This is a genomic window from Epilithonimonas sp. (assembly GCF_056329745.1).
Map to the genome: position 1 here is coordinate 115343 of NZ_JBWEYV010000001.1, position 57671 is coordinate 173013.

The 57671-nt window shown below is 38.6% G+C and carries 41 protein-coding genes (2 of these 41 running past the window's edge); 24 read left to right on the forward strand and 17 right to left on the reverse strand.

Features of this window, described 5'->3' with window-relative positions; translation table 11 throughout:
- Positions 1–346: the 5' portion of a cupin domain-containing protein gene (locus tag AC00Y6_RS00555; protein ID WP_474488673.1), read on the reverse strand. 146 nt of this gene lie to the left of the window's left edge; 346 of the gene's 492 nt are visible here — the first part of the coding sequence; the start codon lies at positions 344–346; its stop codon lies off the left edge, out of view.
- Between the two features lie 321 nt (positions 347–667).
- Here AC00Y6_RS00555 and AC00Y6_RS00560 point away from each other — a divergent pair, with 321 nt between their 5' ends.
- From AC00Y6_RS00560 to AC00Y6_RS00580, 5 genes are all read left to right on the forward strand, one after another.
- Positions 668–1765 carry an ROK family protein gene (locus AC00Y6_RS00560; RefSeq protein WP_474488674.1) on the forward strand — a complete coding sequence of 366 codons (1098 nt, stop codon included), beginning with the start codon at positions 668–670 and terminating at the stop codon, positions 1763–1765.
- Positions 1766–2017: 252 nt separating this feature from the next.
- Positions 2018–5587 (forward strand): glycoside hydrolase family 2 TIM barrel-domain containing protein, encoded by a 3570-nt coding sequence (locus AC00Y6_RS00565; protein ID WP_474488919.1) that lies wholly within the window; start codon positions 2018–2020, stop codon positions 5585–5587.
- A 6-nt stretch (positions 5588–5593) separates the two neighbouring features.
- Positions 5594–7771 (forward strand): alpha-glucuronidase family glycosyl hydrolase, encoded by a 2178-nt coding sequence (locus tag AC00Y6_RS00570; RefSeq protein WP_474488675.1) that lies wholly within the window; start codon positions 5594–5596, stop codon positions 7769–7771.
- Positions 7772–7777: 6 nt separating this feature from the next.
- The gene (locus AC00Y6_RS00575; protein ID WP_474488676.1) at positions 7778–9118 is read left to right on the forward strand and encodes a GDSL-type esterase/lipase family protein; all 1341 of its coding nucleotides are present in this window, start codon (positions 7778–7780) and stop codon (positions 9116–9118) included.
- A gap of 57 nt (positions 9119–9175) precedes the next feature.
- Positions 9176–11125 (forward strand): glycoside hydrolase family 97 protein, encoded by a 1950-nt coding sequence (locus AC00Y6_RS00580; protein WP_474488677.1) that lies wholly within the window; start codon positions 9176–9178, stop codon positions 11123–11125.
- Positions 11126–11362: 237 nt separating this feature from the next.
- Here AC00Y6_RS00580 and AC00Y6_RS00585 read toward each other — a convergent pair whose 3' ends face one another.
- Positions 11363–12937 (reverse strand): T9SS type A sorting domain-containing protein, encoded by a 1575-nt coding sequence (locus AC00Y6_RS00585; RefSeq protein ID WP_474488678.1) that lies wholly within the window; start codon positions 12935–12937, stop codon positions 11363–11365.
- 472 nt (positions 12938–13409) lie between these two features.
- Positions 13410–14405 (reverse strand): GntR family transcriptional regulator, encoded by a 996-nt coding sequence (locus tag AC00Y6_RS00590; RefSeq protein ID WP_474488679.1) that lies wholly within the window; start codon positions 14403–14405, stop codon positions 13410–13412.
- A 190-nt stretch (positions 14406–14595) separates the two neighbouring features.
- Here AC00Y6_RS00590 and AC00Y6_RS00595 point away from each other — a divergent pair, with 190 nt between their 5' ends.
- The 6 genes from AC00Y6_RS00595 (at position 14596) to AC00Y6_RS00620 (ending at position 22967) form a co-directional block, all read left to right on the forward strand.
- Positions 14596–15522, forward strand: coding sequence for an aldose epimerase family protein (locus AC00Y6_RS00595; protein WP_474488920.1), 927 nt, complete (start codon positions 14596–14598; stop codon positions 15520–15522).
- Positions 15523–15554: 32 nt separating this feature from the next.
- Entirely contained in the window at positions 15555–17798 is a 2244-nt protein-coding gene (locus AC00Y6_RS00600) for a UDP-glucose--hexose-1-phosphate uridylyltransferase (RefSeq protein ID WP_474488680.1), read from the forward strand.
- Positions 17799–17816: 18 nt separating this feature from the next.
- On the forward strand, positions 17817–18674 hold the full coding sequence (locus tag AC00Y6_RS00605; RefSeq protein ID WP_474488681.1) for an alpha/beta hydrolase: 858 nt from the start codon (positions 17817–17819) through the stop codon (positions 18672–18674).
- 112 nt (positions 18675–18786) lie between these two features.
- Positions 18787–21039, forward strand: a complete 2253-nt coding sequence (locus tag AC00Y6_RS00610) for a GH92 family glycosyl hydrolase (RefSeq protein WP_474488682.1) — start codon at positions 18787–18789, stop codon at positions 21037–21039.
- A gap of 13 nt (positions 21040–21052) precedes the next feature.
- Positions 21053–21784 carry a basic secretory protein-like protein gene (locus AC00Y6_RS00615; RefSeq protein ID WP_474488683.1) on the forward strand — a complete coding sequence of 244 codons (732 nt, stop codon included), beginning with the start codon at positions 21053–21055 and terminating at the stop codon, positions 21782–21784.
- A gap of 19 nt (positions 21785–21803) precedes the next feature.
- Complete coding sequence (locus tag AC00Y6_RS00620; protein ID WP_474488684.1) at positions 21804–22967, forward strand: glycoside hydrolase family 130 protein; 1164 nt, start codon at positions 21804–21806, stop codon at positions 22965–22967.
- Positions 22968–23067: 100 nt separating this feature from the next.
- Here AC00Y6_RS00620 and recF read toward each other — a convergent pair whose 3' ends face one another.
- The 3 genes from recF to AC00Y6_RS00635 form a co-directional block, all read right to left on the reverse strand.
- Positions 23068–24150, reverse strand: a complete 1083-nt coding sequence (recF, locus tag AC00Y6_RS00625; protein WP_474488685.1) for a DNA replication/repair protein RecF — start codon at positions 24148–24150, stop codon at positions 23068–23070.
- Positions 24151–24343: 193 nt separating this feature from the next.
- Positions 24344–26137, reverse strand: coding sequence for a hypothetical protein (locus AC00Y6_RS00630; protein ID WP_474488686.1), 1794 nt, complete (start codon positions 26135–26137; stop codon positions 24344–24346).
- A gap of 30 nt (positions 26138–26167) precedes the next feature.
- Positions 26168–26929: a UbiA prenyltransferase family protein gene (locus AC00Y6_RS00635; RefSeq protein WP_474488687.1), complete on the reverse strand. Its 762-nt coding sequence runs from the start codon at positions 26927–26929 to the stop codon at positions 26168–26170.
- 52 nt (positions 26930–26981) lie between these two features.
- Between AC00Y6_RS00635 and AC00Y6_RS00640 the strand changes: the two genes are divergently transcribed.
- Entirely contained in the window at positions 26982–32906 is a 5925-nt protein-coding gene (locus AC00Y6_RS00640; protein ID WP_474488688.1) for an alpha-2-macroglobulin family protein, read from the forward strand.
- 152 nt (positions 32907–33058) lie between these two features.
- Here the strand turns inward: AC00Y6_RS00640 and AC00Y6_RS00645 are convergent, their stop codons facing one another.
- From AC00Y6_RS00645 to ychF, 3 genes are all read right to left on the reverse strand, one after another.
- The gene (locus AC00Y6_RS00645) at positions 33059–34012 is read right to left on the reverse strand and encodes a quinone oxidoreductase family protein (protein ID WP_474488689.1); all 954 of its coding nucleotides are present in this window, start codon (positions 34010–34012) and stop codon (positions 33059–33061) included.
- A 25-nt stretch (positions 34013–34037) separates the two neighbouring features.
- The gene (locus AC00Y6_RS00650; RefSeq protein ID WP_474488690.1) at positions 34038–34793 is read right to left on the reverse strand and encodes a helix-turn-helix domain-containing protein; all 756 of its coding nucleotides are present in this window, start codon (positions 34791–34793) and stop codon (positions 34038–34040) included.
- Positions 34794–35038: 245 nt separating this feature from the next.
- On the reverse strand, positions 35039–36130 hold the full coding sequence (ychF, locus tag AC00Y6_RS00655; RefSeq protein WP_474488691.1) for a redox-regulated ATPase YchF: 1092 nt from the start codon (positions 36128–36130) through the stop codon (positions 35039–35041).
- Positions 36131–36339: 209 nt separating this feature from the next.
- Here ychF and AC00Y6_RS00660 point away from each other — a divergent pair, with 209 nt between their 5' ends.
- Positions 36340–36636: a hypothetical protein gene (locus AC00Y6_RS00660; RefSeq protein ID WP_474488692.1), complete on the forward strand. Its 297-nt coding sequence runs from the start codon at positions 36340–36342 to the stop codon at positions 36634–36636.
- On the opposite strand, the gene AC00Y6_RS00665 is transcribed toward AC00Y6_RS00660, so the two are convergent.
- From AC00Y6_RS00665 to AC00Y6_RS00675, 3 genes are all read right to left on the reverse strand, one after another.
- Positions 36614–38641: a recombinase gene (locus AC00Y6_RS00665; RefSeq protein ID WP_474488693.1), complete on the reverse strand. Its 2028-nt coding sequence runs from the start codon at positions 38639–38641 to the stop codon at positions 36614–36616. The genes AC00Y6_RS00660 and AC00Y6_RS00665 overlap by 23 nt on opposite strands.
- 17 nt (positions 38642–38658) lie before the next feature.
- The gene (gene mtgA / locus AC00Y6_RS00670; protein WP_474488694.1) at positions 38659–39306 is read right to left on the reverse strand and encodes a monofunctional biosynthetic peptidoglycan transglycosylase; all 648 of its coding nucleotides are present in this window, start codon (positions 39304–39306) and stop codon (positions 38659–38661) included.
- Between the two features lie 127 nt (positions 39307–39433).
- The gene (locus tag AC00Y6_RS00675) at positions 39434–39721 is read right to left on the reverse strand and encodes a rhodanese-like domain-containing protein (RefSeq protein WP_474488695.1); all 288 of its coding nucleotides are present in this window, start codon (positions 39719–39721) and stop codon (positions 39434–39436) included.
- Between the two features lie 156 nt (positions 39722–39877).
- Between AC00Y6_RS00675 and AC00Y6_RS00680 the strand changes: the two genes are divergently transcribed.
- Positions 39878–41863: a urocanate hydratase gene (locus AC00Y6_RS00680; protein ID WP_474488696.1), complete on the forward strand. Its 1986-nt coding sequence runs from the start codon at positions 39878–39880 to the stop codon at positions 41861–41863.
- Between the two features lie 241 nt (positions 41864–42104).
- On the opposite strand, the gene AC00Y6_RS00685 is transcribed toward AC00Y6_RS00680, so the two are convergent.
- Entirely contained in the window at positions 42105–42506 is a 402-nt protein-coding gene (locus AC00Y6_RS00685; protein ID WP_474488697.1) for an META domain-containing protein, read from the reverse strand.
- A gap of 175 nt (positions 42507–42681) precedes the next feature.
- On the opposite strand from AC00Y6_RS00685, the gene AC00Y6_RS00690 reads away from it, so the two are divergent.
- Positions 42682–43128, forward strand: a complete 447-nt coding sequence (locus AC00Y6_RS00690; protein WP_474488698.1) for a KTSC domain-containing protein — start codon at positions 42682–42684, stop codon at positions 43126–43128.
- An 86-nt stretch (positions 43129–43214) separates the two neighbouring features.
- On the opposite strand, the gene AC00Y6_RS00695 is transcribed toward AC00Y6_RS00690, so the two are convergent.
- The 4 genes from AC00Y6_RS00695 to AC00Y6_RS00710 form a co-directional block, all read right to left on the reverse strand.
- Positions 43215–46403, reverse strand: a complete 3189-nt coding sequence (locus AC00Y6_RS00695) for an efflux RND transporter permease subunit (protein WP_474488699.1) — start codon at positions 46401–46403, stop codon at positions 43215–43217.
- A 6-nt stretch (positions 46404–46409) separates the two neighbouring features.
- Positions 46410–47471, reverse strand: coding sequence for an efflux RND transporter periplasmic adaptor subunit (locus tag AC00Y6_RS00700; RefSeq protein WP_474488700.1), 1062 nt, complete (start codon positions 47469–47471; stop codon positions 46410–46412).
- A 58-nt stretch (positions 47472–47529) separates the two neighbouring features.
- Complete coding sequence (locus AC00Y6_RS00705) at positions 47530–48870, reverse strand: TolC family protein (protein WP_474488701.1); 1341 nt, start codon at positions 48868–48870, stop codon at positions 47530–47532.
- A 102-nt stretch (positions 48871–48972) separates the two neighbouring features.
- Positions 48973–49566: a TetR/AcrR family transcriptional regulator gene (locus AC00Y6_RS00710; protein ID WP_474488702.1), complete on the reverse strand. Its 594-nt coding sequence runs from the start codon at positions 49564–49566 to the stop codon at positions 48973–48975.
- 244 nt (positions 49567–49810) lie between these two features.
- Between AC00Y6_RS00710 and AC00Y6_RS00715 the strand changes: the two genes are divergently transcribed.
- The 9 genes from AC00Y6_RS00715 to AC00Y6_RS00755 form a co-directional block, all read left to right on the forward strand.
- The gene (locus AC00Y6_RS00715; protein WP_474488703.1) at positions 49811–50608 is read left to right on the forward strand and encodes an HNH endonuclease; all 798 of its coding nucleotides are present in this window, start codon (positions 49811–49813) and stop codon (positions 50606–50608) included.
- Between the two features lie 17 nt (positions 50609–50625).
- On the forward strand, positions 50626–51843 hold the full coding sequence (locus AC00Y6_RS00720) for an RsmB/NOP family class I SAM-dependent RNA methyltransferase (protein WP_474488704.1): 1218 nt from the start codon (positions 50626–50628) through the stop codon (positions 51841–51843).
- Between the two features lie 71 nt (positions 51844–51914).
- A complete protein-coding gene (locus AC00Y6_RS00725) occupies positions 51915–52967 on the forward strand; it encodes an NAD(P)/FAD-dependent oxidoreductase (protein WP_474488705.1) in 1053 nt (350 codons plus the stop codon).
- A gap of 120 nt (positions 52968–53087) precedes the next feature.
- Positions 53088–53420 carry a 2Fe-2S iron-sulfur cluster-binding protein gene (locus tag AC00Y6_RS00730; protein WP_474488706.1) on the forward strand — a complete coding sequence of 111 codons (333 nt, stop codon included), beginning with the start codon at positions 53088–53090 and terminating at the stop codon, positions 53418–53420.
- A gap of 64 nt (positions 53421–53484) precedes the next feature.
- Entirely contained in the window at positions 53485–54033 is a 549-nt protein-coding gene (locus tag AC00Y6_RS00735; RefSeq protein ID WP_474488707.1) for a lipocalin family protein, read from the forward strand.
- 248 nt (positions 54034–54281) lie between these two features.
- Positions 54282–55193, forward strand: coding sequence for a DnaJ C-terminal domain-containing protein (locus tag AC00Y6_RS00740; RefSeq protein ID WP_474488708.1), 912 nt, complete (start codon positions 54282–54284; stop codon positions 55191–55193).
- A 2-nt stretch (positions 55194–55195) separates the two neighbouring features.
- Entirely contained in the window at positions 55196–55501 is a 306-nt protein-coding gene (locus tag AC00Y6_RS00745; protein ID WP_474488709.1) for a chaperone modulator CbpM, read from the forward strand.
- A gap of 204 nt (positions 55502–55705) precedes the next feature.
- Positions 55706–56671, forward strand: coding sequence for a YpdA family putative bacillithiol disulfide reductase (locus AC00Y6_RS00750; RefSeq protein ID WP_474488710.1), 966 nt, complete (start codon positions 55706–55708; stop codon positions 56669–56671).
- An 87-nt stretch (positions 56672–56758) separates the two neighbouring features.
- A protein-coding gene (locus AC00Y6_RS00755; RefSeq protein ID WP_474488711.1) for a L,D-transpeptidase crosses the window boundary here: on the forward strand, positions 56759–57671 show its 5' portion. 110 nt of this gene lie beyond the right edge of the window; only the first 913 of its 1023 coding nucleotides appear in the window; its start codon is at positions 56759–56761; the stop codon falls past the right edge of the window.

A 57671-nucleotide genomic window follows, 5' to 3' on the forward strand; every position in this document is an offset into this window, starting at 1 on the left:
GATCTTTTGGGTGAAAGGTCACCAAGTCACCTTCGGTATCAGTATTGCTTCTTACAATTCCAACAGTACCTTCTACAACCTGCCATATTTCAGCTCTTCTATGATGATACTGCCAACTCAGCTTAGCATGAGGCGCAACCACAAGAATTTTTGGACTTAACTTGCCACCAATTCTTAATTCATCTACATTAATACCTTCAAAATATTTATCTGCAAACGCCTGTGCCTGATTTTCATCTATGACAAAAAAACCGCCCCAAGGTCTGGCTTCATCTTTAGAAACGACTGTAAACCCTTGCTGTATCAGATTCTCTTCAACCTTTGAAAACACATCTCTTTTTTCCACTTAATGTTAATTTTAAAATTATAAGCTACAATATTAATCATAATTCCTCAAATGAGAGAATATATATGAAATTATAAAACGTTTTAGTATTTTCATTGTAAACCGAATCAATTAAGTTACTTGAAACACTATTTTAGGTAAGATAAGTCTATTTTTTATTAAAAAACTTTTCAAAATAGCTCATTAGACATCATTTGGTATGACCTTCATGAGCAATTTTTATGGAAATATAAAATAAAAAACCACATACTAAAATGATTTAGGTAAATTTTACTTAATATTGTAAAGTTAATTTTTTTTAAAACAAAATAAACTTCGTTAATGGATATTTTTACTGATCAACGGGTTGTATTGACTCTTGATGCCGGCGGTACCAATTTTGTCTTTTCTGCAATAAAAGCTGGAAATGAGATTGCCAATCCCATTATATTACCCAGCAATGCAAATGATTTGGAAGCTTGTCTCAAAACACTTATAGAGGGATTTCAGCAAATTATTAATACTATTTTGCCTGAAAAACCTGTAGCTATTAGTTTTGCATTCCCTGGCCCTGCAGATTATCAGCGTGGCATTATTGGCGACCTTATCAATCTCCCATCATTCAACGGGGGTATTGCTCTAGGTCCAATGCTTCAGGAAATCTTTAATTTACCAACATTCATCAATAATGACGGTGATCTATTTGCTTTTGGAGAAGCCATTGGAGGCATGTTACCCAAGCTTAATGAGGATCTTCGGAACCATGATATTCCCAAACATTACAATAACCTATTTGGAATTACATTGGGGACTGGCTTTGGAGGCGGAATTATACATAACAACAAAATTTTATCGGGCGACAATTCCGCAGGAGGTGAAATATGGCTTATGCGCGATTTTAAGAACACCCATCTATTGGTTGAAGAGAGCATTAGCATCCGAGCGGTACAACGTGTTTATGCAGAAGAATCTGATGACACAAGAGAACTGTCACCCCAACAGATTTATCATATCGCAATGGGAGAATTAGATGGTAATAAACTTGCCGCACTGATAGCCTTTGAAAAACTCGCATTAATGGTTGGTGAAGCATTGGCCAATGCCATCACCTTGATTGATGCACCTATTGTTATAGGAGGTGGGATTTCAGGAGCTTCAGACTTAATTCTTCCTACTGTCGTCAAACACCTTAATGGTACAATTGAAAATTTAAAGGGGGAAAAAATACCTCGCCTCATGTCAAAAGTATATAATTTGGAAGATCAAGAATCCTACAATGAATTTCTGAATTGGAAAATGGATCGTATCAAAGTTCCCTTTAGTAACAAATATGTTTCTTATTCTCAGGAGAAAAAGCTTTTAATAGGTCTATCCCATTTAGGTACCAGTAGAGCAATATGCCTGGGAGCCTACGCGTATGCTCTCGTTAATATTGATTAGCGATAATTAAATAACAATCTCCATAAAACCGATTTCAATCAGCAGATTGTTCGATTTTGCCATTACTTCTTATATTTTCTCACATATAATGATATTGAACGATATATAAAAATTTAAAAATACTCGGAGCCACTCTTCTCGGAAAATATGAATAATTGATACTAGAACAGAATAATTTTATTTTTAATCTTATCTATTAATTCAAATATTTTTTTTCAATTTTACTAAAACGTTTTAATAAATAAAAACATGATGCAAAGACACTTTTTAATTTTCCTCGTATTATTTAGTTCATATTTAATACACTCTCAGGAAATAAATCCTGATGTTCTGTATAGGCTGAGCAGTCCTTCGGGTCTAGTGATTGATTCACGTGACAGCTTTGAGGACAATGCCCGGCTTTATCTTTCCAAGAAAGAGGAGGGCAAAAAAGGCCAGATATGGAAAGTACAGAAACTTTCGAACGGTACGTATATGATTTCCAATCCTTACAGCAATTATGCGTTGGATAATGGTAATATCCACACTGGTTCTGGTAGTGCTATTGTGCAGTGGATTGAGAATAAAACAAACGGCAATCAACAGTGGAAAATTCAGATTACCGGTACCGGAGCCTATCAGATTACCCAGCGGGTGAGCGGGATGACGCTGGCCTATGCAGGGGATGATAAAGAAGGCTCGGTGGTGAGCCAGATTCCCAATTCATCCCAACTGTGGCGTCTTGAAGAAACCACGCTAAAAACCTCAGAAGATTATACCATCCGCGGCAATACCGAGTGGGAAAATGAAACCATCTTTGGAGTAAACAAGGAAGTGGGGCATGTGACCTATATCCCGTATCCGAATGTTTCGCAACTAAAATCAGATTCTCATTTTGATCAGCCTTGGGTAGAATCAACATCACCCTACTATCAATCCTTAAATGGGACTTGGAAATTCAACTGGGTGAAGCAGCCTTCGGAACGTCCTGTTGATTTTTATAAATCGGGCTATGACGTAGCTTTGTGGAAAGAAATTCATGTACCTTCTAACTGGGAAATGCTAGGCTATGGTACCCCAATTTATACCAATATCACGTATCCATTTACCAATAGGCCGCCGCTTATTTTGGCACACAAAGGCTATACAAACGAGACAGAAACAAATCCTGTAGGATCTTATAAACGCAGTTTTACCATCCCGGCAGATTGGGACCATAAAGAAGTGATCTTGCACTTTGATGGCGTGTACAGTGGAATGTACGTTTGGATCAATGGAGAAAAAGTAGGCTATAGTGAAGGAGCCAATAATGATGCAGAATTTAATATTACGAAATTCATCAAAAAAGGAGAAAACAATATCGCAGTAGAAGTGTACCGCTGGACAGATGCCAGTTATATAGAAGATCAGGACATGTTCCGCCTGAGTGGTATTCATCGGGATGTTTTTCTCTATGCCGTGCCAAAGTTGCATGTTTATGATTATCATTTGGACTCAAAATTCGTGGGCAATGATTTCTCCAAAGGCGAGTTTAGCGTAAAAGCACAGATCCGGAATTATGATGGAGCATCCTCGGGCAATCAAAAAATTCAGGTTTCTTTACTGGATCCGAAAGGCAATATCATCAAAACACTGAATCAGAAAATTCAGGTGAACGGCAATCAGAGCAGCAATGTGGTGCTGAGTGCTACTGTAGAAAACCCGACCCTTTGGTCTGCTGAAACTCCGAATCTCTATACCGTAATTGTCTCCCTACAGGACAGCAAAGGAAAAGATACAGAAGCCTTGTCTTCGAAATTTGGTTTTCGCAAAATTGAAATCAAAGACAAAAGAGTGTATGTAAACAATCAGCCAATATTCTTTAAAGGCGTCAACCGGCACGACATCCATCCGGAATACGGAAAAGCAGTTCCGGTATCTTCGATGATTGAAGACATTGTGCTGATGAAAAAACACAACATCAATACCATCCGCACCAGCCATTATCCGAATAGCTCGAAAATGTATGCTTTATACGATTATTATGGTTTGTATGTGATGGATGAAGCCGATTTGGAAAACCATGGCAATGGAACAATTTCCGACAAACCGAGTTGGGAAGCAGCGTATGTAGATCGTATTGAACGTATGATTCAGCGGGATCGCAATCATCCATCCGTTATTTTCTGGTCGTTGGGTAATGAAGGCAACAACGGCAGAAACTTCGATGCCATGGCCAAACGAGCCCGCGAAATGGATGGCACAAGACCTATTCATTACGAAGGGAAAAATGAGATTGCAGATCTGCGTTCTGCGATGTATAATTCGATTGAGGATTTAATCAGAATTGACAACGAAGAAGCCACACAGCCGTATTTTCTTTGCGAGTATGCCCACGCCATGGGGAATGCCATGGGCAATCTTGCAGAATATTGGGATTATATCGAGAATGATTCTCAGCGGATGATTGGTGGTTGTATCTGGGATTGGGTAGATCAGGGGCTGAATAAAATCGGAGAACCCAGAGACCGCTATTTTTATGGGGGTGATTTCGGAGACAAGCCTAATGACGGAGATTTCTCCTGCAATGGACTCACCACGCCGGATCGAAGAGTAACCGCCAAGTTGTTGGAAGTAAAAAAAGTATATCAGTACATCAAATTCCGTCCAAAAGCTTTAATGAGTGGCCGCGTGGAAATTCAGAACGGATACAATTTCACCAGTCTTTCAGGTTTTGATCTGAAATGGGAAGTATTGAAAGATGGAAAAATAGTACAATCCGGAAAGATGGCTGCCCCCAATCTGCTTCCTACTCAGAAGAGCATTATCACGATTCCTTTGGATCGTAATCTGGAAGCCGGCAGTGAATATTTCCTGAATATCTACGCCAGTCTGAAAGACGCCACTTCTTGGGCAGATAAAGGGCATGTGGTGGCCGCCGACCAGTTTTTACTCAAAGAACGCGCTGCGTTGGCATCTGTAAATCCATCGGCACTAAAATCCATCAATGTGAAAGAAAATGCGGAGGGACTGAATGTTTCGGGTCAGAATTTTAAATTAGAGATCAATAAAAAAACAGGAACACTAAAATCTTTGGTTTATGATGGCAAAGAAATGATTCAAAATAAGGCAGGGCTCTCTTTCAACTGGTACCGATCTGTGAATAATGACAAATATGCCGATCAAAACTATTATGATGTGGCGTATGCATCGCCCTTGTTCAGCTATCAGATCTCTGAAGATAAAAAAGCAGTAACGGTGTTATTTCAAAGCACGGTGACCATCAAAAATGAAACAGGAATTCAGATTCCGTTGTTGGTTAAATATACCGTCTTTGGCAATGGTATGTTGGATGTAGATGCCTCCTTCACGAAACCTGAAAATGCAGATATTGTCCGCAGATTGGGTCTTCAGCTGGTGGTTCCTGCCGGATATGAACATCTTCAGTATTACGGAAAAGGTCCTCATGAAAATTACAACGACCGGAAAGCCTCCGCTTTTGTAGGCTTGTATGAAACCACGGCCAAAGATATGGAAGCCGAGCATTATGTACGTGCGCAAAGCATGGGCAACAGAGAAGGCATTCGCTGGATCCAGGTATTGAATAAAGATCGTAAAGGGTTGCAGATTACGTCCAAAGATCATATGAATTTTTCTGCATTGCATTTTACGGATCAGGAAGTATGGAACGCGAAACACGATTTCATGTTGGAAAAGATCCGCAAACCGGAAGTTTACCTCAGTCTCGATGCCATTCAACAAGGTTTGGGAAATGCGAGTTGTGGTCCACGTCCTTTGGATCAATATATGATTCCGGTCAATACACCTGTCAATTATTCATTCCGGATAGAACCTATAAAATAATTTGAGATGATGGATATAAGAAAATCACTAAAATATTTAATCACCTTCTTACTGGCAGTTTGCGCTGCCGGTAAGGGGTATGCAGAGAACGGGTATGATTTGTGGTTGCGGTATCAAAAGATAGAAAATTCATCTCGCCTCAGCTATTACAAAGCAAAACATCAAAATATCATATTTGAAACTTCTTCACCAAGATTGAACGCGGCAAAAGAAGAACTGAAAACAGGATTGAAAGGCCTTTTGGATATCCAATTGCCTGAAAATAATGAGTTGCTAAAAAACAGCCTTCTTATTGGCACGCCCAAATCCTCAAAACGTATTGCCCAACTCAGCTTTGCAAAGGAAATCAATCAACTGGATGATGAAGGATTTATGATCCGCACTGCAATGGTGGAAGGCAAGCCTATTACCGTGCTGGCCGCAAAAAACGATATTGGCGTGTTGTATGGTTTGTTTCATTATCTTAAGCTGATACAAAGCAATCAGTCACTCGATCAGTTGGCTATTAAAGAGGAACCCAAATTACAATACCGGGTATTGAATCATTGGGATAACTTAAATGGTACTATTGAGCGTGGATATGCCGGATATACCCTTTGGGACTGGGAAAGATTGCCGATGTATAAAGATAAAAGGCTTACCGATTATGCCCGGGCAAATGCTTCGTTGGGTATTAATGGCGCAGTGCTGAACAATGTAAATGCTAATGCAAAAAGTTTGCGTACTGAATGGCTCGTGAAAGCTGCTGGCTTGGCCGATGCATTTCGCCCGTATGGAGTTCGGGTTTATTTAACAGCACGATTTAGTGCTCCGAAAGAGATTGGAGGACTTTCTACGGCAGATCCCGCAGATCCAAAAGTGAGACAATGGTGGAAAGATAAGGTAAAAGAAATCTACAGCATTATTCCCGATTTTGGAGGTTTTCTGGTGAAAGCCAACTCCGAAGGCCAGCCGGGTCCGCAAGACTATGGCCGTACACATGCCGATGGAGCCAATATGATGGCAGAAGCTCTTGCACCCTACGGTGGTGTGGTGTTCTGGCGCGCATTCGTATATCAAAATGAGCGGCATATCGATCGAGTGATGAATGGGTATGAGGAGTTTAAACCATTGGATGGACAATTTGCACGAAATGTTTTTGTACAGCCGAAAAATGGACCGATTGATTTTCAGCCTCGCGAACCCTTTCATCCCTTGTTTGGCGCTATGCCGAACACTGCTTTGTCGATGGAATTTCAGATCACACAGGAAAATTTGGGACATTCGATGCATTTGGTATATCTCGGTTCTTTGTTCGAAGAAACTTTACAATCAGATACCTACGAAAATGGAAAAGGTTCTACCGTTTCCAAAGTGTTGCAGCATTATAAAAAAACGAAAGGCATCTCAGGTATTGCCGGTGTTCCGAACACAGGTACCGATCTTAATTGGACTGGGCATCTTTTCGGGCAGGCCAACTGGCATGCTTTCGGGCGAATGGCATGGAATCCGGATCGCACCGCAAAAGAACTTTCCGAAGAATGGATCAGAATGACATTTTCCAACGACCAACAGGTTATTGAACCGATTCAGAAAATGATGCTGATGTCTCGCGAGGCCGCCGTTAATTATATGATGCCGCTTGGTCTGAATCATATTATGAATTACGATACCCACAATGGTCCCGAACCCTGGCATGATGATCCAACGTGGAAGGCTTCGGATTATCATAAAGTGTCTAAAGATGGAATCGGAATCGACCGTTCTTCACGCGGTACCAATGCCGTAGGACAATACCATTCGCCACTGCGCGAGGAACTTAATTCATTAAAAACCTGCCCGGAAAATCTGTTGCTTTGGTTTCACCGTGCGCCTTGGGACTATAAAATGCGCTCTGGGAAAACGCTGTGGGATGAAATGGTGAGCCACTATTATCAAGGCGTACAATCGGTTGAAGAAATGGAAAATATCTGGGCTTCTTTGGAAGGGAAAATTGATCAGGAAAGATTTGACCATACCCGTACTTTGCTGAAAATGCAGGAAAATGAAGCACGATGGTGGCGTGATGCCTGTGTTCTTTTCTTCGGAAAATACTCAGAGAAACCTATTCCTGCAACTTTCGAGAAACCAAATCATTCTTTAGAATACTATCAAAGTATTCCATTTCCATACAACTGGGATTCTACATTATATTTTAAAAAATAAGTTATCATGAGTGGAAATTATAAAAACTGGCTGATTGGCCTTTTAATGTTTTTTTCTTTTGCTTCTATTCAGGCACAATTAAAAGTGGCTTGTGTAGGTAATAGTATCACCGAGAATAGCGCGTTGGCGGCCGATCAGAAATATCCGGCTATTTTGCAGAAACTGCTCGGTAAAGGCTACGAAGTACGCAATTACGGCATCAGCGCAAGAACAATGCTTAAAAAAGGAGATCATCCGTACTGGAATGAGCAAAAGTATAAAGACGTGCTGGCCTGGAACCCGGATATTGTGATTATTAAGATGGGAACCAATGATGCAAAGCCCAGAAACTGGCAATATAAAGAGGAATTTGTGAAGGATTATGTTGAATTTGTTCAATCATTTAAGGCGCTTCCTAGCAAGCCAAAAATTTACGTTTGCTATCCGTTGCCCACATTTCCCAACAATTTTTTACCCGTGGACGACAGCTTGATTATCAATGAAGTACTCCCAAGGGTGAAAGAGGTGGCGAAAATAACCCATTCTACGCTCATCGACCTGCACACACCTTTGCTAGGTAAGCCCGACTTTGTATATGACACGGTGCATCCAAATGAAAAAGGAACAGCTGTGATGGCAAGAGTGATTGCAAAAGCAATTGATCCAAAAAGGAATTTTCCTAAACCCGCAAAAGAAAAAATTGAAGTTATTTTTGTTGGGAACAGTATTACAGAATCCTATTATCTAAAACAAACGCCGCCAGCGATTGCCGCAAAAGAGCTGGATAGTCTTGGATATGAAGTTCAGTATGCCAACTGTGGCATTAGCGGTTTTACCACTTTTAATTTTCTTCCCGGAACCCAAGCCTACAAAAAAGTGACCGATGCCGCGGATAAAATGTATAAAGACAATGCAACTTTACTTTTCTCGATCAAACTTGGCACCAATGACAGCGCCGTGAAAGGAACCGAAGGCGCACCCGTTTCGCCGGAAATGTATGAGAAAAATATGCAGACAATTATTGACCATTTGCATCAGGCCTATCCTAAAGCGAAATTTGTATTGCAAATGCCACTTTGGTATAGCCCCAATACCCACAACAGCGCAGTTTATCTCCAGGAAGGTCTTGATCGTTTGAAAAGTTATCGTCCGATCATCAAACGGCTGGCGCAAAAAAATGCATCATTTGTAACCGTGGGAGATCAAAAAGGTTTTGACATTTTTAGAAAAAATTATAAACAATATTTAGAACCTCAGTCCGGCAATTCCGGTACATTTTATCTGCACCCGAATCAAAAAGGTGCGGAAATCCTGGGTGGTCTCTGGGCCAAAAGTATTGATCATTACCTAAAAACGCTGAAGAAATAAGGTTTGTAATCCAAAAACAGGAAAATAAATAGTTATACCCATAAAAACCAAAAAAATATGAACAAATACAGGTTAATCCCGTTGCTGTGTTTCATGTGCACCATGATTTTCGGGCAGAAAAAAATTGAACTCACCTCGCCGAACAAAGACCTCAAAGTAGTGGTTGATGTAGGCGATAAAATTCGCTATTCCGTCTTTGCCAACGGTACTATTTTATTAAAAGACAATGCACCGGCTCTGCATACTGGTAAGGAAGTTTTAGGAGAACAACCAAAATTATCCGCTCAAAAAAGAACCTCCGCAGATGAAATACTAACACCGACAATTCCCCTCAAATTTTCAAAAGTAAAAAACAAATACAATCAACTTACGTTGGATTTTAAAGGAGGTTATGCGTTGGAATTCCGAGCTTTTGATGATGGGGTAGCCTATCGGTTTGTGACGTCCCGAAAAGGAGATATGGAAGTGATTGCAGAAGATTTTAACGTAAATTTTCCGTCTGCATATACGCTCCATTTGCAGCAACCCGGTGGTTTCAAAACAGCATATGAGGAACCTTACACGCAGATTCAAAGCAGTGAATGGAAATCGACAGACAAAATGTCTACCCTTCCGGTACTCGTTGATACCAAAAATCAGTATAAAATCTTAATTGCAGAATCTGATGTTTCCGATTATCCTGCAATGTTCCTAAAAGGAAATGGGAATAATGGCCTGAAATCGGCATTCCCGAAACAGCCTCTTGCCTTTGGCGATGATGGTGACCGAAGCGTAAAATTGGTAAAAGAAGCAGATTATATTGCCAAAACAAAAGGAACCCGCACTTTACCATGGCGTTATTTTGTGATCACAAATGATGATCGTAAGTTGATTGAAAATACGATGACTTATCAATTGGCACCAAAGAGCGAAATTAAAAATACAGATTGGATAAAACCTGGAAAAGTAAGTTGGGAATGGTGGAATGATGCATCACCGTATGGGCCGGATGTTAATTTTGTGGCCGGTTACAATCTGGATACCTACAAGTATTACATCGATTTTGCTTCAAAATATGGCATTGAATACATTATTATGGATGAAGGTTGGGCAAAAAGCACACGCGATCCCTATATGCCTAATCCTGCAGTGGATGTTCATGAGCTGATCCGCTATGGAAAAGAGAAAAATGTAGGAATTGTTTTGTGGCTGACCTGGCTAACCGTTGAAAATAATATGGACCTTTTCAAAACTTTTTCTGAATGGGGAGTGAAAGGGGTAAAGATCGACTTTATGGATCGCAGCGATCAATGGATGATGGATTATTACGAACGTGTAGCAGCAGAAGCGGCCAAATACAAACTATTTGTGGATTATCATGGATCGATAAGTCCAAAAGGTTTAGAGTATAAATATCCCAATATTATCTCTTATGAAGGAGTTCGCGGTATGGAGCAGATGGGAGGTTGTACTCCTGATAACAGTGTATATTTTCCATTTATGCGAAATGCAGTAGGACCGATGGATTATACTCCGGGTGCGATGATTAGCATGCAGCCAGACGTATATCGTGCAGACCGTCCAAACTCTGCAAGTATCGGAACAAGAGCCTATCAGATGGCATTATTTGTAATTTTTGAAAGTGGCCTGCAGATGTTGGCCGATAACCCAACCATGTATTACCGCAATGCAGAATGTACAGAATTCATTACACAGGTGCCCACCACATGGGACGAAACCAAAGCATTAAAAGCCGTAGCCGGTGAATATGCGATTGTTGCGAAAAGGAAAGGCAACAAATGGTATATCGGTGGAATGACCAATAATGCCCAAAAGGAAAGAACTTTTGAAATTCCGTTGGACTTTTTGGAAAAAGGTCGCTCTTACAAAATTACGTCTTTCGAAGACGGAATTAATTCCGGACGTCAGGCAATGGACTATCGTAAAAAAGAAGCGCAGACCAAAAAAGGTGAAATGCTGAAGATTAAGATGGTTCGTAATGGTGGATTTGCGGCGGTGATTGAATAGTGATTGAATAATCATAGCCCTTATCATAAGGTTAACAGGAAGCTGGCCCAAAAGGGATGGCTTTTTTGTTCCGATATGGAAAGAGAAAGCAATTTTCTTCTTTACCTCTTGAGATAATGAAATGAGATTATGTGATGAAATATCGTAGTATTAAACATTTCATAAACCCCAATGCTAGATAAAAAAACCACCTGTTTTTAAAGCAGGTGGTATTCTATAAAAGAAAAATTTAAATGATTAGTTTTTGATTACTTTGTATGTTTTTGTGGTATTATCTGAGGTGGTAATTTTTACCAAATAGACCCCTGCTGGGAAGGTGGCAAATGACATTTGAGATACATTTTTCCCGGCTTCTTTTACCAACTGTCCCGTCTGGCTATATACCGAAATGCTCTTCACCTGGTCAAAGTTGCTGATGTTCAACATGTCTTTTACCGGATTAGGCGATAGTGCGATTTTTGCACCTTGAATATCTGGTGTGCCCAATGATGCATCTTTGAGTTTTACCACCCAAAGGTCAAAATCGCCGTGATTCATTGTTATATCGCCGTCCGTAGAATTGGTGTATCCGGAAATGATATATCCATCAGGTGTTTGTGCAATAGAATGTGCAGAATCATCTTGGGCGCCTCCCATAGCCTTTTGCCATAGCAATGATCCAGAATTATCAAATTTAACAACCCAAAAATCTTCCCAATTGCGAAACCCAGTTACGTCGCCATCATTGGATCGTGCATTTCCTGCAAGAATGAAATTCCCATCCGATATTTTTTCAAGAGAATATCCTCTGTCATCTTGGCTTCCTCCAAAATTCTTTTGCCATACCAGTGTACCGCTATTATTGAGTTTTACCACCCAATGGTCAAATCCCCCTTTATTATTTGTGATGTCACCATCGGTAGAATTTGAATACCCTGCAACTATGTAGCTGCCATCTGCCGTTTGCACGATAGAGCGGGCAATATCATCTTTTGCACCTCCTAAAGTTTTTTGCCATTGTAGAGTTCCGCTACCATCAAGTTTTACGACCCAAAAGTCTTCCCAATCTTTGTATCCCGTCACATCACCATCAGTTGAACGTGCAGTACCTGCAACAACGTAACCCCCGTCTGTGGTTTGCTGTATAGCATACGCTCGATCATCTTGACCTCCTCCAAAGTTTTTCTGCCATTGGATGACACCAGCAGGATCTAGTTTTACGATCCAATGATCGAATCCACCCTTGTTTCCCGTTACATCTCCATCGGTAGAGTTTGAGAATCCCGCAACGATATAGCCACCATCTGTGGTTTGGATAATAGAACGAGCCTCATCGTCTTTACTACCACCATACGTTTTTTGCCACTGGATGACGCCATTGCTATCGAGTTTTACCACCCAATAATCTTCCCAGTTTTTATAACCTGTAACATCGCCGTCATTGGAACGCGTAGTGCCTGCAATAATATAACCGCCATCTGAAGTCTGTTTTACAGAATATCCGCGGTCGTCTTGGCTTCCTCCCAATGATTTTTGCCATTGTAATGCACCCGAGCCGCTCACTTTTACTACCCAAATGTCACGCTGTCCTTTATTTCCAGAAACGTCACCATCATTGGAGTTCGAGGTTCCAACCAGAATGTAACCACCATCGGTAGTATATTGCACGGTAGTAGGACCTGGTTCTTTTCCTCCTTCCTTTACTTCGGTTGCGCTACCTCCATAGGATTTTTGCCAGTCAATTGCAGGCACTGTTTGAGCTACTGCTAGCTCAGTTAATGCAAACACTGCCGCTAAGCCTAGTAGTTTGCTTTTTAATCTGTAGTTTTTCATTCTAATAATAATTTGATTTTTGTTAATAAAATAGATTAATTGATATTATTGATACCTATGAACATATTTAAAAAAAATACAAATCAATCAATATAAAATCGTTTTAGTAAATTGATTAAAAAATTTTTATTATGTTACATGACAGATATCGCATCAAATATAAAAATAAGATGAAAATAAAAAAATATTAATATAAAATTAATATTAAAAAAATATTTCCCATGTAAAACATCACCAACAAATCACTTAAAATCAGATACTTAAGGCGTAATTTTGAATTTTAAATTTATTATTTTAATTGATATAAAATGTAAAACAGATTGAATATGGGATAAATTTCTTCTAAATAATAACAATTAAAATCACCATTTTTTAATTTAAAAAGTGATAAATAATAAAATAAATTTCCGCACTGCAAAATGAAAAGTGTAGAATCTAAAACTAAAATATGATCAAAAGAACAAAATATTTTCTAAATCGATTTACGAATAACTAGTTTTGATGAATTTTCAATATGTCCCCTTTCACTATTATTCAGCATTTCTGCCAACCGTTGACCCATTTTAAAGAAATCTGTAGAAATTGTAGTAATACCACCTGAAACTACTTTTTTAAGAGGCGTTTCGTTATAAGATATAATTCCGACGTCCTCTCCTATCATTACATTGTTTTTCTCGCAACTTTCCAAAATTTCTACTAATTGACGATCATTAGGAATTAGAAAGAGCTGTCCTTTTTCTATTGTATGGTTTTCCAAACTGGAAATTACGGAATGCCGCACATCATAAGCCTCACAGTATTTCTTAAAGCCTTTCACCATATCGATGGGTTCCTTTTCACCGGGAAATACGATAATATAATGATCGTACTTTTGAAGTATATTCTTTGCCGATTTTAGGGACTTGTAAATATCTTCAACAAAATTCTGATAAATTGCTGAATACTTATTCAGGGTCGGACGCATTTGATCGATAATGTATACATCTTCTTCAGGTAATTTGGAAATAACTTCCTCCACTCCTTCGAGATTACCAGGCATGATAATGTATTTTGAATAATCACCCATATTATCGAAAATGAACTTCCGAAATGTATTGAGGTTAAAATGATGAAAAAACACATCTACATGCACGTTGGGTAGCGATTTTGATAAACCATTCAAAAGATCTTCTTTGAAAGAATTGAGTTCATCAAAAAGAACGAAATAGTTTTTGTTGTATATAATATTTTCAGTACGTATATAATAGCCTTTTGCCAGAACCGACTTCACCACCCCTCTTTTTTTGAGCTCTTCATAAGCGCGTAACACCGTATCTCGGGAGATTTTGTACTCGATACACAGTTTATTAACGGATGGTAAGCGATCATTCCGGAATATTTTTTTTTGAAAAATGGCATTTTCTATACTTTTTACAATCTGTTGATACAGTGGCTCTGCGCTTTGTTTATCGATACTTATTATTTTCATGATCTCTAAAATCCGGTAGGTTGAACAATACAAACTGGTAGGTATTGGTATGACAAGATAATAAATGTTTTTAATTTTAAACCCAGGTACCCTTTTCGTTTTCAAAGGAAAATAGTATCATGATTACTAATACATTATAACAATTGCTATTATTATTTTTTATGATGAATCCATCTAAAAATTTCACACAATCGTTAGTAAAACAGGCATGAAGGTGACTTTCTGTGATTTTGGAGCTGCGATTACATCGATAAAAATCCCTTTGGATAACCAACTTGTGGATGTAGTACTCGGTTTCGACCATATAGAAAACTATCAAAAATCCTACGAATTGACCGCAAAACCTTTTCTGGGAGCGGTGGTGGGATTACATGCAGGAAGAGTAAACGGCGGAAAATATCATAGTGGAGAACAAACCGTTCAACTGGAAAAGAATACCGGAAAACACCACCTTCACGGAGGAACACTTAACCTCAGCAACCAATTTTGGAAACTCATTTCACAAACCGAAGATGAAATCACCTATTCAATTCTTGTGAACGACGGAAAGACACAAGTGACAGCAGTTTATCACCTAAAAGATTTTTGTATTCAGGTTACACTAACTGCCCAAACCAAAGAGGAAGTCTTAATTAATCTGACACAACATTCGTATTTTAACCTTCAGGGTCATGATGGTGATGTTACTCAGCTAAAAATGAAGATCAATGCGGATCGCATCTTAGAAACCGACAATGACTTAATACCAACAGGAAAAATGTTGGAGGTGAAGGATACAAAATTTAATTTTCTAAAATTGAATAACTGCCCTGCAGAAATAGACACATCTTTTGTAATTAATAACCTGAATCAGCCTGCCGCAATACTTTATAACCCGAGAAACAAACTAAAAATGGAAGTCCGCACCAATCAACCCACTGTGCATGTTTATGTGGGTGGGGCTTGTGCGCCTCTAGAAGGAAAAGGAATGGTTTCCTATCACAAGACGAGTGGGATTTGCTTTGAAGCTCAGAATTATCCGGATTCTCCCAATCATGCCAACTTCAAAAATGGTATTCTTTTTCCTGGCGAAACCTACATTAATCAAATTGAATATTCCTTTTTTCACCAACTTTAAATTATCAGAATAAAATAAATCACAACATGATTATGAAAAACACCCTTATTACTAAAACGATTGAGCAATTCCGGCAAGATTTTTTTGAAGAACCCGACATTATTGTACTTGCTCCAGGAAGAATTAATATAATTGGAGAACACATAGACTACAATAATGGTTTTGTACTCCCGGCTGCGATAGACCGATATATTTGCTTTGCCGTTTCGCCGTCAAAAAAAAATGATGAAAGTCGATTTATCGCTATCGATCTGGAAGAAAGTCATCTCCATCATGGCGAGCCCCAACCTTTGGAAGGTCATTCTTGGGTCAATTATCTTTTGGGAGTGATTCATCAGATTCAGGAAAGAGGTAAAAAGGTTCCGGCGATTAATCTTGCATTTAGCAGTAATATTCCGATGGGAGCAGGCTTATCATCCTCTGCGGCGCTAGAATGTGGATTTGCATATGCATTAAATTCACTGTTCAATTTTGGTTTTTCAAAAGAAGAACTGGCTCTTATAGGGCAAAAAGCCGAACACACTTACGCAGGTGTAAACTGCGGTATAATGGATCAGTTTGCCTCCGTTTTTGGTGAAGAAAATAAAGTATTCAAATTGGATTGCGACACGCTGGATTATGAATACTTTGATGCTGATCTTGGTGAGAATACATTGATTCTTTTGGATAGTGGTGTTAAACATACACACCTCACATCTGGGTATAATACCAGTAGGAAAAAGGTAGAAGAAGGTTTATCAATCATTAAAACAAATTACCCATTCGTAAAAACCTGGCGACATGTTACGCACCAAATGATTGATGATATCAGGGAGAAACTTGGAAATGATGCTTATCAAAAAAGCAATTTTGTTGTAAATGAAATAGAACGTGTTTCCTTGGCTGCTGACGCGTTACAGAATAAGGATTTTGAATCACTCGGTACACTTATTACCAAAACCCATGACGGACTTTCCAAACAATATGGTGTAAGCTGTGACGAATTGGATTTTCTTGTCGAAAAAGCCCTTCAGCAGGAAGGTGTTTTAGGGGCACGGATGATGGGTGGAGGATTTGGCGGTTGCAGCATTAATCTTGTGAAAAAACAACAGATGCAAAAATTTATTGATACGCTGACCGAACTATACCAAAAAGAATACAATATAGATCTACAAGTCTATCCAATAAAAATTGCAGAAGGTGTGCATGAATATAAGAAAGAAACTAAAAAGTTTGATGTAAAAAACCAACCTCACCGCCGTTACAACCCGCTTTTGGATGAATGGATTTTGGTTTCACCACAAAGAGCAACCCGGCCTTGGCAGGGACAACAAGAAAAACCAACTTCATTAATCAATCCAAAGTATGATTCAGATTGTTACCTCTGTCCAGGAAATGCAAGAGTGAATGGAGATAAAAATCCTGATTACAAAGGGACATATGTTTTTAATAATGATTTTGGGGCACTTTTACAGGAAAAAGGGCAGTTAGATGAAGAGCATTCGCACGATGAGCTGTTTATGGCCAAAGCAGAACGGGGCATCAACCGTGTCATCTGTTTTTCAGATGACCATAGTTTGACATTACCCCTCATGAACGTTGATGCCATTAAACATGTGGTTGATGTCTGGCAGAACGAATACAACACATTAGGCCAGCTCCCTTATATAAATTATGTACAAATATTTGAAAATAAGGGACAGATAATGGGTTGCAGCAATCCGCATCCACACGGGCAAATCTGGGCACAGGAACACATTCCCTCTCTGGTGGCAAGAACGCAGGAAAACATGCAAAATTACTATCGGAAAAACGGAATTTCGCTATTGCAGGATTACCTTGAAAAAGAAATCGAAAACGGCGAGCGAATCGTATTGGAAAACAAAGATTTTGTGGCATTAGTTCCTTTTTGGGCAACTTGGCCATACGAAACGATGATTGTAAGTAAACGTCATATCTCGAACATTGGTGATTGTACCGAAGAAGAAAAATGGTCATTGGCTCAAATTATCAAAGATATGACGACTAAGTATGACAATCTTTTTGAGATTTCCTTTCCTTATTCGGCTGGAATTCATCAAAGTCCAACTGATGGCAAACAGCATCCGGAATGGGATTTCCATATGCATTTTTATCCGCCTTTACTTCGATCCGCCACCGTAAAAAAATTTATGGTAGGATACGAACTTCTTGCCGAAGCACAAAGGGATATTACGCCCGAGCAAAGTGCGGAAACACTGAGGAAACTGCCTGTTTTGCACTATACCGCGAATAACAATGGTAACAATATTCATTAACTCGTATTAGCGTCATCAATGAAAATAAATACTGATTATTTAAAAATTGCGATCACTTTTTTGCTTTTAATTTCCTTCCGAACATTAGCGCAAGAAACATTTAAGTTCAACGTCTCTGATTCCGCCAGGTCAAAGTTGAATGTCAATCAAATATCTGGACCACAAACGGGAGAAGTTCAAGCCTTTCTTCCATCATCACCAGAAAAACGAACAGGCAGAGCTATAATTATCTGTCCTGGTGGTGCTTACGCATTTGTGGCAACCGATCATGAAGGGGTAAAATGGGCTCCCTTTCTCAATGAAATGGGAATCGCTGTTTTCGTCCTGAATTACCATTTACCAAATGGAAATCCCAGTATTCCATTAAATGATGTAGAAAAGACCATCAAAACAATTAATGAAAACTCAAAATTATGGGGCATTAATACTGCGGATATTGGGATTATGGGCTTTTCTGCAGGGGGTCACTTAGCATCTACCGCTGCCAACCATATCAGAAAACCTTACAAACCTGCTTTTCAGATCCTTTTTTATCCCGTAATCACCATGGATAAAGCAATTACTCATATGGGTTCCCATGACAATCTACTGGGAAAAAATGCAACTTCTGAACAAGAAATTGACTATTCTAATGAACTACAGGTCAATAATGAAAGTCCCGCAGCTCTTATAATTTTGTCGGCAGATGATAAGGCAGTTCTTCCCCAGAATAGTATCAACTACGCAAATGCTCTTCTCCAACACCATATTAGTACATCGCTTCACCTCTACCCGATAGGTGGACACGGATGGGGATTTGACACCAAATATGAGTATCATGAGGTAATTCTTGATGAGATTAGGAATTGGCTGTCCCATTTAAAACCTAAGAACTAGCTACTGTAGTATGATTTATTTTACAATTTCGACTTGTAAAATAAGATTTGTCTTGGATTTCAAAAAAAAATTCTATTTTTACTAAATCGTATTAGTATATAAATTTAATTTTATGAATTTCTCTTTACAAGGCAAATACGCAAGGCATTATACAAAGGTGTTACTCCTACTTTCTCTATGTGGATCAATGGTTTATGGGCAAAATTTTGTAAAATTTGTGAATCCCTATATTGGGACAGGAGGCCACGGACATTCTTTCATGGGCGTTACAGTACCTTTTGGTGCGGTACAGATTGGTCCCAACAACTTCAACAAAGGATGGGATTGGACATCTGGATATCACTACTCCGATAATGTAGTGACTGGTTTTTCCCATCAACACCTTAATGGTACAGGATGTGCAGATGGGGGTTCGCTCCAGTTTATGCCTTATACTGGCGCTGTAAAGTCAGAAAGAGGCACGCAGGAAAATTCAACTTCAGGATACAGTTCCCATTACTCTCATCAACATGAGGAGTCCACACCAGGCTACTATCAGGTTTTCCTGGAAGATCCAAAGATTAATGTAGAACTTACTGCCAGCAATCGCGTTGCGTTTCACAAGTACAACTATCCTAAAAATACGGATCAGGAAAAGCGTTTAATTATCTCTTTATTTGATGCGAACGGTAGTGAAACCAAAGAAACTTATATCGAGCAGAAGGATGACTATACAATTCGAGGCTATCGCTTTGCCGATGGCTGGGCCAAAAAACAACAGTTTTATTTTACGGCAAAATTTTCGCAACCTGTTAAACTATTAATTTATGCAAATAATGTCTTTGTTGAAGGTAGAACTTTTAAAGGGGTTAATGTAAAAGGTAATTTTCTATTGGATCCCAAAACAACCGAATTGAAGATAAAAGTAGGCGTTTCTCCTGTTAGTATGGATAATGCTGAAAATAATATTACAACGGAAATCAACCATTGGGATTTTGCCCGGGTGGTGAAACAGACCAATGCGCTATGGAATCAGGAATTGGGGAAAATTAAAGTAAAAAGTAAAAACACAGATGAAAAACAAATTTTTTATACCGCGCTTTACCATGCCTTTATGCAACCAAATGCCTTTAACGATGCTGATGGAACTATAAGAGGTGCCGATAAAAAAATATATTCCGAGCCTGGTTTTACCAATTACACCCAACTTTCGCTGTGGGATACTTACCGTGCTGCACATCCTTTTTATACTATTTCTCAACCCGAAAAAGTGGCCGATTTTGTAAATACCATGCTTGCGATTTATAAACAAACGGGGATGCTTCCCATTTGGCATTTATATGGTTCCGACACTTACGAAATGATTGGTGTTCCCTCAGTTATGGTAATTTCAGATGCCATTCTTAAGGGATTTAAAGGATTTGATTACGAACTAGCCTTTGAAGCCATGAAACATTCGATGATGTCGGATTATAAAGATTTAAAATACCTAAGAACCAATGAATATATCCCCAGCGATCTTGCAAAAGAATCTGTGGCAAAAGGCTTAGAATATGCCATTGCAGACCATGCGATTGCGAAAGTGGCTAAAATATTAGGTAAAAAGGCTGATGCTGAAATATTTGCCAAACGTGCCCAATATTATAAGCTTTACTGGGATCCTGAAACTGAATTTTTCCGAGGCAAAAGAAAAGACGGCTCATGGAATGTACCTTTCAATCCCTATAATTCTACCCATCGGAATGATGATTACTGTGAAGGTACTGCTTGGCAGTACACATGGTTGGTTCCACAAGATGTCCCAGGATTAATCGGATTATTTCCAAGTGAAAAAGCCTTTTCTGCAAAACTGGACGCTTTGTTTGTTGTGAAAGGTCTAGATGGTGAAAATACATCCCCTGATATATCCGGTTTAATTGGACAGTACGCGCACGGCAATGAGCCCGGACATCACACTGTCTATTTATACAATTATGTAGGAGAACAGTGGAAAACAGCAGAAAAAGTTCGCTTTATTTTAAAAAACATGTACCATAATAATCCTGACGGCTTGCAGGGCAATGAAGATTGTGGACAAATGTCAAGTTGGTATATACTATCAGCTTTAGGTTTTTATCAGGTAAATCCGGCCGGCGGCGATTTTATTTTTGGAAGCCCTTTGTTTGACCGCGCAGTGATAAAACTACCAGGGAATAAAAAGCTGAAAATAAAAACAATCAACAATTCTGACCAAAACATTTATATCCAATCTGTAAGATTAAACGGTCAACACTACACAAAAAGCTATATCAGCTACGCTGACCTAATGGCGGGTGGTGAATTGGTTTTTGAAATGGGAAATACACCTTCGGATTTCGGAAAAAATCCTTCAAACCGACCTTTTTAAATAACAAATTACGATGCAATCAATGGTAACCCATACGATTAAAATTATTCTGATTATAATATCAATCAGCTTACATATCAATGTAAAAGCTCAAAATAATTGGTCGGATATTTCAAAAGATCGAAAAGAGGCGGTAGATACCGATAGTTTGACACAGAAAGGATACACCCTGATTTGGATTAATAAAGATCCGGATTTCAATATGCTCCTCAAAAAAGAATTGATGGATACCTATTTTAAAAACTATCCAAAACTAGCTCAAGAATACAATCCAAAAACACGTAAGAAAGTTTATTTTATCATCGATCCGGATTATAAGGGCGTAGCAGCTACGGATGATGGTGTCGTACGATACAATCCGGAATGGTTTCGTAAAAATCCTTTCGATATTGATGTAGTAACCCATGAAGTAATGCATATTGTACAAGATTATCCCAATAATTCCGGTCCATGGTGGATTACTGAAGGAATTGCGGATTATGTGCGGTATGTATATGGCGTTGCAAATGGGAAAGCAAACTGGAAATTGCCGGAGTATAATTCTAAACAGAATTTTGATAACTCCTATCGCGTTACTGCCCGCTTCCTTTATTGGATCGAGCGTCATGTTAAAAAAGGATTTGTTAAAAAATTGAATCTGGCGATGCGAGAAAAAATCTATACCCCTCAGTTCTGGAAAAACAACACCGGAAAAACGGTTGAAGAATTGTGGACAGCATATGGTGAAAAACCATCAATACAGTAAAAAAAATAATCAGAAAAACATGAATAAACGACATTTAATTTTTAGCATTTTACTATCCATAGGAACCTCCTGCACTTTATCCAGTCAGAAACTCCAAGACAATATTCTGCCGAGTTGGGCATTGGGTGGATTTGAAAGACCTCAGGGATTAAATCCTATTATTTCACCTACAGAAGCAACTTCATTCATCGATCCCAATACCGGAGAAAAAAATTATTGGGAGTCCAATGACACCTTTAATCCCGCAGCGGTTATTAAAGATAACAAAGTTGTTGTTCTTTACCGTGCAGAAGATAAATCTGGTGTTGGAATAGGGAGTAGAACTTCTCGACTGGGTTATGCCGAAAGTAAGGATGGGCTCCATTTTAACCGCATGAGCCAACCGATTTTTTACCCAAGTCCTGACTGGCAACAAGGTAATGAATGGCCGGGTGGAACCGAAGATCCACGAATTGCCGTAACCGAAAATGGATTATTTGTGATGCTATACACACAGTGGAATCGAGATACCCCACGATTGGGAGTAGCCACCTCTAGAGATTTAAAAAATTGGAAAAAAGACGGACCCGCTTTCGCCAAATCCCCAAAAGGGCGTAATATTATAAATCGTTCTCATAAATCAGCTTCGTTATTGACCAAAATTGTTAATGGCAAACAAGTCATTGCAAAAATTAATGGTAAATATTGGATGTATTGGGGTGAAGAGGGAGTTTATGGAGCAACTTCCGAAAACCTGATTGATTGGGAACCTGTGGTAGATAAAAATAATAATCCTATTGCGTTTATATCGCCTCGGGAAGGTTATTTCGACAGTCAACTTACCGAATGTGGTCCACCTGCAATTTTAACGGATCAGGGTATCGTATTGCTGTACAATGGTAAAAATCATGAAACAAAAGGAGATGCCAGATTCAATAAAAATGCCTATTGTGCTGGTCAGGTCCTTTTTGATAGTCAGGATCCTACCAAAGTAATTGCCAGACTGGATGTTCCTTTTTTGCGCCCCATGGCAGATTTCGAAAAAAGCGGACAGTATGTTGACGGTACCGTTTTTATAGAAGGTCTTGTGTACCATCATAATAAATGGTTTTTATATTACGGTTGTGCCGATTCAAAAGTTGGGGTTGCTGTTTATGATACCTCAAAGAAAAAAAATGGCGATGAAATTCCCTTACGTCCCTAATAAATTTTGAAGAAATAGAAATCTATAAATCTTCATCAACCCTAAAAAAATTCCTACGTAAGCCTTAATTTATTGCCTCTTAAAGCAACAAATTAAGGCATTAGGAAATCACAAAAATCTTACTTTCTTCATTAATGCGTTTTACCACATTTTCTGTACGCTCTTTGTGGGTGTCGGTGATGAAGATTTGGCCAAAACTCTCTTTGTTGACCAATTCTATAAGTTGAGAAACACGCGTGTCATCCAACTTGTCAAATATGTCATCCAAAAGCAAAATGGGAGATTTACCTGTCAGTTCCTTGATCCTATTGATCTGAGCCAGTTTAAGCGAAATCAAAAAGGATTTTTGCTGACCTTGAGAACCTATTTTTTTTATAGGATTGCCATTCATTTCAAACGCCAGATCATCTTTGTGCGTACCCTTTGAGGTGTAGGTCAAAACCCTGTCTTTATCAATACTTTCCGAGAGAAGCTGTTTAAAATCCATATCGAAAAGGTGGGATTCATAATTTACGCTCACTTGCTCTTTCCCGCCGGAAATAATCTCGTAAAAATGCTGAACAATAGGGTTGAGTTTTTCTACAAAATCTTTCCGTTTTTCAAAAATCCGGGTTCCGAAGATTGAAATAGGATCATCATAGATCTCAAGAGAATCTTTATCAAAACTTCGGTTTTTTGCAAAATATTTGAGTAAAGCATTTCTCTGCTGGATGGTTTTCTGATATTGGATCAGGTCAAAAAGATAAGAAGAATCGGTCTGCGAAATCATTGCATCCAAAAACTTACGGCGGCTCTCCCCCGAATCTGAAATGAGGTTGGAGTCGTATGGCGAAATCATCACACTTGGCAAGTAACCTATATGATCTGCCAGCCTATCATAGGCTTTATCATTCTTTTTAATCAATTTTTTGGATGCCCTGGGTTGCAGGATTTTGATAATATCTTCTTTGTCATCATTTTTTATTTCGGCTTCCACCACAAAAAAATCTTCGCCGTTTTTGATATTATTAAGATCAGAATTTCCGAGGAAACTTTTGCCTACAGAAAGATAATGCAGGCCATCCAGAACATTGGTCTTCCCTACCCCGTTGTTCCCCACAAAACAGTTAATCTGAGGCGAAAAATCAAATTGCTGTTCTGCATGGTTTTTAAAATTGATAAGTGAAAGTCTATTGATGATCATAATCCTAAAATATTTTCAAGAGATCTAGGATTTTGATGATTTTCCCAAAATTGATTCAAAATTATTAAGAAATGAAGACAACAAACCGTAATCTTTTGATTTACAAATTGTTTGATTCAGCTTAAGTTTCACTTCATTAATATTTCCCATCACTTAAAAATTTCAGTAAAGATAAAATTAAATAACCAAAAAATCAATTTCCAGAATTGACAAAGTGAGGAATGTCCGCGGCAAAATTATTCATTGGCATCATATCATTCCTATACCGATTAAAGTCAAAGGAAGAATTGTTATCAAAAGGCACTTTTGGATAATACATAAAAGAAATCTGAATCCGGTTGAGGACAAGATAAGGATTATTAATCAGTACACCGACACCAATTTTGGTATTCACATTGGTTTTCAGCAACTTTTCATTTGGCATCGCAAGCCATCCGGCAGCGGCAGTTATGTAAGGGCTGAAATGAAAGTTTTTCCAGGTTTTATTGATAAAAAACTGAAGCTGGTAACGCAGAACCATTTTCTTGGTACCAATGTAATCTGTACTGTAGATGGGAAATTCGTCTCTCGCAGAAAGATTGATGCGGTCTCTATAAGTATAATTATTTTCGGGATTTCCCAAAGCTAGCGTGGGGGAAAAGAAATGCCTCACCTGCGCAAATCTCCAGTTAAGTAAATTCGTAAAATAAAGACCTTCCAGTCGGAATGCTTCCCTATTCTGGCGATCCTGATTGAAAAATCTTCCAAATTCACCTTTGATATTGAAATACCCCCAACCTGTAAAATCACCATACGCTGCCGATAAACCGAGATAAGGAATCATTTCTTTGCTACGGACCATAAACCCCGAAGTTGCTGTGAAGGCGTTACCATAAGGGATATCTTCGGGAAGATTATACTGATAAACCTGCTTTTCTACCGAAAACTTGCGCTGAATAAATCCACCGGAAACCAAAAAACTGTTGTACGAACGGAAAAAGTCATATTTGTCAGCGGCGGGATTATCTTTATACTGGAAATTCTGAAAACGTCCAATTAACGCAATGTTACTGGAAATCCTTTTCATGGGATCTGATGAAACCGGAATCTGGTAACCACCCCACAAATCTTGGCTGTAAACCTTTATCTGTACCTGCGGAAAAACCGCTAAATCTTCCACTGGCAGCTGCACATGGCGCATAAAATAATCAAAGTTAAAACCGCCGGCCCACTTTGTTAACGGAGAAAAAAAGTCGCGGCGTGCTGCGAGTGTAATCCTTTCATTTTTAAAAAAATCCTTTTCTGCAAGCACCTGCGCATTAATATAACTTCCAAAAAGATTGTTGGCCAAATAGCTTGCATACCAATAATCTTGTTTATCCTTAGAATCATTTCGATACAAAAAATCAGCCTGATGTCCTAATCCTAAAAAATTTTCTTCCGAAACACCTAACCCAATTTTGCTTCCCGAGTAACTGAAACGCGGTTTCAAACTCCATGAATCCAATACTTTTACAACCACATCGATAGAGTCATTGCTACTTTGTTCCACTGCAATATTTACCCGGTTAACGAAAGGCATGGTTCTCAGTAGACGTTCGGATTCGTAAAGCTTTTGTGCGTTGTAAGGCTCACCTTTTGCAAAAAGCAGGTAATTCCGGATTGTAGAAATCCGGGTATTGGAGTGCAAATGATTGGTAAACCAGTCATACCAATATGTTTTTTCTTTCTTTTCATCGGTATTATAACCAAAAGGATCGATGGCTTCTATTTTCACATTGCGGATTAATTTGCCATCATAGGTGGACTGCTCTTGCTTCTCTGTCCTGGTGGAAACTGACGCAGAATCTGCTTCTCGACGGAAGATAAATCGATGGATAAACTTGGTAAATTTCCTTTTGTCAGAGAACTTCTCAATTTTATAATAGAGAGAGTCTTTCTTTTCCTGGGCAGGCAGAGCGTTACAACAAATCAACAGAAGGATAAGAACTGATAGTATTTTTTTCATCAAAGATTGAGCAATTAACAGAACTGCTTATCAATTTGCAAGCCAACCGATCAAAACACATAACATGGGGATACCTGTACAACTCTCTACCCAAAATGAGAAGTAAGCATCTGAATTATCATTTTCAGAAAAATAAATTAATATAAATGAAATAATAATACTTAATAAAAAGCAGGTTGAAAACTGAATGTGAAGATAATAGATAGACAACAAGCCAGAACAAAATATAAAGCTATAAGCCAAAAATTTTGTGTTTATAACTCCTATTAATCGCGGAAAGGTAATCACCTCATCTTCCCTCATATCTCTAATATCAAATGGTAAAACCATGGCAGAAACAAACAACCAGGATATCAAAAAAATTGGCCCATTAAATTGTGGGAGGATCAGCCAGGAGTTGATCAAAGCCCAAGTTAATCCAACATAAAAAATCTTGAACAATGGTATTTTCCTTATAAAATGTTCCAAAAATGCTGAATTGTATAATAAACCCATCATTACAATTACAGCCCATTTTACCAACCTTATCTCGTTATGATTTCTAAGAATCAACAAGACACTGACAACACCACAAATAAAATTAAAAATTAATATTTTAAAGAATATTTTTTTATCATTTTGATACTTGGTATAGAGATAACCACTGAAATAAGTGATGAAAATCAACAATAGACTTGGCCATCGGAATATATTTTGCTCCAACATAAAAAAGGCCGCCAAGGCTGTTCCCATCAACGAAACATAAACTTGGCTGTCTACAAGATAATTTTTTAGTAATTTTAGAATCGGCATACTTTAACAAATGTCGGAAAAAACTATCTTATACTTAAGAAAAATAAACTTTATGAAATCACTCCAAACGGCCTCTCTAATCCTGCTGATCTTTTTTGCTGCAAATTTTTCGGCGCAGAGTTACTATGATCAGCAGTGGAAAAAGATTGAAGACAACTATAAAAAAGGGACTTACAAATCTAATCTTCCGCTTGTTATGGAGATTCAAAATCAGGCTATGAAAGATAATAATGCGCTACAACTCATCAAATCGCTGAAGGCAGAATTCAGCATTACCAGCCAAACGACTGATGACACCAAAAATGACAGCTATTCTCAATTTTTCGCCAAACTGCAATCAACAGAAAAACTACTGAAAGGGGATGAGAATCAACTTTTTCGACTATTGTCACTTCAGTTTATCAAAGATTATTATCAAAACAATGCCTGGAAAATCAATCAAAAAACCAACATTGACAATCCTGACCTTACCCAAATTGAGACCTGGAGCCAATTGGATTTCAAGAATTATTTATCAAAAAACTACTTGGATTTAGAAAAAGAAAACCAGGCTTTAAGGACGATAAAGATTCAAAAATATGCTGAACTGTTTTCCAATACAGATAATATCGAGTTTTTTCCGACGCTTTCTGACTGGTTCAATTATAATTATATCGATTTTCTAAAGAGTCAAAACTACTTTACACCGAATGAACTGAAGGCCAATTCGGTTAAAATCAATGGAATTTATGATTCAGAAATCAATGCATTGGCCGGCAATCCTAAACTCTATTTTCAGCACCAAAAAATCAGTTATAATTGTGATTTCACCAATTGTAAAGACCGGTTTTCTCAACTGGAAAAAATGGTTGAAGATGAATCTGTAAAAGGTGACTACAAACTTTTGGTTATTGATGAAATGATGAGCATTCTCATCAACAAAAATGATAATAAATTGGCTCTGACATGGGCTAATGATGCGAAAGAACTGTATCCAAAATCCAAGTTTCTCAATAATATTATTAATAAAGAAAATCAAATCAAAGGCCCGCAACTGAACCTGTTTTATGAAAATGAAACGCAGAGCAATAAGCCTATTCAAATTGTTGCAGAAGGGAAAAATGTGAGAAATTTTTCATTAAACATTTATCAGGTTAAAGATGATCCGCAAGGTTTCCTGAATTACGCTTTTGATTCTTATCAAAACCCTTTTGGCCTCGTAAAAAAATCATTGATTCGCAAAGATCAGTTCACGCTTCCTGAGTCTTTGGATTACAAATTGCACAAAACTGCTTTGGAGATCAAGCCTCTTCCTGCAGGGCTTTACCTGGCAGAATACGTGGTAGATAATGCTGTTCAGAAAAATTTTTACTTCATCGTTTCTGACTCTAAGATCGTTTATTCAAAAAAATCAGTTTTTGATGATGCAAGATCTAATGTATTAAAATTGGTAAATAACGAGAATGGAAAAGCTTTTGCCAATGAAAATCTGGAAGTAATCGAATATGTGCGAGGAAAAGCAATTGTCCGCCATCAAATGAAATCCGACAAAACAGGAAACTTTCTGCTTCCAGTGACTAATAACAAGGAGTATTATAGAAATTATCTTGTAAAAAATGGCGACAATTATTCTATGATTAATGCGTATGGTTATGGCAACAATGGTCATGAACCGAAAGCACAAAATCAACAATCAGCACAGATTTTCCTGGATCGGAAAATTTATAGACCTGGACAAATCGTTTATTTTAAAGTGATTTCTACAGGATTTGATGCCGAAACTCAAAAAGCAAAAGTGCTTCAAAAAGTTCCATTGAACATCAAAATTAATGATGCCAACGGAGAAGAACTGCAAACCCTTAAGCTGACGACCAACGAATTTGGTTCTGTTAACGGAAGTTTTACATTGCCTACAAACAAATTGAATGGTAATTTTTCTGTTGAAGTTAATAATGACAATAATTCTGGGTATAGCATTAATGGTTACACCGATTTTCAGGTTGAAGAATATAAAAGACCAAAATTTGAAGTCACCTTTGATCCGATAAAAGATGAATACAAATATGGCCAAACGATTGAACTGAAAGGCAAAGCGACAATGTTTTCCGGCGTTCCGCTAAGCAACTCGACCGTTAATTATGAAATCAAAAAACAAAATATCCGTTGGCGGTATTTCTGGTGGTATCCTCGTGGGAATGATAATGAAAACTCGATTATTGGCGAAGTAAAAACCAATGAAAAAGGAGAATTCACAATTAAAATTGAACTCAAAAAAGATGAAACATTGGACGGCATCCAGATTGATAATTACGCCATCAATGCTTCTGTAACTGACATTAACGGCGAAACACAATCTGCAGATACCAACTTAAAAGTAGCGTCTGTTTCGCATTATATTTCAGTAGATAATGTGGGTAATACTTTTAGCGATGAAGAGGTTAAACTGAATGTAGAAACCAAGAATTATAATGACCAAATTCTTAAAAAACCATATCATCTAAAACTGGAAAAACTGGAAGAACCAAAACAGATTTTCAGGGATAATTTTGCGACAGCCATTCAGGATCTTCCGCAATTATCCAAGGCAGAATTCGCTCAAAAATTCCCTCACGACAGGTTTGATAAAAATGATGATATAAAAAATTGGAAGGTTGAAAAAATTATTACTGAAGGACTTCGAGAGTCTCAGTCCTACAATCCTAAGAAGTCCACAACCGACAACCAACAACTTACAACCAATTTGAATTTGGGAAAACTAGAAGCCGGAACTTACAAACTCCTCCTTTATAACATCGAAGGAAAAGACACGATCAAAACCGAGCAGACTTTCCAAGTTTGGGATAAAAAATCGCTCAGTCACAGCCAAAAACCTTTCCTTGAAGTTATTGAAACATCTAAAGATTATAAGCGGGGAGAAAAAGCAAAAATATTGGTTTATTCAGCCATTCCAGATGCTTTGGTCAATGTTTTTGTTCAAAACGGAAAAGGTGAAACCGTAACCGAAACCAGATCTTTCAAAAACGGAATTTTGGAATATGAAACGGTAATTCCGAAAGATGAAAGTATCTCTAAAATGAATTTGCAGTTCCAATTGGTTGCTTATAACGATGTTCAAACCAAATCAATTGACTTAAAAATACCCAACAGCAAAGATGATTTAAAGATTGAGACGGTGACTTTCCGGGACAAATTACAACCAGGACAAAAAGAAAAATGGACGGTAAAAGTCTCTGGTGCTGATAAGGAAAAAATTAATGCAGAAGTGTTAGCGAATATGTATGACAAATCGCTGGATCAGTTTGCTGTTAATTCTTGGAATTGGCAATCTTTTTCCACGCCATTTCTACAAACCGATTATGATTTAAGGAACAATCTAGAGCAACAGTATTATAACAAACGATTTGAGTATTTAAAAAGTTATGGCGTTTACCCACCACAATTTAACTGGTTTGACAGAAGACTTTACAAAAATGCTATAAGCGGTCGGGTTGCAGGCCTCCAAGTTTTGGCAGAAGCTGCACCAAGTGCAGATATGAAAATTCGTGGTAATGCTCCCGCTCAGCCAGACACTGCAAAAACAAAGGATATTGAAGAGGTGGTAACGCTTGGTTACAAGAAAAAAGAAGACAATTTAGACAAAATCCCAGTGCGCCAAAACCTCAACGAGACGGCATTTTTCTATCCCAATCTTTTGACAGACAAAGACGGAAATGTGTCATTCGAATTCACTTCGCCAGAAGCTTTAACACAATGGAAACTGATGTTTTTGGCTCATACAAAAGATGCTAGAAGTGCAATTCTTGAAAAATCGGTGGTGACACAAAAGGATTTTTCTATAACTCCGAACTATCCAAGATTTTTAAGAGAAGGTGATGAACTGAATCTTCAAACCAAAATATCGAGCTTAGTGAATCAAAAACTTAACGGTTTTGCACAATTGCAGATTATGGATGCTTTTACGAATGAAGATCTCTCAGAAAAATTTGGAATTAACCAACTGACTGCGGCTCCTGGCTATAACAAAGAACAGAGTTTTTCATTATCAGAAAACGGAAACACAACTGCGACTTGGAAGCTGAAAGTTCCGAATGATGTTTCTTCTATCATTATTAGAATTGTGGCCAAAGCCGGAAACTTCTCCGATGGTGAGCAAAAAGCAATCGCAGTTCTTCCTAACAGGATGCTGGTGACCGATGCGCTTCCGATTTTTGTGAAAGAAGGTCAAACGAAAACCTTCACTTTGGAGAACCTGAAAAACTCCAATTCTAAAACTTTGGGCAATGTCTCCAACACTTTGGAGTTGACGACCAATCCTATTTGGGAAATCATGTTCGCGCTTCCAAGCTTGAAAGATGACACCAACCATTCTGCGGATGTTGTTTTCAACAAATGGTTTGCAGATGTTTTGGCTTCGGAAATTTTCAAAGCCAATCCAAAACTGAAAACGGTTTTTGATGAATATCAATCCAAAGGTCTTTTGACTTCGAATCTTGAGAAAAATCAGGAACTGAAACAATTACTGCTGGATGAAACGCCTTGGGTTTTGGAAAGCAAAAATGAAACGGAACAGATGCAAAAACTCGCCAGATTGTTTGATGCCAATACGATGCGAAATTCTATTAATGATGATTGGTCAGAATTGGTAAAACTGCAAAATCCAGATGGCGGATTCAGCTGGTACGCGGGTTATCCGAGTTCTTATTACACTTCGCTTTACATTCTTAAAAATCTGGGCAGAATCAATGGATGGCTAAAAAGTAATCTAGGGGATTATCAAAGTTCTGAGCAAAAAGAAATGGTGAAAAAGCTTGTTGCTTATGTAGACAATGAGATGAATAGAGCGTGGAATCCAATCAATGCAAAAAATAATAAACCTGCCAATTTTTGGACAAATTCCGTTTTGGATTTTCTGGATACACGACATTATTGGGAAAAGGATTATCCATTAAAAGGATCTGTATTGACGATTAAAAATAAGGTCAAAGAAACAGCTAAAACGGCGAAAATTGAAGATTTTACCTTTTTTGGACTCCACAGAGCGGCATTATTATTTGACAATTATGGACTGAAGTATGTTTCGAAAAAGTTAATGAACTATCTTAAAGAAACGTCTACACAATCTGAAACGCAGGGTGTTTATTGGAAACAAAATCTGAACGATTGGGGATGGTATTCTTCCAAAACTGTGAATCAGGCCGGAGCGTTGGAAGCCTTTCAAAAACTGACGCCAACGGATGAAAACTTCATCGAAGAGATGAAAATCTGGTTGATTACTCAGAAAGAAGTTAACGCATGGGGAAGTTCCCGTGGAACGGCGGAAGTGATTTTCACAATTTTGAATTCAGGGAAATCCTGGACATCAAATGAAAGTGACAAAGCTGAAATCACTTGGGGCGGAAAACAACTGAATGCTCAAACGCAGGCGACAGGTTACGTGAAACAAACCATAACTTCTGACAACGTAGATAAAAATCTCGCGACAGTTTCTGTGAAAAAAGATAGTCCGGGAATTGTACAGGGTGGATTATTTTGGCAATATTATGAGGATTTGGACAAAATAAAATCTTCGGAAAGTTATATTTCCATTACCAAAGAATTGTACAAAAAAATGAAAACCGAAAATGGTGAACAATTGATGAAAATCAATGAAAATTCGCCTATCAAAGTCGGCGATAAAATTACCGTAAGAATGATTCTGAATACGGACAGAAATATGGAATTCATTCACCTGAAAGATATGCGTGCGGCCGGTTTTGAGCCTTTGGATGTCACTTCGGGTTATCAGTGGAAAAACAATTTGGGTTATTACCAATCCACCAAAGATGCATCCACCAATTTTTACATAGAACGTATGCCAAAAGGGAAATATGTTTTCGAATACGATTATGTAGCCAATGCCAGCGGTACATTTTCTAATGGAATAACTACTTTGCAAAATTATTACGCACCACAGATGAATGCGCACACACAGGGAACAAAAATTAACATTTCAAATTAAAATTTGATTAACTCAAAATATAGAAAATGAAGTAAAAAAGGCTGTCTTTTCTGACAGCCTTTTATATTTTATTCTTTTACCAAGTTTATTATTTCATGTTCATCTCAAACTCTATTAAAATTATAATAGCAATAATCTAAACTTGAAATTAATCATATTCTAATAACAACCGTTTTGTTTAAATTCCAAGCTTCTGATATTTTCTCCAATGGAAAAGTTTCAATGTCCACCACAAGCTTCCCAGAAGCGGCATATTGAAAAATTTCAGGAAGCTTATTTTTCATATATTCGCCTAATTCCTTTGGCGAAAAACTTCCCATCCCCGAGCCAAGAAGGACAATATCTCTGCTTCTGAATGTTGTTGAAGCAAAGGCAGATATGGTAGCTCCAGCCATTTGACCAACTGTAATGATTTTGGTTGTTTTTTGTGAAGGTACCGCAGCCAAGGCCTTTAACAATAGCTCTGTCGGATTTCCCCACAAATAATCGATGACTACATCAAAGGGCGTTTTTTGATATGCCGCTGTAAAATCGCTGATGATTTCATCGTCGCTTTGCGTTAATGAAATAGTGACATCCGCTCCCAACTTTTTAAGCTTTTCGAGGGCACCAGGATTACGTCCGGTTACAATGATAGTTCCTGCCTTGTGATATTTTGCCATCTGTACCGCCACCATACCTGTTGCGCCTGTTGCACCATTTATCAAGACGGTATCACCCTCTTTCATTTTCCCGCGTATTGTAAGTGCGATATCAGATCCAGCCAAAAGGTGAGGTAGTTCTGCAGCAATTTCGTCGCCAAGGCCATCAGGCACATTCACCCAGGTATCTTTTTTGACAATAGCTTTTTCAGCCATCATCCCTGTAACTCCCATTGCATAGATCCTCTGCCCATTATCCAATACTGCTACTCCATCCATTCCAACAGCAGTTGGCAATGAAGGGTATGTGGTGTAATGTTCACCAGACGCTCTTAACAAGTCCAATTGTTTAATTGATGATGTTTTTACCTTTACCAATACCTGATCAGAGTTTTCTACGACAGGTTCTGGGACATCCATAAATACGGGTGTTGTCCCGATTTCTTTTAAAATAGCTGCTTTCATTGTTTAATAAATTTAAACGACAAAGCTACTTTGACTCGACTCTTGAAAATTGTATAAATCTCTCGTTTAAATTCTTTTTGAGTTCTTTTGGCGAAACACTTGATAATCTTTTCACCTCTCTAATGAAATGTGATTGATCGGCATAATTTTCCAATGGGAATAATATTCCATCTTTTATCCCATCAAATGAAGCTCTGAATCGGATGATGTTACAGTATTCTTTTAAAGATAGCCCAAATTGCCGGTTAAAATAACGGTTGATCTGTTGGGTGCTCCAAAAAACCCTGTTAGAAAGTTCTTTAACACTCATGGCGCCTTTTGTTTCAAAAATCAATTGGAACAAATTCTTTTTTCTATTGTCTACATGTGCAGGAAGCAATGCATGAATTTTTTGAATTGCTTTATGGCCGAACAGATCAAAATCGCTTAAATCATTTTCAGAAAAGTCCCAAAAATCTTCAGGCAAAATTTCTGTGCTGTTCAGTATATGAGCTATTGGATGTTTTAAGATGTATTCTACCGCAAGTGGTTTAAAACTGATGGCATAAATTACCGAATTTGGATAAGAAGGATTAAAGTTGGGTTTGGTTTCCAGACCAACTAATGTTATTTCAAAAGACTTAGTTTCCGATTTAGAAAAAAACAAGTGAATCTTGCCTTCAGGTACAATAATCTTTTCTGAAACATGTTCAGAATGATGCTTCAGGAACCATATTTGGTCAACAAAATCTAAAATCGAGTCATCTGGTTTTAGAGTTTCATATTTTAAGAAGCTTTCCATTCTTTTATTTATATTATCTTAAAAGTATTCTACCTACCCAACATAAATCAAGATTTACAATGATTACAAAAGTAAAAATTAATAATTAAACGTATTGAACAACATTTAGAAATACTGACGCAAGGGCACAAAATTTTTAATCAAAAAATGCAAGCACAGAAGCAATGCTTAAAAAAAATATCTACGCAAAAAAAACGCTTCCAATCATTGAAAGCGTTTTTAAAATATTTTCTAAGAATTAAGATCTATACATTAAATCTGAAGTGCATAATATCACCGTCTTTTACGATATATTCTTTACCTTCTACCCTCATTTTCCCGGCTTCTTTCACCTTAGCTTCGGAGCCGTATGTGATAAAGTCATCATAAGCAATGACTTCTGCGCGGATAAATCCTTTCTCAAAATCAGTGTGGATCACGCCTGCAGCCTGTGGCCCTGTCCAACCCTGACCAATTGTCCAAGCTCTAACTTCCTTAACACCCGCCGTAAAATAAGTCTGTAATTTCAACAGATCATAAGCTTTTCTGATTAAGCGGTTGACGCCCGGCTCTTCCAAACCAAGCTCTTCCAGGAACATCTGCCTTTCTTCAAACGTTTCAAGCTCATTGATGTCAGCCTCTATTTGCGCCGCCAAGACCACCACTTCAGCACTTTCTTTCTGAGCCATTTCCTCGATTTTGCCAATCCATTCGTTTCCGTTTTTGATTGAGTTTTCGTCCACATTACAAACGTAAAGCACTGGCTTCTTTGTCAATAGCTGAACATCATCAATAATGGCTTTTGTAAAATCATCCGTAGGAAATTCGCGTGCGTTTTTACCATCTTCAACAAATTTTTGCAGGTTTTGCAAAGTTTCGTACGCCAAAATATCCTCCTTCTTACCGGACTTGATGAATTTTTTAGCCTTATCAACAGCTTTACCGATTGTTTCCAAATCTTTCAGCTGCAGTTCTATATCAATAATTTCTTTGTCCCTAAGCGGATCTACAGAACCTTCTACGTGAACAATATTACCATTATCGAAACATCTCAAAACGTGGATAATAGCTTCGCACTCGCGAATATTAGCCAAAAACTGATTACCAAGACCCTCTCCTTTGCTGGCACCTTTTACAAGTCCTGCAATATCTACAATCTCTACCACGGCAGGCAAAACTCGCTCCGGATTAACCAGTTTTTCCAACTCAAAAAGCCTTGGATCTGGAACAGAAACCGTTCCTAAATTAGGTTCTATGGTACAAAACGGATAGTTTGCAGACTGGGCTTTGGCGTTGCTTAGGCAGTTAAACAAGGTTGATTTCCCAACATTTGGCAGTCCTACGATTCCACATTTCATAATAAAAAGTTCAATGTTTTAAGATTACTGTTCAATGCTAAAAACCTGAGATCATTAACATTGAAGATTGAATTTCAGGTGCGCAAAGATACAGATTTTGTTTTGTAAATTTTGATTTTTATTAATGATGAAATACTGCGCATCAGGATAACTTTCTTAAATTGTAATTATCTTTGCAAATCCACCTTACAAAAGTAAACTGTAAAAGCATGGCCAGAAAAAAGCGCGAATTCCAATCTTCTGAATTACTGAATTCTTTTGCAAAGATCTATGGCTTTGAAGATAAACTGAAAGCATTTGAAATCAAAGATTTTTTACAGGATTATCTTTCTGACGCGCTTTTTAAAGAAATTATCAGCGTGAATCTGAAAGAGAAAATACTAGTCCTTCGCATCCAGTCGCCATTGCTAAAAAATGATTTCAGGATGAGAAAATCATTTTTCCTGAAAAAATTTCAGGAAGTATTAAAGGATGAATCTTTGATTAATGATCTCCTGATTTTGTAGTAATTTCCTCGATCATTTTTTTACTTCTGGCATCCAACATAGACCTCAATGGAAAGAAAAACCGCAGCGGATTGCTGATAAAATACCGGAAAATTTCCTTAAAAATATCCCGAACCTCAGCCAACTCAATTCTCCTGGAGCGGAATGCCAACAGCATAGACAGCCCAAAACTGACGGCAAAGTTGAAAAATCCAATAATAAAGACCGTAACCAGTGAGATCCAAAATGTATACGGTGTGACGACAAAATCTTTACCGTAAAGGCCTAATGCAAAATTACCCGCTGCAAAAGTGATGTGACGAATATCCAAATCCAACCCTAGGAAAAGACCGATAGGCGCTGTAGCTCCTAAAAACACACCAAACCAAAAATTAGAAACTATTCCGGCCCAGTTTCTTGAATAATAGACCGATAACTGCTTGGCAATACGCTGCCCAAAGAAATAATTAATAAATGGGTTTTTAGCAATCCGCCTTGGGATCTGATAAAAAACAGCATTATTACTGATATTGCCGGAGATGACACCCGAAATAAAAAGAAAAACACCGGCTATAGAGGCATGCAATATAGCTTTGGACTGAAAAGGATCCAAATCATGCAGGAGTTTCCCCGATTTTTCAAATGCAAAATTCTGTTTAAATAAAATCTCCAGTCCATATATAATAATTAATGAGACCGGAAAAGAGAGTAAGACATTACCCACAAAAGCTATAAATTGAGACCTAAAGAGCTGTGATACAACATGAGCAAAATCCCTGTAAGTACTTTTGCTATTGCCTTCAGCCAAAACCTTGGCCATGGTAGCTGCTGTCATTGCGGGTTGCTTGGTTGCTAGCGTAAAATGCATCAAATAAATCATCACAAAACCCATGGCATAATTGATTGAATACAAAAATGCATGCGCAAAATCACTAGACGGCACATAGCTGTAAAGCATTTTCAGGATACATAATGCACCTACAATCACACCTCCGCCAGAAGCCTTCCAGAACATTTTCATATAATCCTTGAGATTGGATGTGATGTAATGTGTCCCAGTATCTGCCGTGTGATTGGTAATAAGGTGCGACATCAACCTTGTACTGTCAGAAATAAGATCGCGTAGATTGTTCTTGTGGGATTTATACTTTAATATATTGAAAAACAACTGTTTGGATTTAACCAAATAATCACTTTGATCGTCAATCACCAAAAGCTGGACAATAGCAGACATTCTTCTTAGCTGCTGGCCAATTTTAAGTAGAGCCTGATTGGTCTTGCTGGAAATCCCGTATTTTGAAGAGTTTTTAAACGCCAGACTAACGAAATCCAGGCATTGCTCCAGATAAATTTTGGTTTGCTTATAAATCTCATCCGTTGAAGAAAAATGATAGCTTGGGTTTTTCTTAAATTCAGCATTAAGGATATCAAGCTCATTTTGTAGAGCCAAGAACGGGTTGTCAAAGTTGCGGTACTCCGGCACCATTTTCATCACATCCACATCCAGTGCGTTGCCTATTACACGCCAAGCCAAAATATTAAGTGAAAATAGAAGCTCTTTTTTAACTTTGACATGATTGATAAAATCATTAATCTTTAAAAGTCTAAAAAGCTCATCCACCTTATCCTCTGGTGAATTCTGAAAAAACTCAAGATCCTTTTTGGGCGTTACCAAAACATTATCTACGAGATACCATATCGTTTTTTCATTCTCAATAGGTGGCAGAATTTTATTAAGCAATCTCTTCCTAAATTCGGGGAAAAACGCATTTTCTGAAAGGATATCAGCTTCGGTAAGGGACAGATTAAAACTTCTGTCTTTAAAAACATTATGAATATAATAGACTAGGTTCTCCCGTATTGTATCATTATCTTTTAGATAGGCTGTAAAAACACCCAAATCTTCTTTCTTAAGACTCGAGATTATCTCGGATAATGGCTGCAGGGATAATGTTTCATTTTTTTCACCAAAATAATGTTTTAGTATTGTGCTGAAACTCTCTTTTTTTATAAATCCTAATGCCATAATAGATACAAAAGTAGTTATTTCAAAATAATATTGTTCATTTGGCGCATTATCCAGCTATGTTTTTTGTTGAGGTAAGGCGACGGATTTTTGGGATCATACTTTTTGGGATTTGGCAAAACTGCGGCAATCCATGCAGCTTGACTTTTTGTAAGATCCTTGGCCGGTATTCCAAAATAATATTGTGATGCCGCTTCTACCCCGAAAACGCCTTGCCCCATCTCGATGGAATTAAGATATCTCTCCAGAATAATATCCTTGCCCCATACTTTTTCTATAATAAAAGTGTAGACCACTTCCAGACCCTTTCTAAACCAACTGCGGCCTTGCCAAAGAAAGATATTTTTAGCAGTTTGTTGTGAGATTGTACTACCTCCTCGTACTACTTTCCCCTTTTTGTCATTTTTTTTAATTGCTTTTTCTATTGCCTTATAATCAAAACCATTGTGGCTAAAAAATGTTTGATCTTCTGATGCTATAACCGCTTTTTTGATATTGCTGCCCATATCATCATAGGAAATGTAATCCCGCTGTAACTTGCCATATTTGATTAGGCCGCCCAACTGCGTAATTGTAATTGGGGGATTAAAAAACAAACCCAGCACCACAAAAAGAATGTTGGCTAAAATGAGAATCAGCAAAAATCTTTTGATAATTTTCCACATATGGATTGTAATAAGTAGCGAAAATAAAACAAAAAAAAGTTTTTCTGAAAATATTTCTAAACAATATCATCAGAAAAACTAGATATACTTGCTGGTAGAGTGACTTACCAACATCTGTAAAAGCTTATTATAAATTATCCAAAGTCTCTTTAAGATCCTTGTAGCCGCCACCATTGTAAACATCAGTCAATCCTTCGGATTTGAAATAATCCGTGGCTTTGCCAGAACGGTTGCCAGAACGGCAGAAAAAAACAATTGGTCCTGCCAAGTTCAGTACTTCTTGTTTACGATCTTCCAACTCGCCCAGTGGTATATTTTGCGCCTCTTCTATATTGCCATCCATCTCCAGTTCCATAGGTTCGCGAACATCTATCAGGTGGTACTTGCCGGCTTTTAATACATCTTCTAATGACATAATTTTTATTTTTTAATTAATTTATATAACAAACTTACAATTAATAATTAAAAAACAACCGTTAGCCAGACAAAAGATGCGTATTAACAACATATTTTTTTGACTCCGTTTTTTTATTTTGAATATCTTTAAAGACCAAAAAACTTGAATAATCCAATGACATTTCAGCAACAGATACAGCAAGGAATCCCCTCAGAATTACCTGCAAGCAAATCTTATGACAAAAGCATCAATCACGCTCCAAAGAGAAAAAATATATTAACAGATAAAGAAAAAAAACTGGCTCTTAAAAATGCGTTGCGATACTTTGATCCAAAATTCCATGCAGAATTGTTACCGGAATTTCGTGAAGAACTGGAAACTTACGGGAGAATCTACATGTACCGTTTCCGTCCGGATTACGAGATGAAAGCCCGTGCTATCTCTGATTATCCGGGAAAATCTGAACAGGCAAAAGCCATTATGCTGATGATACAGAATAATCTGGATTACGCGGTGGCACAGCATCCGCACGAGCTGATTACTTACGGTGGCAATGGTGCGGTTTTCCAAAACTGGGCGCAGTACCTGCTAACGATGAAATACCTCTCCGAAATGACGGACGAGCAAACCCTCACCATGTACTCCGGCCATCCGATGGGATTGTTCCCATCTCACAAAGACGCGCCACGAGTGGTGGTAACTAACGGCATGGTAATCCCTAACTATTCTAAACCAGATGACTGGGAAAAATTCAATGCGTTGGGCGTTTCTCAGTATGGGCAGATGACGGCAGGCAGTTATATGTACATCGGTCCACAAGGTATTGTTCACGGTACAACCATTACGGTTCTCAATGCTTTTCGAAAAATTAATAAAGACCCGAAAGGCGGTTTGTTTGTAACTTCTGGCTTAGGTGGCATGTCGGGCGCACAGCCCAAAGCGGGGAATATTGCAGGCTGTATTACCGTAATTGCAGAAGTCAATCCCAAAATTACCAAAATTCGCCATGACCAAAAATGGGTCAACGAAATCTACGAAAACCTTGATGAATTGGTAGAAAGAGTAAAAATGGCCCAACAAAATAAGGAAACTGTTTCTTTAGCCTACCTTGGGAATGTGGTAGAAGTATGGGAAAAGTTAGATAAAGAAGGATTAAAGATTGACATCGGATCAGACCAAACTTCGCTTCATAATCCATGGTCTGGAGGCTATTATCCAGTGGGATTTTCATTTGAAGAGTCCAACAAAATGATGTCTGAAAACCCTGAATTATTCAAAGAAAAAGTTCAGGAAAGTTTGAGAAGACATGCAGATGCTATTAACAAGCATACCGCTAAAGGAACTTATTTCTTCGACTACGGAAATGCTTTTTTATTGGAAGCTTCTAGAGCTGGCGCGGATGTCATGAACCAAAATCCAACCTTAGATAGAGAGTTTAAATATCCTTCCTATGTACAGGATATAATGGGACCAATGTGTTTTGATTATGGTTTTGGGCCGTTCCGTTGGGTTTGTGCATCGAATGATCCAGACGATCTAAAGAAAACGGATAATATCGCATGTGCCGTTTTAGAAGAAATGATACAGACCGCTCCGGAGGAGATTCAGCAACAAATGAAAGATAATATCCAATGGATTAAAGGTGCGCAGGAAAACAATTTGGTGGTAGGATCGCAGGCGAGAATTTTATACGCCGATGCGGAAGGAAGAATGAAAATCGCAGAAGCCTTCAACAAAGCCATTGCCAACGGAGAAATAGGAGCGGTGGTTTTGGGTAGAGACCATCACGATGTTTCGGGGACGGATTCGCCGTATAGAGAGACTTCCAATATCTATGACGGCTCCCGTTTTACGGCAGATATGGCCATCCAGAATGTGATTGGCGACAGTTTCCGTGGTGCAACATGGGTGAGCATCCACAACGGTGGCGGCGTTGGCTGGGGTGAAGTGATTAATGGCGGTTTCGGAATGCTTTTGGACGGAAGTTATGAAGCCGACAGAAGATTAAAATCAATGCTTTTCTGGGATGTGAATAACGGAATATCTCGCAGAAGCTGGGCAAGGAACGACGGTGCCATCTTCGCTATAAAACGTGCTATGGAAGCCGAACCAAACTTGAAAGTGACACTACCAAATGTGGTGGATGAGGGTTTGTTTTAGAAATATTTTTGATATAAAAAAACCTGCTGTAAGGCAGGTTTTATTTTAATATATGCGCTTCTTGAAAAGGTTAGAAATTATTGCTCATTTTTTTCGAATGAGATAATTCTGGAAATATCAAACAAATAGAATCTTTTGTAAAATAAAAAAGCTCCTCGCAAATGACCAATATAGGTAGAAGTCAATTTTTTTTAGTCAAACTTTTTAAAAATTTCAATTTCTCCTATGTTCCAGTCTTTGCTTATTGCTTGTTAAATTTGAGTAATAGAAGGTTGTCTTTATAAAGTTCCAGCGTGGCATCGGTCACAACATATTTGTTAGCTTGCCTTAGGACGCTTAGAAAATTATTTTCTACACTCATATTAGGGCACATTTTTCTGGTAGATCCTATATTCTTAGCGGAAAAATTACCCGCCGAAGTATCAATAGTTGCATCGGAGAAATAATTATTGCAACCTGCATTTCCCGAGATTCGGTTTTGCTCAATCACCAGAGTTGGTTTGTTGGTAACATCATCTGCCAAAACCCACTGTGTACCTGTTATAGGCGCTTGGTTTTTTCCTACTTTCGATGCATTTCCCAGTCTTGAGGTACACGATACAATTGCTACTGACAGCATTGCGGTATATAAAAACTTTTTCATTGTTGTAAAAATTGATACCCAAATATAGGATTTTCTTTTAACATGAATGGTTTTGAGCATTCCAAAACTTAATTATACAGCCTCCCAAAATCATCAATCAAATTAATAATGAATAAGTTATGATTTTTAAAATTAATTAGACTAATTTTGCACCCCGAAATAGAGATATAACATTATGAAAAGAATTGGCGAACACAGGAAACTATTGGGCGTAGATAAAACAGCAACGCTTAAAGACCTGAAAACCGTTTACAGAAACGCGATGAAGGATACGCATCCGGACAAATTTGTGAATGATAAAGCCGGTAAACTGGAAGCCGAAGAGAAAAGTAAATCTGTAATAGAAGCCTACCATTTTCTGGTCAGTATTCATGAAGAGACGCAGGAAAAGTATAAAACCGAATATACGGAAACCATTACACAATCCAACATTCAGGATTTTTATCTTGAAAAATCGATCCTTACGGTTCAGCATTTAAACGGTAAAACGTACGAATATATTGGTGTACCAAGGAATACGTACATCAAAATGGTGAATTCTGACTCACCAAGCCGTTTTGCAAGACGCCACATTTATGGCAACTTTATATACAGAAAGTCTGGCGAAGTAGCAGCTGAATAAGATTTCTTATCAACTTAAAACAAAAAAAAGTGCATCAATTAAAACTGATGCACTTTTTTTATAAAGATATACCTCAACAAACCGAATTAATCTGTGTGTTTTGGTGTAAAGCCGTCCTCACTTAATTCTTTGTGAACGTAGTCCGCCTTCATCTCTGCTTCATAATCGACCTTTTCATCTTTGCCCATTCTTCTTAGAATTGAATCAAATAATGAATAAACCACCGGTACAATAATCAAAGTCAAGAATAATGACGAGGTCAAACCACCAATAACTACCCAAGCCAAACCTTTGTTCATCTCTGCTCCCGCACCGCTTGCCAATGCAATTGGTAACATCCCAAAAATCATCGCAATGGTGGTCATTAAGATAGGGCGAAGACGAGCGTGGTTAGCCTGAACCAGAGCATCGTGTGTGGTCGCACCTGCCGCTTTCCTCATGTTTGTGAAATCGACAATCAAGATGGCATTTTTTGCTACCAGACCAATCAACATAATCATCCCCAGCATTGTGAAGATATTGAGGGAGTTGCCTGTTAATGCCAGGATGACCATTACACCAATTAATGCCAGCGGAATGGAAAACAATACCACAAACGGATAGACAAAACTGTCATATAACGATACCATTACTAGATAAACAAGGATAATAGCTGCCAGCAAGGCAATACCCAATGTTCCGAATCCTTCCGTCTGGTTCTCCATATCGCCACTCCAAACATATTCTACCCCTGCTGGTTTCGTTTTCTCGTTGTTCATAAACATTGCGGCCCATTCGTTGGCAACATCACCAACAGGACGACCTACAACTTTCGATTTCACTTTTACCGAAGGTGCTTTGTCCCTACGTTCCAACAAACTCGGTCCTGAACCCATTTTCACATCCGCAAATTGGCTTAGACGCACCTGTTCGCCTTTCGTATTGGTGAACATCAAATTTTTAACATCATCAATGGATTGTCTATTATAATCACCAAACCGGATATTGATATCGTATTCATATTCTCCAGCACGGAATTTCCCGTCTGTATTCCCATTGAATGCGGTCTGCATGGTTTGTCCAACACTTGAAAGATTAAGCCCGAGAGTCGCCATCTTATCACGATCTATCTTTACTTGTACTTCGGGATTTCCTTCGTCTGTAGAAAGTTCAGCATCTACAGAACCCGGAACTTTTTTCAGTAAAGCAAGGATTCTATTCGCTTCTTTGTTTGCAGTGGCGTTATCTGGGCCTGTTACTACCAATTCGATTGGAGCATTATTGGCTCCCATTAGACCGATTGGTGCAGTTTTAAATTCAACGCCCGTGAATTTTTCTGCCAAAGCTCTTTTTATTTTTGCTGACTTGATGTCTGTACTTTCAGAACGCTCGGATTTATCTGTCAGGTTAACCTGAATCTCCGATTTGTAAAGCGTTGCCTGAGCACCACCAAATCCTGTGGACTGCTGACCAACAGTAGTAATCAAATCTACTACATCTTTGTCATTTCTGAGAAATCTTTCAACTTCCAGAGTGACTTGGTTGGTTTTTTCTATTGACGCATCTTTTGGCAATTCCATCTGAACAAGGAACTGTCCACGGTCCATTTTTGGGAAGAATTCTCCTCCGATAAATCCGAAAGCTACCAGCATAAATGATGCAATCAATATCAAAAATGTAACAACTACGGTCATTATTCTTCTCAATGTTGTTTTGAGGCACCATTCCAGGATTCCTGTAATCCAATGCGTAAATTTGTCCAACTGTTTCTCGAACCAAAGGATAAATTTCTCAAAAGGATTTTTACCCGTCAAATGAACCAATTTTCCAAACCTTGAAGATAACCAAGGAATAATAGTAAACGATGCCAACAATGAAAAAATAGTCGCAATAACCACCGTAACACAGAACTGCGCCAGGATATTCGCCACCAATCCTGTACTCATCGCAATTGGAAGGAAAACTACCACAATTACCAATGTAATCGCAGAAACGGTAAATCCAATCTCCGAAGCACCATCATAGGCCGCACGGATTCTGCTTTTACCCATTTCCATATGGCGGTAAACGTTTTCTAGAACCACAATCGCATCATCTACTAGAATACCAACCACCAATGAAAGCCCAAGTAGGCTCATAAGGTTCAAAGTATATCCCATCAGCTTCATCCCGATAAAGGTGGCAATCAAAGATATAGGAATAGAAACCATTACAATAAAAGCATTTCGGATGTTGTGAAGAAACAATAACATGACCACAGCCACCAAAATAATAGCCAGAAACAAGTCAAAAATAACATGATTGGCCGCTTCTAACGTAAAGTCTGTGCTATTATCTACAATTTGAATTTTGACACCCTGGGATTTGTAATTCTTCATGACTTCATCCACTGTTTTCGTGATGCTTTCAGAAACCGCAACAGCATTGGCATCAGACTGTTTTTTGATTTGCATCAATATCGTAGAAGACTGATTGTATCTCGCCACTTTTTCTGCATCTTTCTGAGCGTCAAAAACCGTAGCAATATCAGACAATCTTACCTGAGCCCCGTTTTTGGAAGAAACAACCAGATTGTTCATTTCCTCCACAGATTTATATTTACCTTCCAAACGGATGGTAGATTTTGAGGTTCTGGTTTTAAGGGCACCCGTTGGAAAATCGAGGTTGGAGGAAAGGATAGTCTGCTGAACATCGGAAACGGAAAGCCCGTAGCCTTGCAGTTTCTTCTCATCCAGATTCACCTGAATCTCTCTTTTTTGACCACCAACCAGATTAACTTGCGCAACACCGTTTACACGAGAAAATATTGGTTGAATCTTCTTGTCCAGTAGGTCGTAGAGCTGTTTATTATTCAGTTTATCGCTGGACATACTCATTGTGATAATTGGTAAATCATCCAATGAAAATTTGTTAAGTGAAGGTGTTTTCACATCCTTGGGCAAGTCTGCAATGATGGCATTCACTTTACGCTGAGCATCATTCAAGGCATAGTTGACATCTGCACCTGGATTAAGCTGAACCATAATGACAGAAAGACTTTCGAACGAAGAAGCCTCCACTTTTTTCACATTCTCCAAAGAACCAACAGCATCTTCAATTTTTCTGGTCACTGATGTTTCCACCTCGCTTGGCGAAGCTCCGGGATAAATTGTAGAAATAGTCACCATATTAGTCTCGAATTTCGGAATCAATTCGTAGCCCATCATAGAGTAACTCAAAATACCTCCCAATGTTAATATTGTAAATAATACAATAATAAGGGATGGCCTTTTAATAGATATTTCTGCTAACTTCATATTCTGCTACTTTACAATATTGATTTTCGAACCATTGTCTAGATTGATTTGTCCGCTGGTAATGACTTGCTCACCATTATTAAGTCCACTCAGAATCTGCACTTTGTTGCCATAAACTTTACCGGTCTGCACTGTTATCAGCTTAGCAGCACCATTTTGTACGATAAAAAGTTGACCAGAACTTACCCCGTTTACAAAAGCCTCTGCAGGCACCGTCATCATATTTTGAGTCGCCGCACCATTGTTGGTTTTGAAGACCGCTGTTGCATACATACCGGCCTTTAGATTACCTCTGTTTTGCACTTCGATTTCTACAGGGAAATTAAGTGATGCATCACTTTTAGGTGCAATGAATGTGATTCTACCGGCAAAAGAATCTTCGGGAAGAACACTCACATTGATTTTCACTTCCTGACCAATCTGGATTTTACCAATCTGGCTCTCATCTACCAACACTGAAAGCTTGAGAGAATTGATATTCACGATCTCAAACAATGCTGTTCCCGGTGCTACCACAGCGCCTGGCTCTATCATTTTCTTATTAATTGTTCCGCTGATACCTGCACGGATGCTTGTGTCCCCCACTCTTACACCCTGCGCTCTTACAGCCGCCTGAGCATTTTTAAGTTGTAGCCTAGAGTTATCCAGCTGTTGTTTTGTAACACCTCCCGTCTTAAAGGCATTTTCATAACGTTGGTTATCCAAGATGGCGTTTTGTAGATTATTCTGCGCCTGGGTAACATCTACTTCTATCGCATCTTTTTTAATAGTAGCCAACACCTGTCCTGCAGCAACCCGCGATCCCTCCTGTACATAAACATGGGTAATCCTACCCGATATTTCAGAAGACTGGTTACTCTCTTGCTTTGGAATAAATGTTCCGTTGGCCGAGTAATCGGTATCTATATTTTGTCGGCCGGCAGTAATAACGTTGACGTTAATTTTGTCCACCTGTTTGGCAACTTCTTTTACTTCGGTTTCCTGCTTTTTTTTGTTATCGGCAATTTTATAAGCTGCCAAACCAACCAGCACTGCCGCCACGATGATATATATAATAGTTTTTTTCATTTGTAATTAAATTTTCTAATAATTGAATGGTCTTTTTAAATATTGCGTTTCGGAGAGTTTATTTGATATAATTTTTAAGTTCGCCTTTAGATTTATAATACTGTATTTCTGCGATTTTATAATCCAGTACAGATGTTGTATAATTATTTTTAGCCTGTACCAGTGCATTTTCCGCATCCAACAGATCTGTCAATGTTGCCAAACCGTACTGGTAGTTACTTCTGGTATTGGACAGTACATCTTCTGCCAACTGCATGTTAGCTTTTTGATTATCCAATGTAGAGAGGCTATTTTCTATTTGCGATTTTGCATTCTGATAAGCCAAGTCAAGGCCCAACTTTGTATCCTTTATATCCACATTTAGCTTATCAATTTCAATCTGTGCCTGCTGAACTTTGGCTTTGGTAGAAAAACCATTGAAGATAGGAATATTAACTCCTAAACCAATAGATGAATAATCTGACCAGTAAACACCATTGGAACTGCCATTGGTTAGCGGAAACTTACGTCCCATCCCTTGCCAGTTATAATTGGCATTTAGGTTAACTGTTGGATAGTACGCAGCCTCCGTCGCCTTTTTATTAAACTCTAGTAATTCTTTGTTTTTAAGTAACACTTTTACCTCGGTACGGTTATCGGAACTTACTGTATTTTCCAATAAGTGTGGCGTAATCTCCATATCTTCTTTCACAAGCTGGATTTTATTTTCGATAGGCATTCCCATGTAAAACTTAAGTGCATTCTCTGCCTGCACCACTCCATTTCTAGTTTGTCTGATACTGGTATCGATATTGGTAAGATTCACATTGGTTCTGTCCAAATCAATCTTCTTGGCCAAACCGTTATCAAAAAGACTCTTGATAATATTTCGCACTTTCTCGGTACTGGTATAGCTGCTTTCCAGCGTCTCCTGATTTTGCTGCACGGTAAAAACCTGAAAATAAGCATTAGAAACCCTTTCAATAATCTGCTCATCGGTGAGGTCTGCATTGAGTTGGTAAAATTCTTTAGTTGATTTTGCCGCCTTCAGCCCAATAAAAACCTGCTGGTTAAACAGTGCCTGCTGCAACTGTACGCCTGCACCTGCAATCCACTTTTGACCAAACGGCACCATTATTACAGTTCCGGGCGCTCCAAAAAACTCCCCTGGCAACGCACTCTTTTGCAAAATTGGGTTGTATGTAAGGTTGGCACTTCCGTTTAATTTGGGAAGCGCTCCGGCTTTAGCTTCCAGGATCTTGGCATCGGCATTGGTAATATCCAATCTGGCTTTCAGCGCATCGGATTTGTTCTGCAGGGCATATTCTATGGCTTGCTTTAGCGTAATGATCTGCTGGGAATACAGTAAGGATCCCGTAACGGTCAAAATGCTCAACGCCAGTTTTTTCAACTGTATCATTTTGTTAAAGGTCATAATTTATTAATATCGTTAATTCTCTGTTTATTATATTATATCATTTCTAATGAACGGACAGCCGTGTAAAATACTTTAGAATGATCATTAATTTTTAAATAACATATTCAGGATAATATCCTTTCGGTCGCCTATAAGACGGTCAAACTCCTTATCATCAATCATCATATTTTCCATAAAAAGCGGGCGTATTGCACTGGGAAAAACCAACAGGGCAATCATATTCAGTATAAATTGCATTGGCTCCATCTTTTGGATATGACCCAGCTCCATCTCCTGTTCTATATCTTTATAAAAACGGTCCACCTCATCTTTCTCCATATCCTTTTTCACACAACTTCCCTTATTGATCTGAGAAACAATATAGGTTTCTAGATAAGGGTATTGCAAACTGGTTTTCAAACTATTTTCAATAAACCCTGCAATTTTTTCTTTAAAAGATAAATCAGAGTTCATAATGATCTCCGATTTTTTCTTTTCCACCTGATGGGCTTCATCAAACACAATCTGAACCAGGTTGTCTCTGGAGCGGAAATAATAATTGATCAAAGTTCTGTTTATAGCTGCCTCATCTGCAATCTCTTGAGTGGTCGCATCAAACCGGCCCTGAACAAAAAAAAGCTTCTTTGTAGTCTCTTTTATCAATTCCTGTGTTTGCTCCTTTTTTTCTAGATTTGACATTTTTGTTAAACAATTTTGTGCAAATTTATGTCAAATTTCATTTTTGACAAAATTGTTAAACCTCAAAATTTTAATTTCCCCACACAATTAACATTGGCTTAATATGGCTATTTCTGCATGATGAGAAAGGATGCCGGTTATATTAATTTATAAATAACTAACTTTGCGCCAAACTAAAACCTTTAAAAAACTGTAGATTAAACCGTTGAATAAACTCAATCTTGATAACAAATCTTTTTTATTGATGACAAACAGCGACGAATGGAAGGTTTATAAATTCGGAGAAGATTTTGACGAAACCTATCAACTTTTTTTTTCTAAGTATGGCGAAGTAAAATCGGTAACAAAAAACAATCCCGAAGGCAAAATCCTAAAAGGCAGCATGCGCGAAGGTTATCCCATTATTAGTTTCACGCAGTTCGAACCTATTTCGGAAAAGATGAAATTAAAATTTGAGGAACAGAGCAATCTCATAGCCGCTTTGCGCGCAGAAGCCCGTCAACTAAAACGTTTGGTAAAACTGAAAGGGACATCAGGACAAGAACTGCAAATTGCTACAAATAGAATCAATACTCTGGCAGACGACATCAAGTCTTGCGTCAGCAAACTCTCTAAACAGCGTACCAAAGACCTGAAAAGTAGAGGCAAATATTATCACCTTTTGGTTCATAAAGCTGTGGCAGAGCTTTTCATCCCAAACGATGATCCGGAGAACAAAAAATTTGTGATCCACAAAAATTTTGATAAAAAAGATAACAGAATAGAAAACCTAGATTGGGCTACAAAAGAAGAAGTTGTCAAAAGAAGTTTTGAAAGTCCAAAATTTATCCAATACAAAATTTCTGCTCCAAAAAAAGACAGAACAGCAGTGTCAAAACTGTCTTATAATGATGTGGTTCTTATCAAACGTAAGTTGAAAAAAGGCGAACAAGCCTCAAAACTTGCAAAGCGTTTTGGTGTGTCGGATATGCAGATCTATAGGATTAAATCCGGGGAAAACTGGGGCGACGTACAAACCAGCCTTATTAAAAATAAATCATAACATTCGTAATATAATTAATGGAACTAATACACCGCAATCTTCTGATAGGGATCCACGATGCACTTCAGGAGACATTTTTTCAGGAGAAAAAATACGCAGACAAAGTCATAGAACGCCTCCTGAAAGCGCATAGAAAATGGGGAAGCCAAGACAGGCAAACCGTTTCCGAAATCTTCTACAACATCATCCGCTGGAAAAAACGCCTAGAGTACTACATGGGCGAAGGCGTAAAACCGAACAATGTTTATAAACTGATTCTCGCTTATCTTTTGTGGAGCAAATCCCATTACAAAAAATTTGAGGAATTTGATGGCATCAAGGTAGCGGACATCCTCACAAAACTGAAAAAAGGTACCGTTCCCACAAAAGCAATCGAATACTCGGTGCCAGAATGGCTCGCAGAAACGCTGGAAAAAGAACTCGGGAAAAACTGGGAAAGAGAAATGCTGGCTCTTAACGAGCAAGCCCCAACAGTTTTACGAACCAACACATTGAAAACAACACCGCGCGAGCTGGTTGCAGATTTGCGTGACGAAAATGTAGAGTGCTTCACCATCAAAAATTATCCTGATGCCGTACAGCTGGAGGAGAAAAAGAATGTCTTTTTAACTTCCGCTTTCAAAGACGGGCTTTTTGAAGTACAGGATGCCAGTTCCCAAAAAATTGGCGAATTGCTAGATGTTAAAGAAGGCATGCGCGTGGTGGATGCCTGCGCCGGCGCCGGTGGCAAAACACTTCACTTGGCCGCACTCATGAAAAACAAAGGGCAAATTATTGCCCTAGACATCTACGAATGGAAACTGGCAGAGCTTAAAAGGCGTGCCAAAAGAGCCGGAGCGCACAATATAGAGACAAGGCTGATTTCTGACAACAAGGTTATCAAAAGGCTCCATGAGAAGGCAGACAGGTTGTTGATAGATGCACCATGTTCCGGACTTGGCGTTTTGAAAAGGAACCCAGACTCTAAATGGAAAATTGACCAGGACTTTATAGACCGTATCAAGGGCGAGCAACAGCAGATATTGCAGGATTATTCTAAGATACTCAAAAAAGGAGGACAGATGATCTACGTTACATGTTCCATTCTCCCTTCGGAAAATAATGAACAGGTAAAATTATTCTTGAAAAACAATCCTGACTTTTCTTTGGTCAAAGACGAAAAAATAATGCCGAGCGAAGGCTATGACGGCTTTTATATGGCATTGATTAAAAGAAACGAAGAAAAGGTCAGCTAACTAATATCATACTTTAGAATCATTCTAAAATCACCAATAATCCCTAGCTTTGCATAGCAAAATTACGAGCAATGTTTGAAACAGATATCATTATAATAGGTGCCGGTCCTACAGGGCTTTTCGCCGTTTTCGAAGCCGGTTTGTTAAAAATGAGATGCCATCTTATTGATGCCCTTCCGCAGCCTGGTGGTCAGCTAACAGAACTTTATCCTAAAAAACCCATCTTTGACATCCCTGGATACCCAAGTGTGGATGCCGGCGTTTTGGTAGATAACTTGATGGAGCAGATCAAACAGTTTGAACCACAGTTTTCTTTGGCTCAAAAAGCTATCAGTTATGAAAAAACGGAAGACGGCGGTTTCATCGTAACCACCAGCAGAGGCACAAAGGTGAAAGGTAAAGCTATTGCCATTGCCGGAGGATTGGGAAGTTTTGACCCGCGTAAACCGGAGTTGGAAAACGTTGGAAAGTTTGAAGAAAACGGCATCGAGTATTTTGTAAGAAATCCTGAAATGTTCCGTGATAAAAAGATTGTGATTGCCGGCGGCGGAGATTCTGCTTTGGACTGGTCGGTTTTCCTTGCTGATGTCGCCTCTGACGTCACTTTGATCCACAGACGTAATGAATTCCGTGGGGCTTTGGATTCTGTGGAAAAAGTTCAGGAGCTTAAAAACCAGGGAAAAATCAATCTGGTAACCCCTGCGGAAGTCACCGGGTTAATTGGGGATGATAAACTAACAGCAATAGAAGTTACCAAAAATGGCGAAAAAACCATTATAGAAACAGATTATTTTATCCCATTATTTGGATTGACACCTAAGCTGGGTCCGTTGGCAGAATGGGGACTTGAGATCGAAAAAAATGCGATCAAAGTAAATAATGCCCTGGATTACCAAACCAATATCGAAGGGATCTATGCAATTGGTGATGTCAATACTTATCCCGGAAAATTAAAATTAATCCTTTGTGGTTTCCATGAAGCTACGCTAATGTGTCAGAGTGTGTATAACAGATTGAACCCCGGTAAAAAATTCGTATTAAAATACACTACCGTAAGCGGCGTTGACGGTTTTGACGGCACCAGAAAAGAAGCCGAAAAAGCAGTTGTAAAAGCGATAGACTAAAAGTTAATTTTTCTTTTAACTTACAATATTTAGGAGGGTTTTTAACCCTCTTTTTTTATCATCCTTCAAATTCTTTATCTCTAATTTCTGTTCTTTAACATCTATTCTTATCTTTGCAATATGTCAGACGTTAATATTACAATTATAGACCGCGAGGGCGTTTCTCACACCATTCCCGCACCCACTGATATGGCTATGAGCCTGATGGAAGTTGTGCGTGCTTATGAGTTGGCTCCGGAAGGCACCATTGGTATCTGCGGTGGCATGGCTATGTGCGCCTCTTGCCAATGTTATGTACTGAGTGACAATGTCCCGTTACCGGAAATGTTACCCGATGAGGAAGCAATGCTGTCCGAAGCCTTTAACGTAAAACCAAACAGCCGCCTGGGCTGCCAAATTCCATTAACAGATGATTTGGAAGGCCTAATAGTAGAACTGGCTCCGGAATACTAGCTTAATCCATTTTCAATTTATAATGGAATTATTTTTGTTAAATATTGCTTAAAAATAATTCCCAATGAAATTATCTCCTACAAAAACTATTCTTGCCCTTTCTGCCGCGGCTCTAGGGCTTTTCATACTAAAATCATGTTCAGTTGGAATCCCCGAAAAGGCGATTGCCATACAAAATTTTGACTCGGAGAAGTATCTTGGTAAATGGTACGAGATAGCGAGGTTTGATTTTAAATTTGAGAAAAACCTCAACCAAGTGACCGCCACCTACTCCAAAAACCGTGATGGCAGCATAAAAGTAAATAACCAAGGTTACGATTATGTCAAGAAAGAATGGAAACAGAGCATTGGCGAAGCTAAATTTGTCAATGTTGGAAATGAGGGCAGGCTGAAGGTGTCTTTTTTTAAACCATTTTGGGCAGGTTATAATGTGATAGACCTTGCCGGTGATTACCAATATGCCCTGATTGCCGGTAAAAACCTGGATTATCTCTGGATTCTTTCCCGCGAAAAAACAATCCCGAACTCTGTAAAAACCCGATTCCTTGCCAAGGCGAAATCCATTGGTTATGACACCTCCCAACTCATCTGGGTAGAGCAGTCTGCCAACTAATTTTATTACTATAACGCAAAAAAACATCAACTGAAAGCAAAACCCAAACCTAGCCCCGATGGAAACGGCATCCTTTTTTTGGCTTAGGCATTTGCTAGGGAGAAAAAGATACAGTGGACAGCGGGTAACAAGTTGAAACTAAATGATAGCATGATGCTCCTAAAAATCGGGCTGCGGAAGTTTGTCTTTTGGAAAAGTAATTGCTAATTTTGGGATCGTAGTATTTTTATAGAAATCTAATTAATCATATGGCATTTATCGATTATTATAAGATCCTGGGGCTTGAAAAAAATGCGTCTGCGGACGACATTAAAAAGGCTTACCGGAAACTTGCTCGCAAATATCACCCGGATATGAACCCGGACAACAAAGAGGCGGAGAAAAAATTCAAGGAAATCAACGAGGCAAACGAGGTGCTGAGTAATGCAGAAAACCGCGCCAAGTATGACAAATATGGCGAAAACTGGAAGCATGGCGAGGAGTATGAGCGTGCGCAGCAACAGCAGCGCCAGCAATATTCGGGAGGCGGTGCTGGCTTCTCGGGTGCCAATTTTGGCGAGGGCGAAGATTTTTCGGATTTCTTCCAGTCGATGTTTGGTGGCGGCGGTGGCGGTGGCTTTGGAAGAAGTTCGCGAGGTAGTGCCAGTGGCAAATTCAAGGGTCAGGATGTTTCGGCAGAACTGACGCTCAGCCTGAGGGATGCTGCCAAAACGCATCAGCAAACTTTTGATATCAATGGCAAAAAAGTGAGGATTACCATCCCGGCAGGTGTCTATGATGGCCAACAGATCAAACTGAAAGGTCACGGCAACCCGGGAATAAACGGAGGTCCAAACGGCGACCTTTTCATCACCTTTACCATTACCGAAGACAAAGACTTCAAACGGGAAGGCGACAACCTGAGAAGCACCGTAGATATTGATCTCTACACAGCAGTTTTGGGCGGAGATGTCAACATCCAGACCCTAGACGGCTCTGTAAAACTGAAAGTAAAACCGGAAACACAAAACGGCACCACAGTGCGCCTAAAAGGTAAAGGCTTCCCGGTTTATAAAAAAGAAGGCCAGTTTGGTGACCTCTATGTGACATATAATGTGACGATCCCGACCAACCTGACCGATGCACAAAAAGAACTTTTCCAGCAACTTAAAAATTCTTAACAATGACAGAAAGAATCTCCGTAGAAGACATTATCAGGCTGTACAAAATAGATTACAGCTTTATAGATCAGCTGATTGATTCCGAATTGCTGCATCCGCAGACCGAGAACAGCGTGCGCTACATTGTTTACGAAGAGCTGCCACATTTGGAACGCTTTGCCAACTGGCATTATGACCTGGATGTCAATCTTCCGGGCATAGAAATTATCCACCAGTTGCTTAGCCAAATGGAAGACCTGAAAAACAGAAACCGAAGGCTGATGCAGAACGCTATCAAGCTGGGAGAGTGGGAAGATATTGAGTTTTAAATGTATTTATGAATGCATTTTGAATTTAGAAAATAAACAAAAAAGAGTTGGACATTAAAAAGTCTAACTCTTTTTTATTCTATAAAGTTCATTAACTCCTTATAATAAATATTACGATCTCTAAAGATAATAATACACTGCGATGTCATACACAATTAACTAAAAAACACAAAACAGATAAAACTTTCTCCGTAAATTAGCTTGATGGAATTATACGATGTCATCATTATCGGTGGCGGCCCCATAGGTCTTGGCTGCGCGCTGGAAGCTAAAAAAAACAAGCTGAATTACCTTGTTATAGAGAAAGGTACTGTGGCCAACAGTCTCTATAATTATCCCCTGTACATGACATTTTTTTCCACCGCCGACCGGCTGGAGATTGATGAAATCCCTTTTATCACTGCAAAACCTAAACCCGGCAGACAGGATGCTCTCGAATATTACCAAGGTATCGCCCGGCAAAAAGAAATCAACATCAGACTTTATGAAAAAGTTTTGCGCATTAATAAGGCCGATGCTTTTACAGTTACTACAAACAAAAATAACTACAACGCCAAAAACATAATCATTGCTACCGGCTTCTACGACATCCCTAATCTGATGAACGTACCTGGAGAAGAATTAGCTAAAGTGAGGCATTATTATACCGAACCTTACCCCTACGCTTTCCAGAATGTGGTGGTGATAGGATCCAGCAACTCCTCGGTAGATGCGGCGTTGGAGATTTACAGGAAAGGTGGTAATGTCACCATGATTATCCGAAATAAAGACATCTCGACAAACGTTAAATATTGGGTAAGACCTGATATCGAAAATAGAATCAGAGAAGGAAGCATTCAGGCTTATTTTGAATCTGAACTGTTGGAAATAAAATCCAACAGTGTTATCTTTAGAACCAATGATGATGAAATCCATGACATTCAAAATGATTTTGTACTCGCTTTAACCGGCTATTTACCGGATTTTGAATTTTTGAAAAACGCAGGCATCCAACTCAATGGCGAATGTGAAAACCCAAGCTACAACCCCCAAACGATGGAAACCAATGTTGAAGGTATTTATTTAGCTGGTGTAGTTTGTGGTGGTAGGGACACGCATCTTTGGTTCATAGAAAATTCCAGGATCCATGCAAAACAGATTGTTTCCGACATTGTCAACAAAAGAGATTGAAATTATTAATACAAAACTTAATATCAACCCAAACTATGCCAAAAGATGGTATTCTTTTTGTAATTCCTTGGCTGAGAAAGAAAAACTATGAATATCCGATTAACTAAAAACACATTCACATTATTACTATTGTCCGGTATTTTCCTGATCCAGTGTAAAAAAGACGAAGCTTTGCCTTCCTCCAATAATAACAATAATCAGGTTACAGACGTCCTTCCTTCTGATGATAAGAAGCCAGATGAAGAAAAAGAAGAGGAAGAAAAACCAAAAGTTCCTGATGTTGTTATCCCGAGAAAAGATTTTGGATTCTATCCTTGGGTTTATAAAAACACAGATTCAGTTTCTTTACAAAATAAAAAAGAATTCACCGGAAAAGCTCTTTACACCATCTTGGCGCTGAACCGTTTGGATAAATCCAATATTGGCAGAGCAGATACGCTTGTGGTACCTGCCAAGATAGAAGATGATTTCCTAAGATATTCTCCGTTTCCTGGCCATGTAACAAGTCTTGAGAATGTTAAGAAATTTGTTTTCTTCTCCTATCCCATTCAGGCTTTTGGTGTTTACGAAAACGGTAATCTTGTAAAATGGGGACCGACCAGCATGGGAAAAAAAGCAACCCCTACCAAAACAGGTTTGATGTTTGCCAACTGGAAAAAAGAAGTCGCCATCTCGACTGTTAGTGATGAGTGGAAACTGCGATGGAATGTTAATATCGCCAACTTTGATGGTATTGGGTGGCACCAATATTCGATGCCTGGATATCCGGCTTCACACTCCTGCCTGCGCATGTTAGAAGAGGATGCCAAATGGATGTATGGATGGGTAGACACATGGGTTTTAAACAAAGGCGGACAATCTACCAGAGCAAAAGGAACACCTGTAATTGTGTATGGCGATTATCCTTGGGGCAAAAGGAGACCTTGGAAAAAGTTGCTGGATTCGCCTGATGCGAACAATATGTCTGAAGATCAAATGAATAAAATTATAGAACCTAAAC

Excerpts from the sequence above, each read along its gene's own strand:
- mtgA (WP_474488694.1), bottom strand. The coding sequence starts at position 39,306 with ATGTGGAAAATTATCAAAAGATTTTTGCTGATTCTCATTTTAGCCAAC.
- AC00Y6_RS00705 (WP_474488701.1), bottom strand. The coding sequence starts at position 48,870 with ATGATACAGTTGAAAAAACTGGCGTTGAGCATTTTGACCGTTACGGGA.
- AC00Y6_RS00665 (WP_474488693.1), bottom strand. The coding sequence starts at position 38,641 with ATGGCATTAGGATTTATAAAAAAAGAGAGTTTCAGCACAATACTAAAA.
- AC00Y6_RS00605 (WP_474488681.1), top strand. The coding sequence starts at position 17,817 with ATGAAAATAAATACTGATTATTTAAAAATTGCGATCACTTTTTTGCTT.
- AC00Y6_RS00610 (WP_474488682.1), top strand. The coding sequence starts at position 18,787 with ATGAATTTCTCTTTACAAGGCAAATACGCAAGGCATTATACAAAGGTG.
- recF (WP_474488685.1), bottom strand. The coding sequence starts at position 24,150 with ATGATCATCAATAGACTTTCACTTATCAATTTTAAAAACCATGCAGAA.
- AC00Y6_RS00690 (WP_474488698.1), top strand. The coding sequence starts at position 42,682 with ATGAAAAGAATTGGCGAACACAGGAAACTATTGGGCGTAGATAAAACA.
- AC00Y6_RS00600 (WP_474488680.1), top strand. The coding sequence starts at position 15,555 with ATGAAAAACACCCTTATTACTAAAACGATTGAGCAATTCCGGCAAGAT.
- AC00Y6_RS00730 (WP_474488706.1), top strand. The coding sequence starts at position 53,088 with ATGTCAGACGTTAATATTACAATTATAGACCGCGAGGGCGTTTCTCAC.
- AC00Y6_RS00585 (WP_474488678.1), bottom strand. The coding sequence starts at position 12,937 with ATGAAAAACTACAGATTAAAAAGCAAACTACTAGGCTTAGCGGCAGTG.
- AC00Y6_RS00675 (WP_474488695.1), bottom strand. The coding sequence starts at position 39,721 with ATGTCATTAGAAGATGTATTAAAAGCCGGCAAGTACCACCTGATAGAT.
- AC00Y6_RS00700 (WP_474488700.1), bottom strand. The coding sequence starts at position 47,471 with ATGAAAAAAACTATTATATATATCATCGTGGCGGCAGTGCTGGTTGGT.
- AC00Y6_RS00580 (WP_474488677.1), top strand. The coding sequence starts at position 9,176 with ATGAACAAATACAGGTTAATCCCGTTGCTGTGTTTCATGTGCACCATG.
- AC00Y6_RS00740 (WP_474488708.1), top strand. The coding sequence starts at position 54,282 with ATGGCATTTATCGATTATTATAAGATCCTGGGGCTTGAAAAAAATGCG.
- AC00Y6_RS00720 (WP_474488704.1), top strand. The coding sequence starts at position 50,626 with ATGGAACTAATACACCGCAATCTTCTGATAGGGATCCACGATGCACTT.
- AC00Y6_RS00695 (WP_474488699.1), bottom strand. The coding sequence starts at position 46,403 with ATGAAGTTAGCAGAAATATCTATTAAAAGGCCATCCCTTATTATTGTA.
- AC00Y6_RS00735 (WP_474488707.1), top strand. The coding sequence starts at position 53,485 with ATGAAATTATCTCCTACAAAAACTATTCTTGCCCTTTCTGCCGCGGCT.
- AC00Y6_RS00560 (WP_474488674.1), top strand. The coding sequence starts at position 668 with ATGGATATTTTTACTGATCAACGGGTTGTATTGACTCTTGATGCCGGC.
- AC00Y6_RS00590 (WP_474488679.1), bottom strand. The coding sequence starts at position 14,405 with ATGAAAATAATAAGTATCGATAAACAAAGCGCAGAGCCACTGTATCAA.
- AC00Y6_RS00650 (WP_474488690.1), bottom strand. The coding sequence starts at position 34,793 with ATGGAAAGCTTCTTAAAATATGAAACTCTAAAACCAGATGACTCGATT.
- AC00Y6_RS00575 (WP_474488676.1), top strand. The coding sequence starts at position 7,778 with ATGAGTGGAAATTATAAAAACTGGCTGATTGGCCTTTTAATGTTTTTT.
- AC00Y6_RS00710 (WP_474488702.1), bottom strand. The coding sequence starts at position 49,566 with ATGTCAAATCTAGAAAAAAAGGAGCAAACACAGGAATTGATAAAAGAG.
- ychF (WP_474488691.1), bottom strand. The coding sequence starts at position 36,130 with ATGAAATGTGGAATCGTAGGACTGCCAAATGTTGGGAAATCAACCTTG.
- AC00Y6_RS00685 (WP_474488697.1), bottom strand. The coding sequence starts at position 42,506 with ATGAAAAAGTTTTTATATACCGCAATGCTGTCAGTAGCAATTGTATCG.
- AC00Y6_RS00630 (WP_474488686.1), bottom strand. The coding sequence starts at position 26,137 with ATGAAAAAAATACTATCAGTTCTTATCCTTCTGTTGATTTGTTGTAAC.
- AC00Y6_RS00725 (WP_474488705.1), top strand. The coding sequence starts at position 51,915 with ATGTTTGAAACAGATATCATTATAATAGGTGCCGGTCCTACAGGGCTT.
- AC00Y6_RS00615 (WP_474488683.1), top strand. The coding sequence starts at position 21,053 with ATGCAATCAATGGTAACCCATACGATTAAAATTATTCTGATTATAATA.
- AC00Y6_RS00570 (WP_474488675.1), top strand. The coding sequence starts at position 5,594 with ATGATGGATATAAGAAAATCACTAAAATATTTAATCACCTTCTTACTG.
- AC00Y6_RS00750 (WP_474488710.1), top strand. The coding sequence starts at position 55,706 with ATGGAATTATACGATGTCATCATTATCGGTGGCGGCCCCATAGGTCTT.
- AC00Y6_RS00640 (WP_474488688.1), top strand. The coding sequence starts at position 26,982 with ATGAAATCACTCCAAACGGCCTCTCTAATCCTGCTGATCTTTTTTGCT.
- AC00Y6_RS00715 (WP_474488703.1), top strand. The coding sequence starts at position 49,811 with ATGACAAACAGCGACGAATGGAAGGTTTATAAATTCGGAGAAGATTTT.
- AC00Y6_RS00635 (WP_474488687.1), bottom strand. The coding sequence starts at position 26,929 with ATGCCGATTCTAAAATTACTAAAAAATTATCTTGTAGACAGCCAAGTT.
- AC00Y6_RS00620 (WP_474488684.1), top strand. The coding sequence starts at position 21,804 with ATGAATAAACGACATTTAATTTTTAGCATTTTACTATCCATAGGAACC.
- AC00Y6_RS00660 (WP_474488692.1), top strand. The coding sequence starts at position 36,340 with ATGGCCAGAAAAAAGCGCGAATTCCAATCTTCTGAATTACTGAATTCT.
- AC00Y6_RS00745 (WP_474488709.1), top strand. The coding sequence starts at position 55,196 with ATGACAGAAAGAATCTCCGTAGAAGACATTATCAGGCTGTACAAAATA.
- AC00Y6_RS00565 (WP_474488919.1), top strand. The coding sequence starts at position 2,018 with ATGCAAAGACACTTTTTAATTTTCCTCGTATTATTTAGTTCATATTTA.
- AC00Y6_RS00645 (WP_474488689.1), bottom strand. The coding sequence starts at position 34,012 with ATGAAAGCAGCTATTTTAAAAGAAATCGGGACAACACCCGTATTTATG.
- AC00Y6_RS00680 (WP_474488696.1), top strand. The coding sequence starts at position 39,878 with ATGACATTTCAGCAACAGATACAGCAAGGAATCCCCTCAGAATTACCT.